This is a genomic window from Rhodococcus sp. MH15, from assembly GCF_019266045.1.
GTDB classification, from domain to species: Bacteria; Actinomycetota; Actinomycetes; order Mycobacteriales; family Mycobacteriaceae; genus Rhodococcus_F; species Rhodococcus_F qingshengii.
Window position 1 is genome coordinate 55,942 of sequence record NZ_LPNP01000080.1, and the last position, 57,671, is coordinate 113,612.

At 62.6% G+C, this 57,671-nt stretch carries 49 protein-coding genes and 1 pseudogene (2 of these 50 only partly in view); 17 read left to right on the top strand and 33 right to left on the bottom strand.

What is annotated here, in order from left to right:
* On the top strand, positions 1-65 hold the final stretch of the coding sequence (locus ATN37_RS23080; protein WP_042922885.1) for a hypothetical protein. The gene continues 421 nt to the left of window position 1, outside the view; 65 of the gene's 486 nt are visible here — the last part of the coding sequence; its start codon lies beyond the left edge, outside the window; it ends in the stop codon at positions 63-65.
* Between the two features lie 33 nt (positions 66-98).
* On the opposite strand, the gene ATN37_RS23085 is transcribed toward ATN37_RS23080, so the two are convergent.
* On the bottom strand, positions 99-1,076 hold the full coding sequence (locus ATN37_RS23085) for an ABC transporter substrate-binding protein (protein WP_003942949.1): 978 nt from the start codon (positions 1,074-1,076) through the stop codon (positions 99-101).
* Between the two features lie 244 nt (positions 1,077-1,320).
* Between ATN37_RS23085 and ATN37_RS23090 the strand changes: the two genes are divergently transcribed.
* From ATN37_RS23090 to ATN37_RS23100, 3 genes are read left to right on the top strand one after another with little or no spacing between them, the layout of a single operon-like run.
* Positions 1,321-2,874 carry an MBL fold metallo-hydrolase gene (locus tag ATN37_RS23090; protein ID WP_003942885.1) on the top strand — a complete coding sequence of 518 codons (1,554 nt, stop codon included), beginning with the start codon at positions 1,321-1,323 and terminating at the stop codon, positions 2,872-2,874.
* A gap of 14 nt (positions 2,875-2,888) precedes the next feature.
* Positions 2,889-3,554 (top strand): YoaK family protein, encoded by a 666-nt coding sequence (locus ATN37_RS23095; protein ID WP_054781194.1) that lies wholly within the window; start codon positions 2,889-2,891, stop codon positions 3,552-3,554.
* Between the two features lie 39 nt (positions 3,555-3,593).
* On the top strand, positions 3,594-5,219 hold the full coding sequence (locus ATN37_RS23100; RefSeq protein ID WP_054781195.1) for a sodium:proton antiporter: 1,626 nt from the start codon (positions 3,594-3,596) through the stop codon (positions 5,217-5,219).
* Here ATN37_RS23100 and ATN37_RS23105 read toward each other — a convergent pair whose 3' ends face one another.
* Positions 5,220-5,657 (bottom strand): DUF2867 domain-containing protein, encoded by a 438-nt coding sequence (locus ATN37_RS23105; RefSeq protein ID WP_007730272.1) that lies wholly within the window; start codon positions 5,655-5,657, stop codon positions 5,220-5,222.
* Positions 5,658-5,710: 53 nt separating this feature from the next.
* Between ATN37_RS23105 and ATN37_RS23110 the strand changes: the two genes are divergently transcribed.
* Positions 5,711-6,283, top strand: a complete 573-nt coding sequence (locus ATN37_RS23110; RefSeq protein WP_218695656.1) for a TetR/AcrR family transcriptional regulator — start codon at positions 5,711-5,713, stop codon at positions 6,281-6,283.
* A 179-nt stretch (positions 6,284-6,462) separates the two neighbouring features.
* A complete protein-coding gene (locus ATN37_RS32765) occupies positions 6,463-6,591 on the top strand; it encodes a hypothetical protein (protein ID WP_003943237.1) in 129 nt (42 codons plus the stop codon).
* A gap of 61 nt (positions 6,592-6,652) precedes the next feature.
* Here ATN37_RS32765 and ATN37_RS23115 read toward each other — a convergent pair whose 3' ends face one another.
* A complete protein-coding gene (locus ATN37_RS23115; protein ID WP_054188281.1) occupies positions 6,653-7,537 on the bottom strand; it encodes an SDR family oxidoreductase in 885 nt (294 codons plus the stop codon).
* A gap of 56 nt (positions 7,538-7,593) precedes the next feature.
* Between ATN37_RS23115 and ATN37_RS23120 the strand changes: the two genes are divergently transcribed.
* On the top strand, positions 7,594-7,920 hold the full coding sequence (locus tag ATN37_RS23120; RefSeq protein ID WP_019745900.1) for a helix-turn-helix domain-containing protein: 327 nt from the start codon (positions 7,594-7,596) through the stop codon (positions 7,918-7,920).
* A gap of 8 nt (positions 7,921-7,928) precedes the next feature.
* Here the strand turns inward: ATN37_RS23120 and ATN37_RS23125 are convergent, their stop codons facing one another.
* The 7 genes from ATN37_RS23125 to ATN37_RS23150 all read right to left on the bottom strand — a co-directional run bounded on the left by ATN37_RS23125 (position 7,929) and on the right by ATN37_RS23150 (position 17,975).
* Positions 7,929-8,990 (bottom strand): alpha/beta hydrolase, encoded by a 1,062-nt coding sequence (locus tag ATN37_RS23125; protein ID WP_218695657.1) that lies wholly within the window; start codon positions 8,988-8,990, stop codon positions 7,929-7,931.
* Positions 8,991-9,073: 83 nt separating this feature from the next.
* Complete coding sequence (locus ATN37_RS23130; protein ID WP_007730277.1) at positions 9,074-10,543, bottom strand: cellulase family glycosylhydrolase; 1,470 nt, start codon at positions 10,541-10,543, stop codon at positions 9,074-9,076.
* An 80-nt stretch (positions 10,544-10,623) separates the two neighbouring features.
* Entirely contained in the window at positions 10,624-10,836 is a 213-nt protein-coding gene (locus ATN37_RS32770) for a phospholipase domain-containing protein (protein ID WP_256933501.1), read from the bottom strand.
* Positions 10,833-12,746 carry a phosphocholine-specific phospholipase C gene (locus tag ATN37_RS23135; protein ID WP_308125230.1) on the bottom strand — a complete coding sequence of 638 codons (1,914 nt, stop codon included), beginning with the start codon at positions 12,744-12,746 and terminating at the stop codon, positions 10,833-10,835. Before ATN37_RS23135 ends, ATN37_RS32770 begins: the two co-directional genes overlap by 4 nt.
* 104 nt (positions 12,747-12,850) lie before the next feature.
* Entirely contained in the window at positions 12,851-14,596 is a 1,746-nt protein-coding gene (locus ATN37_RS23140) for an Ig-like domain-containing protein (RefSeq protein ID WP_256933469.1), read from the bottom strand.
* Positions 14,597-14,625: 29 nt separating this feature from the next.
* Positions 14,626-15,768, bottom strand: a complete 1,143-nt coding sequence (locus tag ATN37_RS23145; RefSeq protein ID WP_218695659.1) for an Ig-like domain-containing protein — start codon at positions 15,766-15,768, stop codon at positions 14,626-14,628.
* 269 nt (positions 15,769-16,037) lie between these two features.
* Entirely contained in the window at positions 16,038-17,975 is a 1,938-nt protein-coding gene (locus tag ATN37_RS23150; RefSeq protein WP_218695660.1) for an O-acetyl-ADP-ribose deacetylase, read from the bottom strand.
* 78 nt (positions 17,976-18,053) lie between these two features.
* Between ATN37_RS23150 and ATN37_RS23155 the strand changes: the two genes are divergently transcribed.
* From ATN37_RS23155 to ATN37_RS23165, 3 genes are all read left to right on the top strand, one after another.
* Positions 18,054-18,734, top strand: a complete 681-nt coding sequence (locus ATN37_RS23155) for an NUDIX hydrolase (protein WP_003943269.1) — start codon at positions 18,054-18,056, stop codon at positions 18,732-18,734.
* A 61-nt stretch (positions 18,735-18,795) separates the two neighbouring features.
* Positions 18,796-19,920, top strand: coding sequence for a dihydrodipicolinate reductase (locus tag ATN37_RS23160; RefSeq protein ID WP_218695661.1), 1,125 nt, complete (start codon positions 18,796-18,798; stop codon positions 19,918-19,920).
* Positions 19,917-20,396, top strand: a complete 480-nt coding sequence (locus ATN37_RS23165) for a carboxymuconolactone decarboxylase family protein (RefSeq protein WP_019745891.1) — start codon at positions 19,917-19,919, stop codon at positions 20,394-20,396. Before ATN37_RS23160 ends, ATN37_RS23165 begins: the two co-directional genes overlap by 4 nt.
* Before the next feature lies 1 nt (position 20,397).
* Here ATN37_RS23165 and ATN37_RS23170 read toward each other — a convergent pair whose 3' ends face one another.
* The 6 genes from ATN37_RS23170 to ATN37_RS23195 are packed head-to-tail and all read right to left on the bottom strand — an operon-like array spanning position 20,398 to position 28,175.
* Positions 20,398-21,186 (bottom strand): SDR family NAD(P)-dependent oxidoreductase, encoded by a 789-nt coding sequence (locus tag ATN37_RS23170; protein ID WP_218695662.1) that lies wholly within the window; start codon positions 21,184-21,186, stop codon positions 20,398-20,400.
* Positions 21,176-22,921, bottom strand: coding sequence for an amidohydrolase family protein (locus ATN37_RS23175; RefSeq protein WP_218695663.1), 1,746 nt, complete (start codon positions 22,919-22,921; stop codon positions 21,176-21,178). Before ATN37_RS23175 ends, ATN37_RS23170 begins: the two co-directional genes overlap by 11 nt.
* Positions 22,918-24,579, bottom strand: a complete 1,662-nt coding sequence (locus ATN37_RS23180; RefSeq protein WP_007730286.1) for a class I adenylate-forming enzyme family protein — start codon at positions 24,577-24,579, stop codon at positions 22,918-22,920. Before ATN37_RS23180 ends, ATN37_RS23175 begins: the two co-directional genes overlap by 4 nt.
* 19 nt (positions 24,580-24,598) lie before the next feature.
* The gene (locus tag ATN37_RS23185; protein ID WP_030536186.1) at positions 24,599-25,639 is read right to left on the bottom strand and encodes an NAD(P)-dependent alcohol dehydrogenase; all 1,041 of its coding nucleotides are present in this window, start codon (positions 25,637-25,639) and stop codon (positions 24,599-24,601) included.
* Positions 25,636-26,790, bottom strand: coding sequence for a serine hydrolase (locus ATN37_RS23190; RefSeq protein ID WP_007730288.1), 1,155 nt, complete (start codon positions 26,788-26,790; stop codon positions 25,636-25,638). The genes ATN37_RS23185 and ATN37_RS23190 overlap by 4 nt, the downstream gene beginning before the upstream one ends.
* On the bottom strand, positions 26,787-28,175 hold the full coding sequence (locus ATN37_RS23195; RefSeq protein ID WP_007730290.1) for an NAD(P)/FAD-dependent oxidoreductase: 1,389 nt from the start codon (positions 28,173-28,175) through the stop codon (positions 26,787-26,789). Before ATN37_RS23195 ends, ATN37_RS23190 begins: the two co-directional genes overlap by 4 nt.
* Positions 28,176-28,342: 167 nt before the next feature.
* Between ATN37_RS23195 and ATN37_RS23200 the strand changes: the two genes are divergently transcribed.
* On the top strand, positions 28,343-28,999 hold the full coding sequence (locus ATN37_RS23200) for a TetR/AcrR family transcriptional regulator (protein WP_058038401.1): 657 nt from the start codon (positions 28,343-28,345) through the stop codon (positions 28,997-28,999).
* A gap of 3 nt (positions 29,000-29,002) precedes the next feature.
* Here ATN37_RS23200 and ATN37_RS23205 read toward each other — a convergent pair whose 3' ends face one another.
* From ATN37_RS23205 to ATN37_RS23215, 3 genes are all read right to left on the bottom strand, one after another.
* On the bottom strand, positions 29,003-29,575 hold the full coding sequence (locus ATN37_RS23205; protein ID WP_007730294.1) for a TetR/AcrR family transcriptional regulator: 573 nt from the start codon (positions 29,573-29,575) through the stop codon (positions 29,003-29,005).
* A gap of 36 nt (positions 29,576-29,611) precedes the next feature.
* Positions 29,612-30,727: an agmatine/peptidylarginine deiminase gene (locus ATN37_RS23210; protein ID WP_218695664.1), complete on the bottom strand. Its 1,116-nt coding sequence runs from the start codon at positions 30,725-30,727 to the stop codon at positions 29,612-29,614.
* Between the two features lie 157 nt (positions 30,728-30,884).
* Entirely contained in the window at positions 30,885-32,468 is a 1,584-nt protein-coding gene (locus tag ATN37_RS23215; RefSeq protein ID WP_007730296.1) for an AraC family transcriptional regulator, read from the bottom strand.
* A gap of 173 nt (positions 32,469-32,641) precedes the next feature.
* On the opposite strand from ATN37_RS23215, the gene ATN37_RS23220 reads away from it, so the two are divergent.
* On the top strand, positions 32,642-33,472 hold the full coding sequence (locus ATN37_RS23220; RefSeq protein ID WP_042451620.1) for a siderophore-interacting protein: 831 nt from the start codon (positions 32,642-32,644) through the stop codon (positions 33,470-33,472).
* A gap of 54 nt (positions 33,473-33,526) precedes the next feature.
* Entirely contained in the window at positions 33,527-34,612 is a 1,086-nt protein-coding gene (locus tag ATN37_RS23225; protein ID WP_218695665.1) for an ABC transporter substrate-binding protein, read from the top strand.
* Between the two features lie 96 nt (positions 34,613-34,708).
* Here the strand turns inward: ATN37_RS23225 and ATN37_RS23230 are convergent, their stop codons facing one another.
* The gene (locus tag ATN37_RS23230; RefSeq protein WP_050655001.1) at positions 34,709-35,089 is read right to left on the bottom strand and encodes a hypothetical protein; all 381 of its coding nucleotides are present in this window, start codon (positions 35,087-35,089) and stop codon (positions 34,709-34,711) included.
* Positions 35,090-35,743: 654 nt separating this feature from the next.
* On the opposite strand from ATN37_RS23230, the pseudogene ATN37_RS23235 reads away from it, so the two are divergent.
* Positions 35,744-36,899: pseudogene (locus ATN37_RS23235) on the top strand (acetyl-CoA C-acetyltransferase).
* A gap of 72 nt (positions 36,900-36,971) precedes the next feature.
* Here the strand turns inward: ATN37_RS23235 and ATN37_RS23240 are convergent.
* The 11 genes from ATN37_RS23240 to ATN37_RS23285 form a co-directional block, all read right to left on the bottom strand.
* On the bottom strand, positions 36,972-38,519 hold the full coding sequence (locus ATN37_RS23240) for an ABC transporter ATP-binding protein (RefSeq protein ID WP_218695666.1): 1,548 nt from the start codon (positions 38,517-38,519) through the stop codon (positions 36,972-36,974).
* A complete protein-coding gene (locus ATN37_RS23245; protein WP_064687908.1) occupies positions 38,519-40,150 on the bottom strand; it encodes an ABC transporter ATP-binding protein in 1,632 nt (543 codons plus the stop codon). Before ATN37_RS23245 ends, ATN37_RS23240 begins: the two co-directional genes overlap by 1 nt.
* A 129-nt stretch (positions 40,151-40,279) precedes the next feature.
* Positions 40,280-40,471: a hypothetical protein gene (locus ATN37_RS32775; protein WP_256933470.1), complete on the bottom strand. Its 192-nt coding sequence runs from the start codon at positions 40,469-40,471 to the stop codon at positions 40,280-40,282.
* A 26-nt stretch (positions 40,472-40,497) separates the two neighbouring features.
* Entirely contained in the window at positions 40,498-41,172 is a 675-nt protein-coding gene (locus ATN37_RS23250) for a hypothetical protein (RefSeq protein ID WP_256933471.1), read from the bottom strand.
* 46 nt (positions 41,173-41,218) lie between these two features.
* Complete coding sequence (locus tag ATN37_RS23255) at positions 41,219-42,991, bottom strand: sulfite reductase subunit alpha (protein WP_218695667.1); 1,773 nt, start codon at positions 42,989-42,991, stop codon at positions 41,219-41,221.
* Positions 42,992-43,024: 33 nt separating this feature from the next.
* Complete coding sequence (locus ATN37_RS23260; protein ID WP_218695668.1) at positions 43,025-48,493, bottom strand: glutamate synthase-related protein; 5,469 nt, start codon at positions 48,491-48,493, stop codon at positions 43,025-43,027.
* A gap of 182 nt (positions 48,494-48,675) precedes the next feature.
* A complete protein-coding gene (locus tag ATN37_RS23265; protein WP_007730324.1) occupies positions 48,676-49,719 on the bottom strand; it encodes a ParB/Srx family N-terminal domain-containing protein in 1,044 nt (347 codons plus the stop codon).
* 152 nt (positions 49,720-49,871) lie between these two features.
* On the bottom strand, positions 49,872-50,732 hold the full coding sequence (locus ATN37_RS23270) for a 3-hydroxyacyl-CoA dehydrogenase (RefSeq protein ID WP_063315496.1): 861 nt from the start codon (positions 50,730-50,732) through the stop codon (positions 49,872-49,874).
* Between the two features lie 15 nt (positions 50,733-50,747).
* Positions 50,748-51,362: a TetR/AcrR family transcriptional regulator gene (locus ATN37_RS23275; RefSeq protein WP_030536169.1), complete on the bottom strand. Its 615-nt coding sequence runs from the start codon at positions 51,360-51,362 to the stop codon at positions 50,748-50,750.
* A gap of 84 nt (positions 51,363-51,446) precedes the next feature.
* Entirely contained in the window at positions 51,447-52,043 is a 597-nt protein-coding gene (locus ATN37_RS23280) for a hypothetical protein (RefSeq protein WP_003943061.1), read from the bottom strand.
* A 4-nt stretch (positions 52,044-52,047) separates the two neighbouring features.
* On the bottom strand, positions 52,048-52,506 hold the full coding sequence (locus tag ATN37_RS23285; RefSeq protein WP_003942982.1) for a hypothetical protein: 459 nt from the start codon (positions 52,504-52,506) through the stop codon (positions 52,048-52,050).
* A 101-nt stretch (positions 52,507-52,607) separates the two neighbouring features.
* Here ATN37_RS23285 and pip point away from each other — a divergent pair, with 101 nt between their 5' ends.
* The gene (pip, locus tag ATN37_RS23290) at positions 52,608-53,567 is read left to right on the top strand and encodes a prolyl aminopeptidase (protein ID WP_007730337.1); all 960 of its coding nucleotides are present in this window, start codon (positions 52,608-52,610) and stop codon (positions 53,565-53,567) included.
* Here pip and ATN37_RS23295 read toward each other — a convergent pair.
* Complete coding sequence (locus ATN37_RS23295; protein ID WP_003942861.1) at positions 53,555-54,157, bottom strand: TetR/AcrR family transcriptional regulator; 603 nt, start codon at positions 54,155-54,157, stop codon at positions 53,555-53,557. The two genes, pip and ATN37_RS23295, sit on opposite strands and share 13 nt — an antisense overlap.
* Positions 54,158-54,263: 106 nt before the next feature.
* On the opposite strand from ATN37_RS23295, the gene ATN37_RS23300 reads away from it, so the two are divergent.
* Complete coding sequence (locus ATN37_RS23300; RefSeq protein ID WP_030536167.1) at positions 54,264-55,343, top strand: alpha/beta fold hydrolase; 1,080 nt, start codon at positions 54,264-54,266, stop codon at positions 55,341-55,343.
* Here ATN37_RS23300 and ATN37_RS23305 read toward each other — a convergent pair.
* Positions 55,314-56,435, bottom strand: a complete 1,122-nt coding sequence (locus tag ATN37_RS23305) for an endonuclease/exonuclease/phosphatase family protein (protein ID WP_218695669.1) — start codon at positions 56,433-56,435, stop codon at positions 55,314-55,316. The two genes, ATN37_RS23300 and ATN37_RS23305, sit on opposite strands and share 30 nt — an antisense overlap.
* A gap of 132 nt (positions 56,436-56,567) precedes the next feature.
* On the opposite strand from ATN37_RS23305, the gene ATN37_RS23310 reads away from it, so the two are divergent.
* A protein-coding gene (locus tag ATN37_RS23310; protein WP_007730351.1) for an MFS transporter crosses the window boundary here: on the top strand, positions 56,568-57,671 show its 5' portion. The gene runs 189 nt beyond the window's last position; the window shows 1,104 of its 1,293 coding nt (coding positions 1-1,104); its start codon is at positions 56,568-56,570; its stop codon lies off the right edge, out of view.

A 57,671-nucleotide genomic window follows, 5' to 3' on the forward strand; every position in this document is an offset into this window, starting at 1 on the left:
GTGGTTTCCAAGCGTTCCGCGAGTTTCGGGACCGCGTGACAGGACGAGCCGCCGGTGCCGAATGATCGGGGCCCCGTCGGGTTGACGAAGGTCGGGTTCTACCGCTTGACCCCGGCCGCCAAGTCGTCGACGAGAACCTTGGCGGTCAAGGCGTATCCCGCGGCCTTGTAGTAGTCGAAGGGAATCACTCGACCAGCCTGCGCGGCGGGCAGACGCTGCCACGTCGGTGAGGTGTACACGCTGCCGGAGGCGCTGCGGTCCAAGGCGAAGATGACGTCGGCTTCTTCGAGACGGTTGAACTGCTCCGATCCGAGCATCACGCGAAGGTCGGGGCCTTCACGGAGCACCTCGAATCCCAGGTCCTCGGCGACGGCGGTGCGGAAATCGTTCTGGAACCACGCGATCTGATCCTCCGCGGCGGCGACGAAGGCAACCTTCTTGCCGGCCATCAGCGGTTCGACGGTCGGGCGGACCTGAGCTACATGGGCGTCGTACTCGGCGAGTACTTCTTCGGCGCGATCGCTGCGCCCGATGCCGGTGAGGAAGTCCGACATGACCTTCCGCCACTCCGGGGTGAAGTCCTTGCCGACGGGCAGGACCGGTGCGATCTGCTGCATCCGGTCGTTGCCGTACGACCCGGTGTCCCACCAGCCGGCGCTGAGGACGAGAAGGTCTGCGCCGAGAGTCGAGATGTATTCGAAGTTGGGATCGGAAGCACCTTCGGCGAAGATCTCGACACCCGTGGCATCCGGGACCTCACGGCGTAGGTGTTCGGCTGCGCCGGTCGGGTAGGCGGTCACCGGGTATCCGGCGAGGATCGACAATTCGAGGCCGTCCCGCGGGTCGAGGGCAACGACGTTCTGCGGGTCCGTCGGAATGATCAGCTTCTCGTCGCCGCGCGTGAACTCGAAGGTCTCCGCGTTCTCGGGCGTCGAACTTTCCGTGCTGCCGCAGGCGGCGAGAAACGCGGCCGCAGCGACGCCCGCGCCGACGCCGAAGAAACCGCGTCGCGTCAGGTTGTCCACGATCGCCCAGTAGTCGCGATCGGTCGTGGAGGGAGAAAGGAGTCGAGTCATGCTTGTTAGGTTAGCCTTAGGGGCTGTCTTCGGGAATGCTGAAACAGCTCCCGCGAACGCCAAGAAATACGGCGAACACGCCAGCACAGAGAGTGTTGTCCGCGTCACCGGCAGGTCTGATTCACAACCCACTTTCGACCTCTGACGTGCATGACGTCACAACCGGCCGCCTCCTCGATCGCGATTTGGCCCTGATCGCGCCGACTATGCTGAGTTGACCAGCAGTACGATTTCGGAGGTTGCAATGCAGATCACCAGCGTCGGCCACGCAGGATTTCACATCCAGACCGAGGCCGGATCCATCCTGTGTGATCCATGGGTGACCCCGACGTATTTTGCGTCCTGGGTGCCGTTCCCCGACAACACAGAGTTGGACTGGGACGCGCTGGGCAATTGCGACTACCTCTACGTCTCGCACCTGCACAAGGACCACTTCGATCCGAAGAATCTGATCGCGCACGTCAACAAGGACGCCACAGTCCTGCTCCCCGATTACCCGGTGCCGGACCTCAAGCGTGAACTCGAGAAGCTCGGCTTCCACAAGTTCTTCGAGACGGAAGACTCCGTCAAGCACACCGTCAGCGGTCCCAAGGGCGATCTCGACATCATGATCATCGCTCTGCGCGCTCCCGCGGACGGTCCGATCGGTGACTCGGGCCTCGTCGTCTCGGACGGGGAAACCACCTGTTTCAACATGAACGACGCCAGGCCCGTCGATCTGGACCCGCTGACCGACGCCTTCGGGAAGGTCGACATCCATCTGCTGCAGTACTCGGGCGCGATCTGGTACCCGATGGTCTACGACATCCCGAAGGGCACCAAGCGCAACTTCGGCAAGCAGAAGCGTCAGCGCGGCATGGACCGCTGCCGCAACTACATCTCCCAGGTCGACGCTGCCTGGGTTGTCCCGTCGGCCGGCCCGCCGGTCTTCCTCGACGACGACCTGCGTTACCTCAACGACGATCACGGCGACGAGGGAAACATCTTCCCCGACCAGATCACGTTCCTCGAGCAGATGCGCATCAACGGCAACGATCGTGGTCTGCTGATGATCCCCGGCTCGGCCGTCGAACTTCGCGGAAGCGAGAAGGTCGCGCTGACGCATCCCATCCCGGACGCAGACGTCGACAAGATCTTCTCCAACAAGGCCGAGTACATCGAGAAGATGGCGCAGAAGATGGCACCGGTCATCGCCGCGCAGAAGGCCACGTGGGCTCCGGCCGAAGGCGAGCCGCTGCTCGACGGTCTCAAGGCCAAGTTCGAGCCGATCATGGCTCAGTCCGATCTGATCTGCGACGGAATCGGCTACCCCGTCGGACTCGTGATGGGAGAGGAGACGGTCGTCCTCGACTTCCCGAAGCGGATCGTTCGTGAGCCCATCGACGGAGAAGGTAAGTACCGCTACGGCTTCCGCATCGCTCCCGAACTGGTTCGCACCGTTCTGCGCGACGACGAGCCCGACTGGGTCAACACCATCTTCCTGTCGACACGCTTCACGGCGTGGCGCATCGGTGGGTACAACGAATTCCTCTACACGTTCTTCAAGTGCCTCACCGACGAGCGCATCGCGTACGCCGACGGCTGGTTCGCCGAGGCCCACGACGACAGCGCGTCTATCGAGTTGGGCGGGTACGAGATTCAGCGTCGTTGCCCCCACCTCAAGGCTGACCTGTCGAAGTTCGGTGTTGTCGACGGCACCAACCTCACCTGCGATCTGCACGGCTGGCAGTGGGATCTCGAGACCGGCCGCTGCAAGACGTCCAAGGGCCACGAGCTGCGCACCAGCAAGCTGAGCTGAACCGAGCTCGTCGGGTGACGGGATACAGCAGGTCGCTGATCGGCCTGGCGACAGCGCTCGCCGGGTTGGCCGGTTACGTCGACGCGCTCGGATTCATCACGCTCGGTGGGCCTTTCGTTTCGTTCATGAGCGGCAACATGACGCAGGCGAGCGTCGCATTTGCCGACGGGGTGTGGTCGACCGCGCGGGTGGCCGGCGGCATCATCGTGCTCTTCCTTCTGGGAATCGCGCTGGGAACCGTCGTCACCCACTTCACGGAGCGCTATTCGGTCCGGGCCCGCAAGGTCACGGTGCTCGCGGTTGTAGCCGGGCTGCTGGCCATCGGTTCGGTGATGAGCAGCCTCGACGTCACTCCCGGCGCGATCTCGGCGATGGCCTTGGCGATGGGAGCCGTCAACTCGGTGTTCCAGCGCGACGGCGAGGTGACGATCGGTGTCACGTACATGACCGGTGCGCTGGTCAAGATGGGCCAGCGTCTGACCGGAGCCTTTCTGGGTGGCCCGAAGTGGGCGTGGCTGCAGCACTTCGGGATGTGTGCCGGGTTGATCGCGGGCGCGGTGGTCGGTGCGCTCGTTCATCGGTGGATCGGTCTTCACGCTCTGTGGCCCGCATCGGCGTTCACGGTTGTTCTGATCGCCGTCGCGTGGCGGGTCTCGCCCCCGTCTCCGGCAAAGGTGTAGAAAGAGCCAGACACAAATCCGGGGGTACAGGGGGACGCAGTGGACGCTCTGATCATCGTGGTGCTCGGTCTGCTCGGAATCGTCGCGGCCTCGACGCTCGGAGCGCGGATCGGAGTCGCAGCACCGTTGATTCTGGTGATGGCCGGGATCGTTGTCAGCCTCTTACCATTTGTCCCAGCAGTGGACATCGACCCGGAATGGATTCTGGCAGGCGTGCTTCCGCCACTGCTGTACTCCGCCTCGGTCTCGATGCCGTCGATGGAGTTTCGGCGTGAGTTCGGTGCCATCGGTGGGCTTTCCGTTCTGCTCGTGGTCGTGAGTGCGCTTGTTCTCGGTGTGTTCTTCTCCTGGGTGATACCAGGACTCGGTATCTGGTGGGGCATTGCACTCGGTGCGATCGTGAGCCCGACGGATGCCGTCGCGACGTCCATCGTCAAGAAACTCCCGGTCTCGCCGCGGGTGGTGTCGATCCTCGAAGGCGAAAGCCTGCTCAACGACGCCACCGCTCTGGTTCTGTTGCGTACTGCCATCGCCGGGGCCGCCGCATCGGTGTCGCTGTGGAGTGTGTTGGGCAAGTTCGCTTTTGCCGTCGTCGTGGCCGCGGTCATCGGAGTTGTCGTCGGCAAGGTCAACCTGATGGTTCGCGCCCGTGTCACCGATTCGACGGTCAACACGGTCATCTCGTTCACGGTGCCGTTTCTGGCGGCGATCCCCGCCGAAGAGTTGGGTGCGTCAGGATTGGTTGCTGCCGTCGTGGCCGGGCTCGTCACCGGCTACGACGCTCCTCGGAAGCTGTCACCGCGACACCGGTTGTCCGACTCCCAGAACTGGCGCACAGTCGAATTGGTTCTCGAAGGTGCGATCTTCCTGGTGATGGGCCTTGAACTCTCGTCGATAGTCGACGATGTCCGGGTCGACCACGAGGGCATATCCACGGCGGTCTTCGTGGCGGCGGGTGCACTGTTCCTCACGATCTTGGTGCGGGCTCTGTACGTGGCCCCGCTCCTGCGAGCGCTCCAAGCGCGGGCGAATTTTCGTGAACGCATGAAACCCAGACTCTCCGACATCGCGAATCGCCTCGACAATCCCGAGGATTACCCGCCAGACGAACGACGCAGCAGGCGCCGGGCACCTTCGGCGAATCAGATGGAAAGGTTCAAGGTTCGGGTTCGGCGGACGGTTGCCGATATCGACTACTACCTTGCTGCGCCGTTGGGATGGCGTGAAGGCACGATCGTCATCTGGGCCGGCATGCGCGGGGCGGTCACTCTGGCTGCAGCGCAGACTCTGCCGGAAGACACCCCGAGTCGATCGCTCCTGATCTTGGTTGCGTTCCTGGTGGCAGCAGGCTCGTTGATCCTTCAGGGAGGAACGTTGAAGCGCGTCGTAGTGGCGACCGGTCCGGCCTCGCAGGATCTCACCGAATCCGAACTAGACGAGCATCGCAGGTTGCTCGACCTCCTCGAAGATGCTGCTGCGAGTGTCGTTCCGCCAGAGGGTCGGTCGAAGAAGAGGATCCGCCTCGACGTGATCGACGCGCAGCGTCAGGCACTGCTCGACGCACGTGACGATGGCGTGTTCGACGCACGGATGCTCGGATCGGCACTTGCCGCGCTGGATGCCGATCAGATCAGCCTCGAACTCAAGGGCGGTCCGGACGGTTGATCACGTGCACAGTCTCTTTCGAGCGGACGTCATCATTGCCCGCGTGATCACGCCGTGCAGTACCTGAACGGGTGCGAAGTAGATTCGGCCCGCGCGGTTCTTCAGCTCCACGGCGGTGACGACGTGCAGGAGGCCGGCGTCGTTGTCGGCCTGAACCGAGGCGACGAATCGTAGGTGTTTCTCGTCCGCTTCGATGAGGGCCTCGCCGTCGGCGATCTTGTCGACGGCAAAGGTGTCGGGGCGTCCCTTGGCGATGCCGAGCAGTCCGACTATCCGCTCCCTGAGCCAGAACATCGCGAGGACGGGTGCGGGGACATTCCTGACGTCGAAGACTGCCTGCGCCCACTCCTCGGATGTATGGGTCGGAACAGACGGGATGGTGATCGTGGTGGCTTCTGCCCAGTCCGGTGCAGGCATTGCCTTGAAAGCGAGTGTCATTTCGTCCTCCGTACGGTGCCGTATGGAACTTATCCATACGGTACCGTACGGAGGTGACGAATGCCCGCGCCCGACTCTCTCGCGACCAGTGGATCGATGCAGCTTTCCAGGCTCTGGCAAGCCATGGGCCTGATGCAGTTGCAGTGGAAAAGGTGGCGCGCACGCTCGGATCGACCAAGGGTTCCTTTTATTGGCACTTCGCCAACCGCGACGAATTGCTGCAAGCTGCGCTCGGCCGGTGGGAAGTTTTGGCAACCGAGAGACTGATCTCCTCCGTCGAGTCCTCTGGTGAACCGGCGGAGGTGAGGTTGCGTCGTCTGGTGGATTCGGTCACGACCGGATTGGCCGGTCGCCGTGCGGAGTTGGAACTGCTTGCCGGGATCGGCCATCCTTTGGTTTCGGCGGCGGTTCGACGTGTCACCGAGCGTCGAGTTACCTACATCGTGACGTTGTTGGTCGATCTGGGGATGGACAGGCAGAAAGCGGAACATCGTGGCGTACTTGCCTATTCGATGTACCTGGGGCAGATGCAATTGGTACACAGTGCGCCCGATGTGGTTCCTGGCAGCGGTGCGGACGCTCAGGCGCTCGCCGACGAGTTCGTGAACATGGTTCTGGCCAGGTAAGTCCGCCGTCGAACGCAGCGTGATCTGCGCATCACCCTGCGCTTTCAGGTGAGGGACCACACATTGCGCGTAACCCATAGTTACAGATACTTTGAGGTCAGCTGAAGTGGGGTGCCGGATATGTCGACATTTCCCGGAGGCGCAAAACCGTTTCACGACAGGAAGAAAGGTGACTCACCATGAGCGTTGTGCTTATTTCGTTGCTGGTCGCCGCTGGACTCACCGTGCTGGCCACCAGTGACGGTGCCGGTCTGGACTTCGGGAGTCGGCAGCTGAACCGCCAGTTGAAGACCCGCACGCACCGGTAACCCCGGAAATCGGCCGGCTCCACGCGATACTTCGCGGAGCCGGCCGTTTGCGTTGTTCCGGTCAGTTCACTCCGAGATCTACCAGCCAGGCCCGGGTGCTGCGGGCGACGATGCCCAAGGCAACGGCAGAACCCGTCGCGGAGTCGAATGCGACGCTGTCGGCAGATTCGAGTCCCGTGTAGAGCTGGGAAACCCCGGCTGCTGCGCCCCCTCCGATGATCGGCGCAATCGACGCACCGAAGGCATCGGGCGTCACGGCTTCGAAAGTTACCGCGCGCGAGAAGTGTTCGGCGAATGCCTCGGCGAGTTCGATGCCGGTGATCGCCGGAATCTGTCCGATGTCGACCGCGTCCGGTGCTACGTCGAGAGTCAGGGCCGCAACGGCTGCATCAGCGACGTCGAGATGTGAACTCCATGCGACCGCGAGATCGGCACGCAGTGGGTAACGCAGGACCCCTTCGTCTTTCACCCCCGACAGCACGGTAGGCAGAAGAAGATTCTCGAGGAACAAACGCGGGGTCAGGACGGTCACCGCGATACCTTCGGCGCGGAGTCCGTCGACGAGCTCGGAGAGAACGGGTGTGTTGGGACCGGCAAGCGGCGAAGTAGCGTCGCCGGTCACCGTGCCGCTGGTAGAGATCACGAACCGCGAAGGACGTGTCACTCTTGCTGCTGCCAGAACGTTGTGGGCGTAACCAGCTAGCGTCTCGGTGTCACCGGCGAGTGGCAGGTGGAAGAACACCCCGTCTACCCCGCGATAAGCGTCGGCGAGAGAGTCGGCTGACGCATTGTCCGCGACGACGGTGTTCGCACCCTCGAACGTCTGGTCGGGGTTGCGGGTGATTGCTCGGACTTCGGCACCTGTCGATCCGGCGAGAGCCGCGACCAATCCCGCGAGAACGGGAGAACCCTGTGCGCCGGTGGCGCCATGCACTGTGTAAGTCATGACGCCTATAGTTCAGATTGGGAACCAGTTACTTCAAGTGAACTAATGGGGAATCGATGAGTGAATCAGGTCACGTGCTTCCGGAGTGCGGCGTCGCGCGCTTTCTGCTGGTTCTGGACGGACCGTGGGCAACGCTGATCGTTCGTGAGCTCACGCACGGCCCGATGCGCTTCACGGAACTACGACGCGCATTGCCCGGCATCAGTCCCAGGACACTTTCCGCCAGGCTCAAGCGATTCGAGGAGTTCGATCTGGTGACCCGGACTGCCTACGCCGAGGTGCCGCCGCGAGTGGAGTACGAACTCACCGCGACGGGGATGGAACTGCGCTCCGTGCTCGAAGCGATGGTCGAGTGGGCGGATCTGGCACTCCCCGTTTCGTGACCCTGCCCTCAGCGCGGGCCCGAAAGTCCAACCCGCAGAGCGCCGCAGGCCTCGAACATCGCATCTTGACCGGTATGGCCGACACCGGTGGTGTTGACGAAGGCATGGATCAATCCACCGTGACGCCTGAGTGCAACCGGGACTCCGGCCTCTCGCAGCCGGTTCGCGTATTCCTCACCCTCGTCGCGTAGTGGGTCGAAACCGGCGACGGCAACGTACGCGGGCGGTAGGCCGGCCAGGTCCGGAGTGAGCAACGGTGAGACTCGCGGGTCGAGAGCCGAAGCGCCGCCCGACAGGTAATGGGCTGCATACCAGTCGAGTTGGGCGTCGGTGAGAAAGAAGTCGGTGCCGAACATCTTGTGCGAAGGGCGCTTCGACGAAAGGTCCACCCAGGGGAAGAAGAGCAGTTGGAATACTGGTTTGACGTCGTCTTCGGTCGTGGACTGCGCGACGACGGAAGCCAAGTTCCCACCCGCGCTGTCTCCGCCTACCGCAATGGATTTCGGATCTGCACCCAGCTCTGTGGCATGCTCGACGCAGTACCGGAATGCGGCGACGGCGTCATCGACCCCGGCGGGGAACGGGAACTCCGGTGCTAACCGGTAGTCCACCGACAACACACTGACCTCGCCGTGGCGGGCCAGGAAGCGGCACACACTGTCGCCGCTCTCGAGGCTGCCGAGGACGAACCCGCCGCCGTGGAAGTACACCAAAAGTGGAGCGGGCGTTGAGACTCCGGCCGGGCGATACAGCCGAGCCGGAATCGCGTGATCCCCGGCCGGGATCTCGAGGTCACGTACCGTCTCGATGTCGATGGGCGTACCGCCGAACAGTCGCGATTCGGCGTCGATCTGAGCCCGTCCCTCTTCGACCGGAAGATGCTCGAAGCTCGTACCTTCGACCGCTGAGAGCAATCTCAGCGCAAGCTGGATCTCGGGGTGCAGAGTCTGCCCGTCGATCTCCTTCGGCTTGCCACCGAGAATGCGCTGCGCGCCGGTCGGTAAGGCGCCGACGACATCGAGCACCACCCGCGCAACACGATCTTGGACAGACATCTTCTCCGTGGACATACTCGCCTTCCGTCGGCCGATCACCCGTCGCTTGTACGTTACGAAAGAACCGGACAAATATCCAGGAATCTCGGCGCTCGCGGTCAGCTTGCCGGCGTCACCGTGACTGTGACGGGGCCCGCGTCGTCCGCGGTTTCCACTGTGAGAAGCCGGCTTTGGGGGTTCCAGTTCACGATGTCGGCGCCCGCGACGTCGACGCCGCCGGGAAAGCCGCTCTCGGGTAGATAGATCTCGGTCGGTGCCGTTACCGCGGGGTTCGGGGTGAACGTCAGCTGAAGGCGGTCAACGGTCGAGGACCATTCGGTGGGTGTGCCCGCGACGGCACGCGGATACGGCTTGTTCAGGGTGTCGACGAGGAGTGTCTGCGATCCGTCCGGCAGGTACGGGCCCCAAGGACCTGGATCACTGGACCAGTAGGAGACACCCGCGCCGAGGTCTCGGGCGGTCGTGTAGACGCGGTCGATGTAGTCGGTTGCGCCGGGCAGTGTTGTGTCGAGCCCGAATTCGCCGAGAATGATCGGAACGCCGCCGAGTACGTTGCCTGCGATGTGTTCGACGCTGTCGCGCCAGGTGTCGATGGTCGCGTCGGTGAGTGTGCGTGAGAGGCCGGAGTATCCGTCACCGAGGTCGAGGGGCAGCGGGTACAGGTGTGGGCAGTAGGCGATTCGCTGTTCGCCGGCTCGTGGGTCGTTGATCTTCGTGAGCCCGCTGGGGACACCTTGGTTGACGCCGACGGCCTGCGGGGCCACACACACCCAGCTGTCCTGATCAACTTCCCTGATGGCGTTGGTGGTTCGCTGATACAAGGCAGCGAGGGGCCCACCTTCGAAGGCGGGGCCTTGGAGGGAACCGCCCCACGGCTCGTTCATCAGGTCGTATGCCACGACGGTGTCATTGCCTGCAAAACGTTCGGCCACCGCCTGCCAGGCGTTCGCGTAGTGCTCGACCAGTTCGGGATGTTGGCCGGTGGTGTTCCAGAAGTTGTCGAATGCACGCATCACACCGGGTTGGACGTAGTACAGCTCCCACCGGTCTTGAGGGCTGACCGGAAGGCCGTCCATGTAGGTCGCCCAGGCCGGCGCGCCGTTGCCGATGTTGCCGGCGCCGTTGCCACTGTTGCCCTCTGGTGTGATCGCGCCGGAGTAGACGTCTTGATGCATGTCGAGCATGACCTTGTAGCCGCGCTCGGCGTACCAGCTGACTCGGTCCTCGACGCGGTCCAGATATTCCTGGTCGTACTGTCCCGGCTCTGGCTCCACCGAACGCCAGGAGATCAGGAAACGCACGAAATTTGTTCCCATGTCGGCATGTTCGCGCTCGAGATCGGCTTCGGTGAACTTCGGCATGCCGTCGGGTGCGCTCTTTGCGCTCGACGCCGTGTTGAACCCTCGCAGGATCAAGGAGCGCCCGGCGTCGTCGGTCAGGTACGACGGTGGCACCGACGTGCCATCGGCGCTCCCCGACGTGGGCAGGCTGCCCTGAGCCGCGGCAATTCCGCCGCCCAGTATCAGTGAGCCCGCGACTATCAGTGCTGAGAGCGGGATACGACGCACGGAAACTCCTTCTGGGTGTGTGGATGGATTGACTTGTCCGAATGGGGATTCGGCCCTGGGCTTGAACGCTCGGTGTCGATTCACGTCGGTTGGCTTACGCTGGTCCGCCCGTTTTCGATGTGTCCGACGAGCACGCGCTTGAATTCAGGATCTTCGTCGACCGTCACGGCGGCCTGATACCAGCCGTCCACCGAACGCACCGTCCACTGAGAGTGTGCACCGGCAGCGAGTTTGCGTCGGTTTCCGTCCACATTGACCGTCAGTGCACGACTTCCGGAATTGGTCGCCGTCAGTACAAGCGTGCGCGTCCCTGCGTCGACAGTTGTCGAGACGTCGAGCGAAGCTGCCGCACTGTCTGTAGCTCCACTGAACTCGCGCCTGAAACCGTTGGACCCAACAGGTTCAGGCTGTAGACGCGATCCCTGAGCGCAACGGTGTCGTCGACCTCGCCGACGACGTCGTAATGCCGTGGCTCGTCGAACTCACCTGCGTACGGGTACATGGCCAGGTGCGTTGATGCGGCACCGGTATTGACCAGATGGACCGCCAACGAGCCGGTTTCCGGGTTCACCGTCGTGTAGGCGTCGGGTTGATAGGGAAGTGCCCGTGCTGGTCTAGTGCCGTTCTCCTGCAGAGGCATTCTCTGTTCGGTGGGCGGGGTCGGTGTCCACCGCGGTTCCAGCGCCGGAGTGGGTTGCGGGCGCGCCAAAGTCGGTCGACTACGCGGGTTGGCGAAGTCGAACGCCGACGTCAGGTCGCCACTCACCGTGCGTCGCCACGGGTCGATTTCCGGTTGCGTGATTCCGAACCGCGTCTCCAGGAACTGCGTGACGGACGTGTGGTCGAACACTTGTGAACAAACGAAACCGCCAACAGTCCACGGCGAGATGATCGTCATAGGCACCCGCGGGCCGAGACCGAGCGGCTGATTACCGACCCATTCGGCTTCGACCGAGCGCGGCGGTCGAGGTGGCGGTACATGGTCGAAGTACCCGTCGTTCTCGTCGAAGTTGACGATCACGGCCGTCTTCGTCCACAGATCCGGATCGGACGCGATGGCGTCGAGTACTTGATAGAGCAGTGTTGCGCTCGCTGCCGGTGACGAACCCGATGGGTGCTCCGAATCCACCTCGGACGGAACGAGATAGCTGACTTGCGGCAGTCGACCGGACTCGACGTCTTTCCTGAACTCGGCAGCCAGTGTGCCGGGCCGGGATCGGTACAGCGCGCGATCGTAGAGTTGGCGATCAGCAGGCGACAGTTGGTCTGCGGCATTCGCGAGGGCCAGTACCGCTGCGTCCTGGACCGGCGCCGGCATCGACGGCAGGGCGAGATAGAACCCGGCCAAGGTCTGGATTTCGTAGGGGAGCAGGCTCGGCCGGCCAAGCAGCCCTGCCGCCACTTTCTTGAAGGCGGTGAAGTATTCGAGGTTGTTGTCTCCGAAGTTGTCCCACTCCTGGTAGGTCTTCCAGGAAATGCCGGCGGACTGCAACCGCTCGGGGACCGTCGTCCATCCGTAACCGGCGTGCCAGGGGTTGTAGGCCGCGTTGGTTACAGCTCGTCCCCCGGGACCGGGTGGATCCGAAGGCAGGACCGACTCGGTTGGATTCGGCGAAAGTGGCTCGTATCCCGTGTATCCAGAGACCCAATAGTTCCGGTTGGGGCTCGTGGACGTCGGAACGGAGCAGTGGTAGGCGTCGCAGATCGTGAACGCGTCCGCCAGTTCGTAGTGAAAGGGAATGTCTTGCCGGTCGTAGTAGGCCATCGTCGTGCCGGTTTTTGCCGCGATCCAACCGTCGTGCCAGCCGTCGGCGAGTGCGGCATGTCCGCCCGCCCAGCTGTGGTCGAGTCCGGTCACGTTCTGGGTGTCCATGCGTTGCGCCGCAGCCGAATCGCGGATAGGGAAGGGGAGCACAGGACCGGTAGGCCCGGGTTGTTCGAAGACGCTGTTGCCGCCGCGCAGACGCAGCGCATTCGGATCCCCGAATCCGCGAACACCCCTCAGTGCGCCGTAGTAGTGATCGAAAGATCGGTTCTCCTGCATGACGAGGACTACATGCTCGATCGAATCGAGCCCGCCGGAGTTGACGGGTGTCGCCAGTACACGCTGAAGCGACGGCGGGAGAAGGGAAGTAGCGGCGACTGCAGTTGCACCGACCCCGGCGGCGAGAAACGACCGTCGAGAAAGAGAATTCCTGGACACTTGTGCTCCATCGATAAATCAATCAGTTCTATGACCACGGCCGCAACAGGCTGCTGCCGCTGCTCCGAATCGGTGCAGCGGCAACAGCGTCGAGAAGAATTCGATCAGGAACCGAAGAGACCGCCCAGTGAACCGAGGCTGCCCGAACCGCCGTTCCCGCCGTCGTCAGGCGCAGCAGAAACCTTGACGACGGATTCGTCCGACGCGGACTGTGTGAATCCACTTCGCCCGGCGTATGACGCCTTGATCCGATGATCGCCCGTCGATGCGAAAGTGTGCGTCAGTCGCGCCACTCCATCGACTCCGACGACAACGGGCTGTCCGATGGGTTGGTCGCCGTCGTAGAACTGAACCGAGCCCCCGCCGGGGTTGGGGGTGACCGTCGCGGACAGTTCTGCCGCGACATTCTGCTTGGTCGTCGCGGGAGCTGCCAGTGAGGTCGAGGTGGTGACATCGGACGGTGCGGGATCAGACACGGTGACCGTTTGAGCGGATGCCATCGACGGCATGAATCCTGTTGCGCCGGAGTAGTAGGCCGAGACGGCATGAGATCCAGCCGAGGTGAAGGCATGTTCCAGAGTGGCTTTGCCGTCAGCGCCCACCGGGATCGGAGCGCCGATATCTGCAGCGCCGTCCTTGAACTGGAGAGTGCCACCGGCGGGTGTCGGCGTGACCTGCGCCCTCAGCGACACCGATACGCCCGTCTTTGCATCGGTGGGAACGTTCACGGCCGTGTCGGTCTGCTTGACGACAGGTGCGGCAGTCACCGTCACCATCGCCTCGGTCGAGTTGGAACTCTGGAATCCGTTGACGCCCTGGAACGTTGCGGAGACCCGCGCGGTTCCGGCGGTGAAGAAGGTATGCGGTAGCCGGGCAGTGCCGTCGGCACCCGGCGTGACCGGTGTACCGACGTCGGCGCCGTCCACCCGGAACTGCACGTTTCCAGTGACCGGAGCCGGATCCACCTTCGCGACAAGCTCGGTCGGTGTGCTGGCTTGGATCGAGCCGGGCATCTGGATTGTGGTGGTTGTCGGTTGGCTGACGTAGATGGTGGTCAGGGCCTGCCCACCGGCGTTGAGGCCTGAGTTCCTGTTGTCCCGCGGGGAGCAGTTGTAGCGCTCCCAGTAGTTGACTGTGAAGACATCCTTTTCGCGCTGGACGAATGTGAGCGCATTTCGGTCGTCGTCGTAGTTGGCGGAACCGGGATCGGAAACCCTCAGCGAAGGCTTGATCTCGGTACCGGCCGCACCAGCTTTGACCGTGACGTCGACTGCGGGGAGTCGGAACTTGGTGTTGGCACCGACGATGATTCCGTCACTGGATCGAACTGCGGAGGACGGACCGTTTCCGGTGGTTCGATTCGATCCGGAGATACGCAGGTGAGTACCGGATGCAGAGGGATTTCCACCGTCATCGATCTGTGTGACTGTTGGAGTGGCACTGTCGGATCCGAGGCCGTATGCACTGTCAGCCACAAGCTGGGAGCTCACGAATTCGACGCCCGACGGGATGTCGAAGTCGTACTTGATTCGGGCCCAGTGCACGACTCCGCGGCTGGCATGGCCGCCGCTGTTTGTCTTCATCTCGTTCGGCTGCACGCGGTAGGTGACGGTCTCACCTGGTGCCGCGGTGGTCGGCGCGGTGATGGTGACTCCCGAGCCGAGTGTCTCGTTGAACGTGATCGGGCTTGCCACACCGTCCATCTCGCGCACATGGCATGCAGTTGTGAAGGCCACGCTCTTGGTCTCGGGGGCAGCCGAGGCGATCCCGCCGCCGACGATGGAGAACAAGCCGCCGGCCAGTACCGAGACGGTTGCAATCGCAGAGCCGCGTAGGAGTTTCGAGTTCATCGTCGAATCCTGGTTTCTGTTCACAGTTTTCACGACCCGAATCCGGGGGTACCAAGGCTGCCGAGGCTACCGGTGCCAGGCTCGGGCTCGGACGGTTCGACGACGTTGATCGTCACGGCGCCCGACATCGACTCCATGAAACCGGCCGATCCCGTGTAGTACGCCGTGATGTTGTGGTCGCCCGCTGTTGTCATCGTGCGGTTGGCCTTCGCGACGCCGTTGACGACGGCCACCGGAGCGCCGAGGTCAACCCCTCCGTCGCGGAACTGCACTGTTCCTCCCGACGGCCACGGAGTGACCGTTGCCGTCAACTCCACGGAGTCACCGACGACAGCTTTACCGGGTGCGTCGATTCGCGTCTGTGTCTGAGCGAGGCTGGAGTCGACGTTGATCACGGCGAGCGGCCGGCCGCCGGCGTTCAATCCGGCCGAACGATTGTCGCGTGGTGAGCAATTGGTGGTCAGCCAGTATTTGACGCCGCCGAGCAGGGTTTCCTGTTGCAGGAAGGTCAGGTAGTTGGCGGCACTGTCGTAGGAACCGGAGTTGGTGTCGGACACGCGGAGCATGGGCTTGATCTGGGTGCCGACAGCCCCTGACGTGACGGTGACGTCGACTGCCGGGAGCTGGAACGTCTTTCCTCCACCGACCTCGATTCCGCCGCCGCCGTTGTCGTCGGTGTTGGGTCCGTTGCCCGCCGTGATGTTGTTGCCGGAGATACGAAGATGCGTCCCATTCGGATCGGGTGAACCGGCATCGTTCACCCGCGTGATCGTCGGGGCGACCCCACCCAGATTCGAGCTGGTGCCGGCCACGATCTGCGCCCCCACGTAGGAGGTGCCTGCGGGGATGTCGAAATCGAACTTGAGACGCGTCCAGTTCACGACGGACCTGAGGTCGTAACCGTCCTTGGGGACCGTCATCGGCTTGGGCGCGAGGCGGTATGTGAAGGTGGAGTTCGGCGGGACCACGGCCGGCGCACTGATCGTGACGCCGGAATCACGCGTCTCGTTGTGCGTGATCGGTCCGGGGAACTGCCACCCGTGGCACGATGCCGTGAACGGAAGGTCCACATCAGCGGCGGACGAGACTCCGGTTCCGCCGATCACGAGGGCAACGCATCCGGTCAACGACGCGGCCACCCCCACTCCTCGGCGCATCAACGTCGACACCATTCACATTCTCCTTGAGTAGCGCTCGACAAGATCGAGCTCTCGGCTTGAAGCCGGGTCCGGGAACCGGCCTCGAGCTGACAGAGAATCGAATACGTCTCGTCGTTTGCTCACCACCAGCTCAAACCCTGGAGAGGAGTAGAACACAGAGCGAGCCGCAGAATATGCGATTCGGACAAATTGTTGGACAAACGTCCAACCGGTGAAATTTCTCCACTTCTCCGACCGCTCTGCACTGCTTTAACGTGGCGTGAAGTGGGCCCGGTAAACGGTCAGGCGATCGCGCGGCGCATCAGGTCTGCCGTCTCCTTGTTGAATGCGACCAGTGTGACCGTCTCGACCTCGGTCTTCGCCGCGCGAATCGCTGAAACGGCCTGTCGGACGGCATCTTCCTTCGGCCAGCCGTAGACCCCTGCCGAGATCAACGGAAAGGCGACGGTACGGGCGCCGATCGAGTCGGCCACGGCGAGGCTGCGGGTGTACGCCGACCGAAGCAGACCGGAACGGTCCTCGGAGCGCGAATACCTCGGGCCGACGGTGTGAATCACGGCCTTGGCGTGCAGCTTTCCGGCGGTGGTGGCTACGGCCGCACCCACCGGCAGGCCGTCGGGAAGGCTGGTGTTGCGCAATACCTCGCAAGCCTTCAGGATCTCCGGTCCCCCGGCACGGTGGATCGCGCCGTCGACACCGCCGCCGCCGAGGAGCCTGGAGTTGGCCGCATTGACGATGGCGTCGACGGTCAGCGTCGTGATGTCACCTTCGACGACTGTAATAGCGGGCATGGATCCTCCTGTGTATCCGACGGCTGTGTGTCCGACGGACGCGTTTCCGACTGCCGTGTTCCAGAGTTCACGCTTCGGGCGAGCCCACGGCATAGCCGAGCGTACGTCGTAGGGATCACGTCCGATCAACATCGAGTATCGCGCTGCAACCGACGGCGTGCGACTGTGCGCCTGAACGCAATGGAGGAGTACGCGCTTTCCCTCGGCCCGCAACGCCTGGACGGTGCGCGCTGCGTCGTCGAGAACGAACTCGAGGTTGGCGTTGGAATCGTGACCGTCGTCGACCAACCAGAACTCGACGTGATCAGGGGCGACCTGTCGTGTTCCCATGCGGCACAGGCTGACCACGGCGTCGTAGTCTGCAGTGGACACCGCATCGACGCCGCCGAGCATGACGCCGTCGTCGTGCGGGTGCGTCGTCAGGTGGTGGGTTCCGCGAAACCTCGAGTAGTCGAGTTCTGCCGTCGACGGCCATCCGTTCTTGTCGTCGGTACCGCCGCGAGCGGTCTTTATTGCCAGGCGAATCAGATCGGAGGAACGGTATCCCGGCCAGCCATGCATGATTCGGCGCCAACGGGCGGGAACCGCCGACGCTCCCCAGCGGGCGCCGAGGAGGCCACCCGCGATGGCCGCCGTCGTGTCGGTGTCCCCGCCGGCTCTTGCTGCTGCTTCCAATGCGTACTGGAGGTGGCGAGCATCGCCATTGTCCGTGGAAGTGATTGCCCACCAAGCAGTTTGAAGTGCATGCACCACCCAACCGTTCTTGGAGAAGTCCTGCGGGTTCCCGGTTTCGGCCTGATCGAGCAGCGGGCCCCAGTATTCGGCGACGTCCTGATCGGCAACGGAGAGGAAGCCGCGAACACCGTCGAAGTTGCCGGCGACAACGGCATGGCGGATGGCATGGGTCCACAACTCGCACGCCTGTCCGGCACGCGGGTCGTCGTGCGTGAGTGAACTGATCCGGTGCGCTGCCGACCTGGCACCTTCTGCATCGTCCAAGTAGGAGAGGGCGACGGGAGCAGTCCGCATGAGCGAGCCGTTGCCGGCCTTGCGGCCGCTGATCGCCCGCGCACGATCCGCCATCGCCGCTGCGCTTTCGGAGCGGACGGACAACACTGCTCGCGTCTGGTTGCCGATGTCCGCGGGCTTCGAGTCGTACCACCGGATGAACTGTGCTGCAATGGCATCGAGACCGTCAGCGCTTCCGATGTCGATTCCGGTAGCGGCCACCTCGGCGATCGCAACTGCCATCGAGGTGTCGTCGGTCCATTCTCCCGGCGCCCAGTCGAACGGGCCGCCACCGATCATGTCGATCGTGACCTCGGCCTTCGGGTAGGTGAATTCGTAGCCGGCGCCGAGTGCGTCTCCTGCTGCGGTGCCGAGCAGAACGCCGGCCGCTCGATCGGACTGCTGTGCGGTGAGTTTCATAGCCACCTCTTCGGTTCGCGATGATCGTTTGATCAACTTTGCGCTAACCATAGATCATGTTTGAGATAACATGCAAGGGTGAATAAATGGACAGACACGAGCGGCAAGGGATTGACGGACTATCCGCGTCCGTCTGTGGCAGTGGACGTCGCGGTGCTGACGTACAGCGGTGGATCTCTGAAAGTTCTGGTGGTTCGGCACCGTCTCGGTGCGCTGGCGCTACCGGGAACATTTCTGCACGAACGCGAATTGCTCACGGCCGCAGCCGATCGTGCCCTGTCGGTCAAGGCAGAGTTGGCCCAGACGAGCTTCCACCAGTTGGCGATCTTCGACCGACCGGACCGCGACGACCGTGGATGGGTTTTGTCGGTCGCACACACGGCTTGCCTACCGGAATCGGCACTGCCCGATTCGGCGCTTCTCGTCGATGTGTACGACGACGAGGCAGTGAGCGGACTAGCATTCGATCACGCCGACATGGTGCGACTCGCGGTCACGGACCTACGCACGAGGTATGCGTCGTACGTGGATCCGGACGGATTGTCGGGCGGGACGTTCACCGTCGCCGAACTTCGGGGACTCTACGAGGTGATCTTCGATCGTCCGTTCCAGAAGGACAGCTTCCGCCGGCAGGTGTTCGACGCGCTCGAAAGTACCGGCGAGATGAGCAGACCAGGTAACGGCCGACCCGCCGAGACGTACCGGAGGCGGGGTGACGGCGCACTGACTGCGCAGGCAATGGCATTTTTGACCGGATGAAGTGAAACGAATTCTTGCAGTTCTGCTGACCTGACGCGCTGAGCTGGGTAATGTCCGATTGATGGGTGCAGTTTCGAATGAAGCCGAGTCCAAGATTCCGACTGTCGTGTGGGGTACCGGCAACGTCGGGCGTGCATCGATTCGCGCTGTGACAGCCAATCCGGCCCTCGAACTTGTCGGCGTCATCGTTGCGAACCCCGAGAAGGTCGGGCGAGACGCCGGTGACCTCGCCGATCTGGGAGTGCACCTGGGCGTCGCGGCTACCGACGACGCCGATGCCGTGCTCGCAGCGTCTCCCGGCGCGGTGGTCTACGCGGCGTCCGGCGACATTCGGCCCGACGACGCGGTTGCCGACATCACGCGGGCACTGGCCGCCGGAGCTGTGGTGGTCACGCCGTCCGTATATGCGCTGTACGACCCGAAATCTGCGCCTCCCGAACTCCGTGATCCCGTCGAAGCTGCTGCCAAGGCGGGCGGCGGCGCTCTGTTCGTCTCCGGTATCGACCCAGGCTGGGGCAACGACATCCTGCCGATTCTCGTCAGCGGGCTCGCGGGGACAATCGACCAGATCCGGTGTCAGGAAATCTTCGACTACACGACCTACGAACAGCCGGATTCTGTCCGCTACCTGATCGGGATGGGTCAGCCGATGGACTACGAACCTCCCATGGTCGCGCCGACCGTACCCACCATGGTCTGGGGCGGGCAGATTCGGCTCATCGCCCGGGCACTCGGGGTGGAACTCGACGAGATCCGCGAGACCTTGCTGCGCCGCCCGCTCGAGGAAACCGTGTCGACCGAACATATGGGGGAGTTCGCGGTCGGCACCCAAGGCGCACTGCGATTCGAGGTTCAGGGAATCGTCGGCGGGGAACCACTGATCGTGATCGAACACGTCACGCGTATTCATCCGTCCTGTGCCCGCGACTGGCCGCTCCCGCCAGACGGAGGCGACGGCGCGCACAAGGTGATCGTCGAAGGACGACCACGAATCGAGATCAACGTCGAAGCCACCGATGAAGGTGGAAACCGCGCGGCCGGTGGAAATGCCACGGCCGTAGGACGTCTCGTCAACGCAATTCCCTGGCTACGTCAGGCTGAACCCGGTCTTTACGACGCGCTGGACGTTCCGCTCACACCCGGCGTCGGCAAGCTCGGTGCCCGAAACTCGGAGGTACTCGCATGAATATCGACATACCCGAAGGCAAGAACCCGATCGGCTACGTGTGGGGAGAGATGGTCCCCGGCATCGGACCCGCGGCCGCCGGGTTCTCCCAAAAGGTCTACACGGACGGAACTCTCGGCCTCCGTGAGTTCGAGGCGGCCAGGCTCCGGATCGCTCAGATCAACGGGTGCATCTTCTGTCAGGACTGGCGCACCGAGCGTGACGGCGAGACTGTGGAGTCGACGTTCGATCAGGCTGTCACCGACTGGCGCACCACCGATGCCTTCGACGACAGGACACGCCTCGCTGCCGAATACGCCGAGAGATACGCCCTCGACCACCACGGGCTCGACGACGAGTTCTGGGAACGCATGACAGCTCACTACTCCCAGCGAGAAATCGTCGAGTTGAGCATGTGCCTCGGATCGTGGTTGGCCTTCGGCCGGCTCAACCACGTCCTCGGCCTCGATACTCAATGTGTGTTGCCCGGCAACTGAACTAGTTGCCCAGCGTCGTCAGATCCGGGTAGTTCGAGACCTCCCAGCCGCCGTCGACGACCAGACTGGTTCCGGTGATGTACGAGGCGTCGTCGCTGGCGAGATAGAGGCAGGGGCCCGCGATCTCGTCGGGAGTTGCCGCTCGGGACATGGGGATTCGGCTGAGAAACATGTCGCGGGCGGGTTCGTAGTTCATGACCGGTGCGACCAGTGGCGTGTCGACCAGGCCGGGTAGAACGGCATTGACCCGGATCCCCGACGCAGCCAGTTCGATCGCGGCATTCTTGCTGAACATCTCGACTCCGGCTTTGCCTGTCGCGTATGCGCTCCCGTAGGGGCTCGGCACGTGCGCGTTCAATGAGGACACGTTGACTATCGCACCACCGCGACCGTGCTCTCGGATATGCCGCGCTTCATGTTTGGTGCAGAGGAAGACGCCCTTCTGCACCAGGTCGATGGTGAAGTCCCAGTCGGCCTCGTCGAGGTCGACGATCTGCCCCACCCTCGACGCACCGGCAACGTTGAAAGCCAGATCGATACCGCCGAATTCCGCCGCCGCCGCGGCAAGGGCCTCGGCAACATCGGATTCCTTGGTGACGTCGGCGGGAACGGCGAGGAAGGCCCCGCCGTGCTGGGAGGCTATCTCTTTCAAACCCTCTGCAGCGATGTCGATTCCAGCTACCTGTGCGCCTTCGTCGATAAGCCTTAGTGCGATGGCTGCACCGATACCTGATGCTGCTCCAGTGACGACTGCTGTTTTCCCGGCAAATCTGGACGTGTTAATGGGCACCTGCTTTCAAGAACTTTCCGGTTCGGCGGTTGCCGAGAACGGGTGCTGCTTCTCCGTCGCCGAAGACGTACTCGCCGCCGACGAACACTGCGGTGACGGTCTGGTCGTTGCGATTGACCATGCGGGAGAGGTTGTCGTACTCCACAACCGGGCTTTCCGCATAAGTGTCGAGCGAATCGTCGAGATGAGCGGGATCGATCACAACCAGGTCGGCGCGATCACCTAATCGAAGGTGCCCGGCATCGATGTCGTACCACTCGGCGAGTTCACCGGTGAGACGATGCACCGCTGCCTCGACGGTCATGAACGGACGGCCGACCTTTTGGGCATCGTAGACACGTCGTAGTAGGCGTAAGCCGAAGTTGTAGAACGCCATGTTGCGCAAATGCGCTCCGGCGTCGGAGAACCCGAGTTGGACGCCATTGTCCTGGGCGAACTTGTCCAGAACCTCCAGCCGGTGGTTCGAGATGGTTGTGCGCCAACGCACTTTCGTGCCGTGTTCGAGGACCAGATCCAGGAATGCATCGACAGGGTGGAGGCCGCCACGTTCGACGCCGACCTGCCCGAAGCTCTTGCCGACCAGGGATTCGTCGGGGCAGGACACGATCTCGGCGTCGAAGAAATCGCGATGCCAAACTTTGACACCGAACTTCTGGTCGTAGTCCTTGCGGAATTGTCGACGGTAATCCTCGCTCTGCATGAGGACGTTGCGTTCCATCTCGTCGGTCAGATGCAGTGCTGCAGCGCCAGATCCGAACTCCTCGAAGACAACCAGGTCGATGCCGTCGGCATATACCTCGAAGGGAACTGGCAGGTGCTGCCAGCGCAGGTCGCCGCCGAGTCGATTGACCAAGTGTGCCAGTGGGCCGAGTATCACCACGGCCAACTTGTTGGACTTGATGTCGGCCGCCGAAAGCATGCTCGTCTTGAGTCGCTTACGCCAGATACCCGCGCTGGAGAACGCCATCGCTCCGGTACTCATCGGGTTGGAGAGGTCAGGTCCGGCCTGAAATACCCGTCCCCGACGGCGCAGGATCGCATTGAGTCGGCGTCGTTCTTTCGTGGTTGCATACGTCGACGGCAGCGTGCGTGAGCGGCAGGTCTCGCCGTCGAGTTTGTCGAACAACAATTGCTGACTGGACATCCCGACGAATCCTGCGTCGAGAGCTTCGGTCAACTGTGCTTCCATCGACGCGAGTTCGGCGTCTGTGGGATGGACGTCCTTCCTGGTAGCACGATCCAGTCCCATCTCGGCGGCCCGCATATCGGAGTGTCCGATGAAGGCTGCAACGTTGGGACCTAGCGGAAGCGCCTCTAGTGCAGCAACATACTCGCTCGCAGAGTTCCAGGTCTTGGCACGGTTGAGTGCGTCGACGACGTGCTTACGCGGAATTGCCTCTACTCTGCCGAAGAGATCACCCGCGTCGGAGGGGCTGGCGTGAATGGTGGACAGGGAACACGATCCGACAAAGATCGACGTGACCCCGTGTCTGAGAGATTCGCTCAGCGCCGGGCCTTCGAGGATCTCGACGTCGTAGTGAGTGTGGATGTCCACGATGCCCGGGATCACCCACTTGCGTCTCGCGTCGATGACACGGGGACAGTCGGTTTCGTCGAGTGGATCGAGGGAGATGGCAGTAACCAACCCATCGCGGATACCCAGATTGCGGACAGCTGGTTTGGCCCCGGTGCCGTCGAACCACAGACCGTTGTTGATCACGGCGTCGTAGGTCATGAGAGAACCACCTTTGCACGTATCGTTTTTCCGGTTGCATTGCGGGGCAGAGGAGTTGTGCTCAGTTTCCACTTCACCGGCACCTTGAAGTAAGCCAGTCGTTCGGCGACGTAGTCGCGTAGTTCTTCTTCGCCGGCGGCTCCCTCACTCCGCAAAACGACGACGGCTGCAACTTCTTGGCCGAGGTCTGCCGAATCAATGCCGATCACAGCGCATTCGAGTACGGCGGGATGCTCGTCGATGGTCTGCTCGATTTCGAGAGGGTAGACGTTCTCGCCGCCGCGCAGGATCAGATCGGACCGGCGACCCGTCAGACGGAGCCGGCCGTCCTCGAACACTCCGAAGTCGCCGGTTCGGAGCCATCGATCAGGACCGATAGCGGCTGCAGTCGCGGTCTCGTCGTTCCAGTACCCCAACATCACATAGGCGCTGCGCGCACAGATCTCACCTTCCTCGCCGTCGGGGACTGCAACACCGAAGGGGTCGCGCACCTCCACGCTCACCCCGATGATCGGCCGGCCGAGAGTTCCGGGGAACGCGGCAAGTTCCGGTGGTGTGGCAACTGAAATGCCGGTGGAGGATTCGGTGAGCCCGTAGCTGTCGACCAAGGTGTGCTGCGCAAAAGGCAGTCGTGCGCGCAGTCGGTCCTGCAAGGCCGGAGATGACGGCGCAGACGCGAGCGCAAAGGCGCTCAGTGAGGTCAGGTCGTACTTCTCGAGACTGCCGTACTCGAGGAGACGGGTTGCCATGGTGGGGACCACCGCCCAGTTTGTGACCTTCTCGCGTTCGACGAGGGAAAGGACTTCGTCGACGTCGAAGGCGCCCTGATGGATGACCACCGCTCCGCCCGTCGCGAGTCGTGGGATCGCCAGGTTATGCAGGCTTGCAATGTGAAACAGCGGCGCGGTCAGCAGATACCGCAAGTCACTCGGTCGGCCGTCGCTGGGTTTGCCGGTGAACGCCGCAGCGAGGCGATCGCTGTAGCGGTGGTAGTCGATGACGGCCAACACGTTTCGGTGACTGTGAACAGCCCCCTTGGGGCGGCCACTGGTTCCGCTCGTGTACAGGATGACGGCCGGATCGTCCTCGTTGACGGAAGTACGGGGCAGTGTCGATCCCGAATACTTCTCCATCAAGGTAGGTAGATCTTCTTCCATCGTGAGTACGGGAACATCGGTGTTCAGTTCGGAAAGAATCTGCGCGCGTTTGGCGTCGGCGATCACCACTGTGGGGGTGGTGTGATCGATGCCGTACGCCACCTCGCGGGCCACCCACCACGAGTTGAATCCGACGGCGATGGCACCGAGGGACTGAGCCGCCCAGAAGGTCATCACCCATTCCGGCGTATTGGCAGCAAGTATGCCGACCCGATCACCCTTGCGGACGCCGTACCGCTCGCGGAGCGCCGTCGCCAATGCTGCTACGGCCTCGCCGTGCTCGAGGTAGCTGAAGCGTCGGTCCTTGGTCACCAGATAGTCGCGTGATCCGTAGTCGAAGGATGCAGCGAGCACGTCGCCGAGTGCCTTGTCACGGTTCTTCATGACGGGCATCGAACTGCCCAGTACATCCTCGACTTGCATCTCGAAAGGACCACCGGGGCCGGTCAGCCCGGCCATGACGGACGCGATGAATGCTTGTGTATCAGCGGAAGTAGTCACGTGAAGTGCCTTTCGAAGATTAGGGTACGAGCACTGCGCGTCCGGTGACCTTGCCATGTTCGAGACGGTCGAGTGCGTCGCGGGCATCAGCGAGGTCGAAGCGGGCTACTTCTACCGTTACCAGACCGGCCTGTGCCAGGGCGATGGAATCGACGAGGTCGTTTCTGGTGCCGCCGTACGACTTCCGGATCGATGCGCCCCACGGCCAGCCTGGTCCGCCGGCAGCTTCGGCAGTGATTCCGGGGTTTCCGCCTCCGAGACCTACCATGCGATACGCGCCGTTCGGCGCAACCGCTTGAACGGACATCTGTGCAGTTGCGTCGATACCGACGAAGTCGAAGATGACTTCTGCGCCTCTGGCCGATGTGAGGTCGAGGATGTGCTGCGCGGTGTCCGGTCCCGATTCGAGCGTGATGTCGGCGCCGCAACGTTTGGCGAGATCGAGTTGATCCTGTCCGACATCGACGGCGATGATGCGCACGGCACTGATTGCGCGAAGTATCTGTACTGCAACGTGACCGAGTCCGCCGACGCCGATCACGACGGCGGTGGCACCGGGCTGGAGATGTTCGCGGGCACCGCGAATGGCGTGGTAGCTCGTCAGTGCCGCATCGGCGAGAGGTGCGGCCTGCAGGAAGTCGAGGTCTCCGATGGGTACGAATGAGCGAGCCGGGATCTTGACGTACTCGGCCATCCCGCCTTCGGGACCAAGCCCGGGGCAGGGCGGCATCGCGGTGCGTCCAGCGGCGAGGCACATATTCTCGTTGCCGCTCATGCATTCTCGGCACTGTCCACATGACCAACAGAGGTAGACGACGCCACGCTCTCCGACGGAACGGCCGTCGACGCCACTCCCGACGGCTTCGATCGTTCCGGCAATTTCGTGGCCGATAGTCAGCGGTTCTTCGCGCATCTTGTACGGAAAGTGCAGGAGATGGAGATCGGAGTGGCAGATTCCAGCTGCGCCCACCCGAATCAGTAGTTCCGACGGGCCGATCTCCGGGACCGGCACGTCGTTGATTTCCAGGAGCCCGGGCCCCATGAGCTGGGCTGCCTTCATGAGCTGACCTCGCTGACCTCGGAGTTGTATGCGGCGCTCAGGTACGCGTTGCTGCGGTCGGATCCGATCAGGCCCGGTGCCATCTTGTTCATGACGTAGGCGAAGGTCATCCGTCGGTCCAGATCGTTGACCAGCATCGAGCCGCCGATACCTGCCCACCAGCAGGTGCGTCCGTCGGGAATCAGTGGCGCGGTAACCGGATGTGGCAGTCCGTAGCCGATGCCGAACTTGAGTGGTGTCATGATCCCGAGATCGATACCGTCGGCTTGGATCTCGAAGATCAGGTCGATGGTGCTCTGCGAGAGCAGCTTCCGGCCGTCGAGCACACCACCGTTCGAGATCAGGGATTGGACCCGAGCGATAGAACGTGCGTTGCCGTGGCCGTTGACTGCGCCGATCTCGGCTTCCCGCCAGGGTGCGGTGTTGACCTCGGGGTAGTCGAGCAGTGGGCAGGTCAGGGTCTTGATGAAGATGCTGTCCTGGTCGAGCGTGGACAGGTCGAACTCCAACGCGGGCGGCGGAACCATGGTGGCGATTCGACCGAAATGCTCTGCGGACGTGCCGATATGGAAGTCGGCTCCCAGTGGACCGGAAAGCTCTTCGGCAAAGAACCTGCCGAGAGTTCGCCCGTCGATGCGACGAATGACCTCACCGACGAGATGGCCGTAGTTGATCGCGTGATAGCCCGACGCCGTACCCGGGGTCCACCAAGGCTTCTGGGTAGCGAGGCGAGCGGTGGACGCCTCGAGGTCGTAGATGTCCGTCAGTTCGATCGGGCGCTCCCAACCGGAGACGCCAGACGTATGCGACAGGAGGTGGCGAACTTCGATGTCTTCCTTACCGTTTGCCGCAAATTCGGGCCAGTAGTGAGCAACTTTCTGGTACACGTCCAATTGGCCGCGTTCGACCAGCAGGAGCGCACACAGGGCCGTCATGGTCTTGGTGATGGAGAACGTGTTGACGATGGTGTCGCTGCCCCATGGAGTGGTACGGGATTCGTCGGCGTACCCGCCCCAGAGATCGACCACGGATTCTCCGTCGACGGTGATGGCAACGGAGCCGCCGAGTTCTTCACCGGATTCGAGTTGAGCCTCGAAAGCCGCTCGGACGGCGTCGAACTCGTTGTCGCAGTGACCGTTCACCAGACTCATGCGCGATCCGCCTTCTCGAGTTCGTGTGCTGCTGCACGCGCGGCAACAGGTAGCTTGTTTCCGGAGGCCGCAGCACGCTTGGTGCCCTTGGCGATTTCCTTGTTCATGTTGCGGACGTAGGGATCGAACTCGAGCTGGATGGTGTGCCGCGGCGACTTGTAATAGGGGGCGAGGAAGTACGCCTCGTCGGCCTTGGTGATCTCCTGCATCTCGTTCGCAGACGGCAGTTGGTATTTACCGGTGAGGTAGGCCGCGACGAGCTTGCTCTGCTGCTCGGCGAAGTTGACGAGTGTCGGCATGGGCTGCGCCAGTCCCATGAAGAAGAGGTTGTCGATGCCGGGCTTCATCATTCGTTTGAACAGTGGGAATCGGTTGTCTTTGTCCGGCAGCAGATTCGGATCGCTGAAGAAGGGGAAGCTGATGTTGTAGCCGGTGGCGCAGATGACCACGTCGACGTCCTCGGCGGTGCCGTCCGCGAAGTGAACCTGCTTTCCGTCGAGTTTGGTGATGGCAGGCTTGAAGGTTATGTCGCCTGACCCGGCGCGTCCGAGGAACTCGCCGCTGGCCGACGGGTGGGCCTCGAAGGGGCGGTGGTCCGGCTTCGGCAGACCGTAGCCTTCCATCGTTCCCAGATTCTTGCCGAGGAATCGACGACTCAGGAACAGTCGTAGACCACGCGGCATCCAGGGCGGGGTGATCAGTTTGTCGCCGGGTACACCGCCGAGATATTTCGGCAGTACCCAGACTCCACGGCGAGCCGACACGATGAGCTTGTCGGCGAGGTATCTCTGGCCCAGTTCGGAGGCAATATCCAAGCCGGAGTTGCCCATTCCGACCACGACTACCTTTTTGCCGCGCATGTCGACCGGGTCGAACGGGTCGTTGTAGCTGTGGCTGTGCATGAGGACCCCGTCGAACTCACCTGGGTAGTCCGGGATGTTGGGATCCCAATGATGTCCGTTGCAGACCATCAGGACGTCGTAGGTGCGAACTTCGCCGTCCGAGCGCGTGATGGTCCACAGCCCGTCTGTATCACGTTCTGCTGCAACAACACTGGTGTTGAAGATGATCGACTCACGCAGTCCGAAGTGCTCGACGTAGTCCTTGAAGTACTGGAAGAGTTCGGAGTGGTGCGGGAAGTCGGGAAGGTCAGCGGAGACCGGGAAGTCCTCGAATGCCAAGCGCCACTTCGACGTGTCGATATGCAGGCTCTGGTAGCAGGCCGACATCCCGTTGGGATTCTTGTAGTACCAGTTTCCGCCGACCTCGTCGGACGCTTCGTAGCAGTCGAAGGGTATTCCGAATTCCTTCATTCGCTTGGCCGTCGTGATTCCGGTAGGCCCGGCGCCGATGATGCACACGCTCGGCAAGGGGGAGGGGCTCATTCGCCATCGCTTTCTGTTCTGTCTCGGGCGTGCGAGAAGAAGAATCGAAGCCCGAGAAGTGACTTGAGTCATAGTGCGCCATTCGCTGACGTTGTGTCAATGAATGACGCAATGTTTTTTGGTGACGGCGAGTCGGTGATTTGCCAGGAGGTTGAAATGCGAGCAAGGTGGGCGACGTGAGCACGACTACGGACGGCCCGAAGAACAGGCGGGGAACACTTCGCGACGAGCAGAAACGCGCGACGCGGGCCAAACTCGTGGACGCCGCACGCACTCTGTTCGAGGAACGGGGATACGCGGCTGTCACGGTCGACGACATCGCCTCGGTCGTCGGATGCAGTCGAGCCACGTTCTACGTGCATTTCGCCAGCAAGGTGGAGATGCTCAAGACGATCGGCGCGGCCGGGATGGCGGCGAGTGCGTTCGCTTTCTACATCGATCTCGATCGGGTTCTCGACACGAACTCTCGCGTGGAATTCACGGCTTGGCTGGAGCGTGCCTTCGACTGGTTCGACGAGAACAAACGCCTGCTGCCGGCCTGGGACGAGGCCGTGGCACTCGAACCGGAGTTCCGCGAGACAGCGCGAGACGGTATGACCCAACTACCGAATGCCATGCCCAAGTACCTGGGCCGTTGGCCGGAGGAACAGCACGACGAGGCACGGTTGCGCGTCGAACTGCTCGTGAGTCAGTTGGAGCGATTCTTCACACGCTGGGCCGTGCAGGGGACAATCGATGTGACGCGGATTCAGGCCGCCGAAGTTCTGACCGACATCTGGTTCCCGGCTCTGTCTCCGGAATCGAAGGGCGTCGGCGAGCGGTAGAGGCTAGCTCGGATCGATCTCCACACTGATCGCGCCGGTGAGCAGTTCTCTGGCTCGTTCGATGGGGATCGAGCCGCTCAGCCAGCGCTCACTCAAACCCTCGACCAGGGCGGTGAGTCGCTCGGCGGCGTCGGCCGGGCTTGCCTTCGGGTCAGCGAGTCCGGCGTCCTGCGCTTGGCGGATCAAAGATTCGACGTCGTCTGCCCACTCTTGCGTCGTGGTGCGTAGCGGTTCGCGCAGTTCGTCGGCGAAGACTGCGCTTGCTCGGAGTTCACCCCAGGCGATGCTGTTCTCTCGAATCTTCGGGGCATTCTGAAACTCCAGCAGGAGCATCTGCTCGAGCTGCGCACGAGGGTCTGTCTCCGTGAAGGCACTTTCGGTGTACAGCGCGGCGCGATCGTTGATGTGATCGAGGGCCCGGCGCAGCACACCTGCACGGTTCTGGAAGTGGTAGTAGATGAGTGCCGTCGACACTCCGGCCTCGGCAGCGAGCGTCTCCACCCTCAGCCCGCGTACGCCGTGTTGGGCAATGACGCGGACTGCTGCTTCCAAGATTTGCGTTTGGCGGTTCGACACGAGTCCGAATTCTACGAGGGTGGTCGGGACAGGTTTCTAGTCCGCGGGTTCCTGCTGGGTGGTGCAGTGAATGCCGCCACCACCCGCGGCGATGGCGTCGATGTTGATCTGCACGACACGGCGGTCGGGGAAGAGGCGCTCCAATTCACTTCTGGCGGCCTGGTCGGCCTCGGGGTCACCGAACTCGGGTGCGATGACCGCCCCATTGCATACGTAGAAGTTGATATATCCGGCTGCGAAATCGTCCGATTCGAAGTCGGGCCTGATCGCGACCGGCGCCTCGAGGACCACCACTTCCAGCTTCCGTCCCTGTGCGTCGGTCGCGTTCTGGAGAATCTCGAGGTGACGTGCGGTCACGTCGTGGTCGAACGACTCCGGGTCTGTGTCGAGGCCTGCGACCACGACACCTGGGCGTGCGAAACGGGCGTAGAAGTCCGTGTGGCCGTCCGTGATGTCCTTGCCGGCGATTCCCGGTAGCCAGATGATCTTGTCGAGACCGAGCAGGGGGCCGAGTTCGGCCTCGACGTCCGACTTCGACCATCCCGGGTTGCGGTTGTTGTTGAGTACACAGCTTTCGGTGATGATGGCTGTGCCTTCGCCGTCGACCTCGATGCCGCCGCCTTCGAGGATCAGGTCGGTAGGCAATGATTCGACTCCCGCACGGGCGGCAACGAAGGCTGCGACCTGGCCGTCCTGATCAAAATCCTGCTTCTCGCCCCAGCCGTTGAAGTTGAAATCGATACCCGCTTTGGTCCCGTTGCCTTTCACGAATACAGGGCCGGTGTCGCGCATCCAGAGATCGTCGAGAGGCGCGGCGATCAGTTCGACCGATGGGCCGACGAGGGAGCGAGCCAAGTCCAGTTGCTCGGAACGAACAAGCATCGAGACGGGCTCGAACTGCGCGATGGTCTGCGCGATCGTCGCGAGGTTGCGCTGGACCTCGGGCAGGAGGGCTGCTCCCCAGATCGCTTCGCTGGCACCGAACGCCATCCAGGTGCGCTTGTGCGGATCCCCCTCTTCAGGCATCACCCACTCGCGAAGATCGTTGCTGCCATCGCTCCCGCGCGAGGCTGAGTCGGAATCGCCGCAACCTGCCAAAGAGAGGCCACTGAGCGCAGCGGCGCCTGCCTGAATGAACCGACGTCTTTGCATTTCGGTGACTCCTTGTGCTGTGTGCGTGCGCGCCCGGTCCGCGTCCTGCTTGCATGGAGCGTAAACCTTGACTGAAAATTTAGTCAAGGAAGTAGTGCCAGTTCGAGACCGTTTCGGCGGGCGACACGACGGATCGAAGGACTCATCCGTCGGAAGGTCACGAGTCGATGAGTCCTTCGACCGTTCCCCGCCATCCACGGCGCTGGTAGTCCCGGGGCGACATGCCGTGGGCACCGATGAAGACCTTGGTGAATCCGGACGCGTGCGCGTAGCCGAGTCGACGGGCGGTCTCTCCGGCCGAGAAGCCCTCCTCGAGATAAGCGCGGGCGAGGGTCATCCGCAACTGACCGCGCCAGCGCGGGAAGCTCTGGCCGGTGGCCGCTACGAAGCGTTTGTGGAGCAGGCCCTCGTCGACGCCGAGTCGAGCGCTCCACTCCGGCAGCGTGCGCGAATCGGTGGGGTCCGCGCGGAGTGCGGTAAGGATCGTTTCGACAGGATCGGTTCGGCCGCCGGGTGTCCGCGTCGCCGCGCTGTTTCGGATCAGCCTCGAGATCCTCGCTGGGTCATGGATTTCGGGGCGCAGAAGGGTGTAATTCGCAACGACCGTGTGTAACAGATACGCCTCCGCTTCGCGCGCGAAGTGCAGCACTCGTGGCGGCGGTGCAGTGACGGGAGAGTCGCCAGGCTGGGATCCGAGCGGAAGTAGAAGCGAACCCTCCGCGATCTCGACGCTGTTGCGTACTCCCGCGGGAAGCCACATCGCGTCGCCCCGCCTCAGATTCCAGGTTCGGTCGCCGAAAGTGACCCGGGCGGAGCCTCGGTAGATCCAGACGATGACGTGAAAGTTGTTGACCCTGGCCCACGTTCCGCTTGCGGGAATCGTCGGCGGTATCGGCGCCGAGCCTGAGTGGGCGCCTTCCTCGGACAAGAGTGCGACGCTCTGTGCCAAGGTCTCGTTCTCATGGATCGGCGCTGAGCCTTGGTTTGCACGTGTGTAGTCACTGGGTGTCACACCGGTGTGTTCACGGAAGGCACGGGTGAATCCCGCGGGCGTCGCGAATCCGACCTGCCCACCCGTCCATCCGATTTCGCGGCCGGAGTTCAGGTATGCGATTGCTGCCGCGATCCGGGCCGAGGTGCGCCAACGCGCGAAAGGCAACCCCGTCTCCTCCGTGAATCGGCGCTGCAGGGTGCGGACGCCGATCTTGAGTTGCCGGGCGAACTGGGAAAGCTCCGTGTCGTCGGCTGGCGTCCGTAGAAGCGTGCGAGCGATCTCGAGGGTCTCGGCCGAGCGTGGCAAATTCGGTGGGGCGTACGACACCGAAGCGTCGGCGTCGTTGGAATGGGCCCCCGCGACAAGCTCGAGTAGTCCGGCCCCCACAGTCGCCCCACCGCGCAGAAATCCCAAGTTGTGCGCGAACTGGTGGACGAGCCAGTCCTGCCAGGCTGCCGGGATCTCGAAATCGATGATCCGGTTCAACGTGGGCGGCAGGTCGGCAGCGGGCATCGGAATGGGAAACGCGACCGCTCCCGGGTCGACTCGGATGCTGTAGGCGATTCCCGCGGGCACCCAGGTTGCCGCCCCAGCGGTCACGCTGCGGGTGCGGTCGCCAATCTGTAGTTCCGCGTGTCCGGTGTGTACCCAGAAGAGCAGTGGCTCACGTGCATTCGCGATCAAGGAGAGTCGGGACGCGGGGATCTCGGGGACTTCGCCCGCGGAGAACACCAACCGTGGTCCCACGTATGCCCTCCCGATTCAGATGCTTTCTCACGCAGCCACCGATGAGTGTAAGAAGTCGGCACGCACGGATAACCGTAGCCGATTAGGGGAGGCTAGCTTTATTCAATGGCCCTTCCGCCGTGATCGAGCGTGGGTCGAACCCCCCCGTCTGTGCGCTTCCGAGGAGTCTTTCCGTGCCCCGAAACACCCGTCCGACAACGGCGTACTCAGTCACCTTGCGTGAACTCGAGGTACGTCGGGTGACAGACGTGACGCCGGGCATGCGGAGAGTGACGCTCACCGGAGCGCAGCTCGACACCTTCACAAACGCCGACGGCTTTGCCGAGCCCGCCTTCGTCAGCACCGGCTTCGACGACGACCTCCGATTGTTGTTCGCCTATCCTGGCGAAACCGATCCGGTCTTGCCGGTGATAGTCGACGGCACTGTGACTTTCGCAGCGGGACGCCGTCCACTTGCCCGCGCGTACACCGTGCGCCGTTACGATCCGCGAACAAGTGAACTCGACGTCGATTTCGTCGTTCACGGCGGTGGAGTTGCTACCACCTGGGCGCGCGACGCCGGCCCGGGCGACCGAATGCACATCGCGGGTCCCTCTGTATCGCAGGGACTCCCGGAAGATTGCGAGTATCTGCTCGTCGTCGGTGACGAGACGGCGCTACCTGCGATCGCACGTCTGCTCGAGGAATTGCCTGCCGATGCCAGGGGGCATGTGTTCGTCGAAATTGCGGACTCGGCTCACATTCAATCGGTGCGCGAGTTGCCCGGGGTGAGTGTCACGTGGTTGCCACGCGAGGGGGCGGAGCCCGGCACTAATTCTTTGTTGCTCGACGCGGTCAGTGCAGTCGAATGGCCTGACGGACGCGTATTCGCTTGGCTTGCAGGCGAACAGGCGACGATTCGCTCGCTTCGGCGTCATTTGATTCGTGATCGAGGAATTGCGAAGACCGACATCGATTTCACCGGCTACTGGAAACGCAGCGACACAGTGCGCACAGATTCCTGACCCGGCTCCATCGCTCGGTAAGGCCGAAGCGCTCGATAACACCGAAAGGCAGAAATGACAGTCCTGCGCACCAGACGATCACGGATCATCGGACTGATCGGGGCCGCGCTCGCCGCAGCGCTCCTTGTGTCCGGGTGCTCGGCCTCGGCCGAAGACTCGAAAACGGCGTCCACTCCCGGTTCGGAGGGGAGCGCCCTTCCCGCTGCGGAAGGAACGACTACTTACCCGCTGACCCTGGAATCGCCATATGGTACAAGTATTCTCGAGAAGCGCCCGGAGCGGGTTGCCGCAATCGTCCCCAATGCCGTCGACACGGAAATGCTCCTCGCGCTCGGCGTCAAACCCGTTCTCTCCTCGTCGATGGTCAAGGAGTCGGCTTCCCAGTCGTACTTGCTGCCTTACGGCGCAGAGGATCTCGACACCTTCGAGTTCGCGATGGGCGGCACACTTCCCGTCGAAGCGATCGCCGCGAGCGAACCTGACCTCATCGTCGCCGTCGGCTGGGCCGACGGCCTGGGTGGTTTGTCGATGGGCGATTACTACGAACGTTTGTCCTCCATCGCACCGGTGGTGACGAGCCCCGACACGAAGTCGCGGATGCTCGTGCCGTGGAAGGAATCGATCCGCGTACTCGGCGAGACACTCGACCTCTCGAAGGCAGCCGAAAAGATCGTGGCGGACCATGATCGGTATTTTGCGAAGGTGCGTCAGGAGAACCCTGAACTCACTGGCCTGACCGCAACCTGGGCGATCTTCTACGGAACCGGCAATGGGCTGCAGTACCTTTCAGCGCCCGATTCGGCTCCGGCAACTTTCTTGGGCGAGCTCGGTTTTGCCGAGAACCCGCGTGCACAGGAGTTCGTCACCCAAAGCACTGTCGGCGAGGAACTTCTCGAGAACATCGATGCGGACTTCCTGCTGATCGGCCGCAGTGCCGCCGGCAGCGAGGAGGATTTCGACAAGCTGACCGGCGGGAAACTCTTCCAAGCGCTGGGAGCGGTGTCCTCCGGTCGTTGGGTCGCCCTGCCTCCTCGCACCGCCGACGGCGGCGACGTTCTGTGGGCAATCACGAGCGGTGGCCCGATCGGAACGATGTGGGCGTCTGAACATATCGTGCCGCTCATCAGCGCGAAGCTGTAGGCGTACAACTGGAGAACGGAAAGCACTCACCCGTCGCCACACGATTGTGTGGCGACGGGTCGTTCGTACAGCAGGTGTCCCGGGTTTGAGGGTTGCCTATGGGACGAAGAAGGTTGCGAAACCCGGGGTGACAGGTCCGGCGGCAGGCAATATGGCGACGGCAACTTGCCCGGCTCCAGTCTGCAGGGTTGCCTCTCCCGGGGTTCCTTGGTTGTCGCCAGAAAGCCGACCGGAGCCGGAGGCTCCTGTCGAGAGGTTCATCCAGCGCACTTCCGTCGAAAGCATGCAACCCCACCGCTCGTCTTTGGCGCCGGTGATCGTCACCGTGCCAGGTTGTTCGCCGACTACCGCCACACAGTGGACAGGGGGTGCGTCGAAGCTGCCGTTTGGGTTCCCGAACGGCGCCGGGTTGATCTGGAACGGAACGGTGACCGCAGCGGAGGCAACGGCTGCGGGCGCGAGAACCGAAACGGCCACTATGGATACGCAGGCAGATAGTCGGCGTACGAGATTCGTCACGGTAACCTCCGGTAATCGAAGACGGTGTGGTGCCCATGCTCTACCCGGAGCGCAATTACCGCAAGGGGATCCAGTTTTCGAGCCAGCGGCGGTTCATGAATCGCTGAGTGCGTGACCGTTTGTAGAATCGTTGTCCTGCAACGCGTATCGGTATACGAAGCCTGTATTGGGCGGTGAATAGCCCAATCGTGCTGGGCTCCACCGAAAGTACTAACTTTCCAGCCATCGGCCAGCCGGCTTGCGGTGTAGCTCGACAAAGCTGGTGTTGTTCGCAAGGCGGGCTGAACGATTTCTCAGGGAAGGCAATGGATATGGATGATGCGCTCGTTCCGCTCGAAGATGCACTCCCGCAGCTGTTCTCGCATCTTTTGCGGTTTCACGCTGGCGTGAGGGGTCTGCGGCGTGGGCAGCCAAGCCGCGTTTGGGGGTCGAGCCTCTAACTGTCGAATGATTGCGACAGCAGTGGATTTCGTTGGATAGAAGTGCGGAGACCAATCCTGTGGTGGTGGCTGCGGGTCTCGAAATCACGTTTCATCTACCAAACAAATGCTTGATCGCTAAAGTGTGTGCGACATCGAAAGCCCGACAAAGCTCGATTTCGAAGGAGTTCGTATGGTTGCACCTCAGGCTTATGTCGTCGATGCGCTCCGCACTCCGGTGGGTAAACGGCACGGCTCGCTCGCAGGAGAGCACCCAGCGGACATGGGGGCCCACGTGATCACATCGATTCTCGACCGCACTCGACTGGACCCGATGGCCGTCGACGATGTGATCTTCGGTTGTGTCGACGCTATCGGGCCGCAATCGGGCAACATTGCCCGCACCGCCTGGCTTTCAGCAGGCCTACCCTTGGACATCCCAGGAACGACAGTCGACAGACAATGCGGATCTTCACAGCAAGCCGTCCACTTCGCAGCGCAAGCGGTCATGAGCGGGACCCAAGATGTGGTGCTTGTCGGCGGTGTGCAGAACATGTCCGCGATTCCTATCTCGGCGGCGATGCGTGCCGGCAACGAGCGGATTCGACACGCCCTTCAGTAAGTCCCGGGGGTGGGCAGCACGATTCGGTGAGGCCGAAATCTCACAGTTCGTCGGCGCCGACCTGATTGCCAAGAAATGGGGTATCAGCCGTGAAGACATGGAGGAGTGGGCACTGCAATCGCATCAGCGTGCCCGTGCTGCCATCACAGACGGCCGATTCGAGCGTGAGACAGTGTCATTGGGCCAATGCGTCGTTGACGAATGCCCACGAGAGACATCCATGGAGCAGATGGCTGCACTGCCCGCATTGAGGGATGGCTCGTTGCTGACGGCTGCTGTGGCTTCGCAGATCTGTGACGGCGCATCAGCGGCCCTGATTGTCTCCGAGAAGGCGCTCGAGGTTCATGGATTGAAGCCGCGTGCGCGCATTCATCATATGAGCGTGCGCGGCGACGATCCGATGCTGCAGCTCTCGGCGCCGATACCCGCGACGAAGTATGCACTGGCGAAATCCGGCATGGCGATCGGCCAGATGGATACCGTAGAAATGAACGAGGCATTCGCTTCGGTAGTTCTGAGCTGGTTGATCGAGACGGGTGCAGATCCCTCCCGGGTCAATCCCAACGGTGGTGGAATCGCATTGGGCCACCCTCTTGGGGCCACTGGCACCAAGTTGTTCGCCACGATGTTGCACGAGTTGGACCGCATTGATGGACGGTACGGACTCCAAACCATGTGTGAGGGTGGCGGGACCGCGAACGTCACCATCATCGAGCGGCTGAGCTGAAATCGCCGACTGCGGTCATCACCTGGGTGCGACGGGACCGGCAATGTATCCACGCGTGTAAGACAAGCGATGTCAGAGGGTGATCGTGCGGGTGGGCTCCCAGATGGCGGGGTCACGGTGGGTGACGACGAAGACGGTGGCCGCCAATTCCCGCACGGCGCCGGCGATACGGCGCTCGGTGGCCTCGTCGAGGGCCGAGGTGGCTTCGTCGAGAACCAGGACGGGAGCGTCTTTGAGGAAGGCGCGAGCGATCGCCACCCGCTGACGTTCGCCACCGGAGAGAGCGGCACCCTGGTGTCCGATGTCCTGATGAATGCCGAGCGTCGAGCGGTCGAGAACGGCGCCGAGGGCAGCGCGCCTTGCGGCGTCCTCGATCTCGGTTTCGGTAGCGCCCGGTCTTCCCAGTCCGATGTTCTCGCCGAGGGTGCCCGAGAACACGAGTGGGTCCTGCGGCACGTAGCCGATGTGTGCCGCCAGGTCTTCGTAGGGCAAGTCGCGCAATGAAACTCCGCCCAGAGTGACGCTGCCTTGGTCCGGATCGTCGAAGCGCATGAGCAGCCCGAGAAGTGTGCTCTTCCCCGTACCCGAGCGCCCTGTGACGAGAACTCGCTCACCCGCGGGGATCTCAGCGGTGATGCCGCGCAGAACCGGAGCGTGGTCCACTCCGATGACCTTGATGTCAGTTCCAACAGGGCGCGCGGCGTCCCGGGGTGCGGGCTCGGCCAGTGCGGGAGCCGAAGTCGCTGTGCGGTAGTCGCGAACCGTTGCACGCAGTTCATTGACTCCGATTCCGGCCAGGGCGAGTTCGTCGAGCGGCGCAGCGGCGCGAGCGGTGAGGACGACGAGGGCGAGAGCGGCTGCGGGATCGTCGAATCCGGTGGCGGCGAGGAAGATCACTGCGCCTGCCAGCGGCACAATGGTGGCGATCGCCGAGATGAATGTCGCTGGTGCCGCGGCGAGATTGGTCCGTGCAAGCGCGGCTTCCTGATTCCGCCAGCTTCGCTCGATTCGTTCGACGGAACGTGTGGGACCGGCTGCCGTACGCAGTAATTCGAGGTGGTCGGTGAGCTCGAGTGTCGACTGAGTTGCTGCGAGCTCGGCTTCGTGTCGGCGCTCGTCCGCTCGGCTGAGCGCACGTTGGGCCAGCGTCTGAGCGACGAGCGACACGGCGAGCAGTCCACCGACGAGCAGTATGACGCCTGGCCCCGCGACGACCGCGATCCCAGGAAGCAGGAGCAGCGGGATCAGCGGTGCAACCAGGAAGGTCTGAAGTTGGTGCGCGGGAACACTCATCAGCGACGGGATTCCGCGCCCGGCGACGGTGGCGAGCAGTGCCCGGTTGTCGTCGGTGAACCAGGACAGTTTCGCACGGGCGAAGGCGTCGCCGAGAGCGTCGTAGAGATCGCCGACGAGTCGAGCCCCGGTGAAGTAACCGCCCCGCGAGACCAGGACGGTCACGAAGAGAGCGATGGTGGCCGTGGCCAGGACGAGAACCGGCGACCGGTGATCAGCGATCGAGAGCGCAAGGGTGGTGTACGCGATCGCCTCGAGGACAGCGACGGACACCCAACCGAGTCCGATGGTGATCAAGCGTCGTCGGGCTACATTGGCGCTGTTCATTATTCGGCTCCAGTCAGGGCTGCACTGTGCGAGGCAGCGTCGTTCACGTTTCGACCGCCGAGGTCGAGTCGATCGTCGGCATCGTCTGCAAGAGCGGGGTCGTGGGTGACGATCACAATCGTCTTTCCTTCGTCATGTGCGAGGTGTCGCAATTCCTTCAGCAGTTCGGCGGCCGTGCGATCGTCGAGTGCACTGGTCGGCTCGTCGAGCAGCAGTACTGCTGCGGGCGAGAGGAACACCCGAGCAAGCCCGACGCGCTGACGTTCTCCTCCGGAGAGTGAAGTGGCGTCGGCATCGAGGCTGACGTCGATCTGTGCCCGGCGTAGTGCGGCGGTGTATTCCGCGTCCGTTGCATCGGGGGCGGCCAGCGCGATGTTCTCGCGCACCGTGGCAGGTAACACGTCTGCGCCCTGGGGTGTGAGCAGAACGGACGGTGGCCGCAGGTTCTCGTCGATCGCGGTGATGCTACGACCTGCGTAGCGGACGGTACCCAGTTCCGGGATCTCGAAGCCGGCCAATGCTTTCAGGAGCGTCGACTTGCCCGCTCCACTCGGTCCCGTGATCGCAGTGATCGCGGCTGGGCGGAATGCATGCGTGACGCCGTCGACGACTCTGCGGTCCGTGATCGTGACAGTCAGGTCGACGATCTCCAGGTGGTCGGAGGGACTCGCCGCCGGAACGGTGAGTGCTTCACCGGCAGGGAGAGTGGGTTCGTTCAGGGCAGTGGCGAGCCGGACCGCAGCAGAGCGTCCAGCCGCGACGTAGTCGAGGCCGTGCCCGAGTCGCAGGGCCGGTGTCACGATTGCGAGGCTGAAGAGAATGGTGGCGGCCAACGTCGTTGCATCCCAGTGAAATCCGACGGCATAGGCGATCGCGAACGTCGCTGTCGCCTGCATGAGGGCAACGGCGACGGCCGCAGGGGTAGCCACGAGTCGAACGCGCTCCTGCATTCCCCGGGTGAACCGTGCTGTCGATTCTGCATAGTCGGCGGCAGCGCCGGTCTGCGCACCGTAGATCCGGCAGACGCGGATGCCGCGGGCATAGTCGTCCACGGCAGTCACGATGTCGCCCATGACATCCGCGCTTTCAGCGCTGTGCCGAGCGGCCATTCGGGGGATCACGACCAGGTAGAACAGAGCTGCCACGATGCCGGGAGCCAGAGCGAGAAGCGCCACGGGGCCGGCTGAGGCAACCAACGCCGCGATCGTGACCGCGGGGACCACGATGAGTGTGGCGAACTCTGCCGGTAGGTGCGCAGTCATATGGTGCAGCGCCGAGATGTCGTCCGAAACGAGCCTCCGCAGTGCGTCTCCGCTGTAGCGGGACAGCGTGCTTGCCGGTAGGCGAACGAGGTGGGCTGCGAGTTGGCGGCGAACCCTTGCCTCGAAAAGCGATTCCGCGTGGTGCGAGAGCCACGACGATGTGGCAGCGAGCGCGACGCCCACGAGCCATAGCGCACATGCCCACCCGGCCCAGCTCATCGACGGTTCACCGATGAGTTGCACGACGCACCAGAGCGCCCCGAGCATCGCGACCCCCGACGCTGCGGCCGCGACGACCCCGGCAGCCAATGCAGGCAGCGCCGGGCGCAAGGCCGGGACCAGCGACGGTTCGACGAGAGGGCGGGGCATGGATAACTCCTTGAATCAGCGCCAGGGTGCAGGCACGACAAATGACCGAGACCTAAGGTTAGGGGTCGATGGCTCCATATGGTTATCGCCGTACGCCGATTTCTTACACTCGCACAGCATCTGTCGGTGTCAGGATGCGGCCGAGATGGAACTCATGACGTCTTCCCACACGCCCATGACTGCGGGTTCGGTTGGACCCGTTTGGGTGAAGACTGCCACGCATTTGCGGCGGAAGTCGTACATCTCGATCGAGCTGGTCAGGCCGTGAACGCCGTGGGTGCGAGTCAGCCAGCACTCCGAGACACCATTCAGGTCGATCATCGTCCGGCAGGTGTCGGACGCCAAAGTCAGCGTCCCCCGAACATGGCTGCGGCGTCGAGGTCACCACGGTGGATCTGCAGGCATCCGTTCCCGGCGACGACGGTCGTGACGGGAAGTTGGTGGTAGGACAGGTGCTCCATCCCGGCAGCCACGAGGTGAGGATCGACTCGCCGGTAACCGAGGGCGCCCAGAGCGACCAGGCCGCTACGACGTTCGCTGCCGCCGTCCGCGAGGATGAAGTCGAGCTGTGTCAGCTGATCGGCTTCGGCCCAGAATGCGGGCGTATTCGACGTCTGGATGGGAGGGCTTGTTTCCCTCGCAGTGCTCGGCGCAGTTCGCATCGCTTCGAAGGCGAGACGATCCGAGGCCGGGGTCAAATACGTGGTGTGTGAACTTGATCCGTGGATGTCGAAAATGCGGAGCGTCGGCGGTATGTGCTGCTCTGCTTCCGTGGTCACCACCGAGCCGAGGGAGGCAACGTTCAAACGCAGAGAGACGAGCCCGGGCGTGCAGACCAACGGATCTCCGGGAACTGTCGGAACGGAGTACTTGCCCGAGTCGTTGACAGCCACCGGGCCTGCGACGGTGATTGCTACGGTGTCGTCCAAGAGCGGCAACATTTCGCCGACTACGTCAGGTGCGGTGTCGATCAGTCCACCACGGAACCCCGGACGCGCAAGCAGTGCGTCCAGGTCCGACATGCGTGCCAAAGCTGCGCAACGACATTCGCCACGGTGCGGGCACATCTCAGTAGACATCCCTTAGGTACCGCTTCGATCGTTTGAGGTTGTTGACGTAATCCTCGGCGGCGTCCGCATCCAATCCGCCGTGCTCGGCGACGACCTCGTGCAATGCGTCGTCGACGTCCTTTGCCATCCGAGTGGCGTCGCCGCAGACGTACACGTGCGCACCGTTTTCGAGCCAGTCGAACAAGTCTCGGCCCTGCTCGCGCATACGAGTCTGGACGTAGATCTTCTCGGACTGATCGCGCGAGAAGGCCAGATCGAGGCGAGTCAGGACACCGTCACGGGTCAGCCCGTTCAACTCGTCCTCGTAGATGAAGTCGCTCGACTGATGCTGATCGCCGAAGAAGAGCCAATTCTGCCCCGACGCGTTGCGCGCGCGACGCTCGTGCAGGAAAGCGCGGAAGGGTGCGATACCGGTGCCGGGTCCGATCATCACGACGGGAGTAGTGTCATCGGCAGGTAGGCGGAACGAATTGTTCTTGGAGACAAAAACTCCGACCCGATCTCCCTCGCCGACGCGGTCCGCCAGGTACGTCGAGCAGACGCCGCCGCGGTCCCGCTCGCCCGAGCGGTAGCGCACACTCGCTACCGTCAGATGGACGGTGCCGTCGTGGGCCAGCGGGCTGGAGGAGATCGAATAGACCCGATGTTGCAGCGGGCGAAGAAGTGTAAGCAGATCCTCGGGATTCAGGCGAATGCTGTTGTCCAACTGGAGGAGATCGAGAACGTCCTTGCCCCACAGCCACGCATCGAGCGCTTCCCGATCTTCCGTGTCGAGAATATGCTGCAGTTCGGCGTCGCCGCTGCGTCGGGCGATGTCTTCGATCAAATCGCGCGAGGGAATGGAGATCTCGTAGTCGCTGGTCAACACCTGGTCCAACGGTGCGGACGAGCCGTCTTTCGCGGTAACCACGTAATCGCCGCTGACACCGAGCTGATGGATGATCGCCTCGACGAGGGCGGGGTCGTTGATCGGGCGGATGCCCAATCCATCTCCGGCCTCGTAGTCCAGACCGTCCTCGCCGAGCGCAAAGGTGAAGTGGCGGACTTCCTTGGCTGAGTCCTCGCCGGACAACAGCCGGTTGGCGAGGACGGTTGCAGGATAGGGGTTCTTGCGAGTCCACTGGGACTTGGTCTTCGTCTGAGCGGGCGCAACCGGCGAGGCAGCGGCCCCCGCATCACCGTCGACACCGGCCACCGCAGCGACGGCCCGAACGATCCACTCGGCCGCCGGATCCTCGTAGTCGACGTCGCAATCGGTGCGGTCGACAACCCGGGTCCCGCCGAGCGCTTCGAAGCGGGCGTCGATGTTCTTTCCCGACTGGCAGTACCCGTCGTAGCTGGTGTCACCGAGTGCGAGTACTCCGAAGTAGAGACCCTCCAGCCGGGGCGCACTCTCGGATTCGACTGCATCCCAGAACAGCTGCGCGTTGTCGGGCATCTCGCCCTCGCCGTAGGTGGAGGTGATGACGAGCACCCGGCGCATGGCGGAAAGTGCATTGATATCCACGGTGTCCAGACTCGCGACAAGTGGTTCGAGACCGTGGGCACGAGCAGCTGCGGCTACGTCTTCAGCCAAGGACTCCGCGTTGCCGGTCTGACTTCCATAAAGGATGTGCACGGCTGCGCCGGCAGCTCTCTCCACTGTCGCTGTTGCAGTACCGGTTTGACCGGACATGACAGTTCGCGAGTGTAGACCGGCCAGGAATCCGGAAAGCCACGCGCGCTGGTCGCCGGTGAACGGTGCGTATTCGGGGATGTACGGGATTTCCATGATTTGAAGCTGACCTACTTTCGGGGGAGGAGGTCAGGACACCAGGTCGGGGATCGTGCGCGAAGCGAACAGTTCGTCGAAGTTCGGCAGTGATCCGAGCTTGTCCCGATTCTTGTTGTCTTGAAACAGAATCCACCCGTACGTCGCCGGGCTGTCCATGGCCAACACGTTGCGTAGGCTCAGCGCCTGCTTGTAGTCGTCGACCCGCTTGGCTGCAATCAGCGCAGCCAACTGTTCGTCGTCGTAGTCGGCCAGAATCTCTTTCGAGTACTTGACCAAGTGCTGGACGAGGGCGAAGTCCTCGGTCAGCACCAGGTTTCGGGCCGCTTTCTGCACTGCTGGATCGTCGGGTCCGGACGCACCCGGCGTGCGGGCGGTGGCGAGTTGTTGCGCGAAGTGAAGCACGGTGTACTCACTGACCAGCGCATACATCGTCGCCGTATCGGTCTCGCCGTAGGCAGGGACTGCTCCGTTCAGTGCGGGGCGCCCGTCGCGCACTGCGAGTTTGAAGGTGCGGACCTGACGTGCTGCGATGGCGGACGCCAATTCTTCGAGGAGCTCTTTGTGCGACTTCGCAGCCAGGATTGCATCACTGTCCTGGTAGAGCATCAGTGCCTTGGGCATCGCGTAGACGAACGAGTGCTGTTCGACTTCCCAGTTCTCAAGCAGTCGGGTGCCGAGCGCGGATCCCGTTGCCTCCACATGCAGTTCGAGCAGGAGTTGTACTGCGTGGTTGTGGACGGCGGCAAGAGGGTCGGTCGCAGCGGTGATCGAACCCAGCAGTACGGAATCGGTACTTGCTCGCAGTGCCAATTCGCCACGAGGGTCGTACTGGTAGAAGAAGCCACCACTCATGCCGTTGCCGACACCCTTGCCGAACTCGCCGAGATTCACGACAGCACCGTTAGTCATGTACTCGCCGGCGAAGTCTCCGACACCTTCGACGACAGCACTGGCGCCGGAGTTGCGAACTGCGAAGCGATCGCCTGCTTCACCTTCGACGAACACTCGTCCACCGGTGGCGCCGAAGAGCGCGAAGTTGCCGATCAACACGTTTCCACCGGCGTCACTGGAGCCGCCGCCTGGGCTGCGCACGGCAATCACGCCGCCGCTCATGCTCTTTCCTACGCCGTCGTTACATGTCCCGGTGTGTTCCAGGTGCATGCCGTCGTTGCAGAATGCGCCGAACGACAGGCCCGCAGATCCGGTCGTCAGGACGCGCACGCTGCCCGGCGCCAGGTAGCGTCGCCCACGCTCGTCGGTCAGTACTCCCGGAGCGAGAAGGCCGGCCGCTCCGTAGTTGAGTTCGCGTTCGAGGTCGATCGCCAACTGACCACCGACGCTCTTGTTCCGGTTACCCAGGTGCAGTGCACCTTCGGCGAATTCAGGTCCGGACACGGCGACCGAGGCCTCGCCACGGTTGAAGAACACCGTACGAACCTCGTCCATGATCTTCTCGTCGAGCGCGTACTCACGTTCGAGGTACACAGGATTGTCGATGGTGATGTCCGGGGCGGACTCGAACATCGCGTCCAGCTTCAGATTGCCGACAATAGACGGGTGATCGAGCAGATGCAGGAGATCCGTTCGACCCCGCGCTTCCTGAAGGGACCGCATTCCCAGATTCGCGAGCAGTTCCCGAGTTTCGTGAGCGATGTTGAGAAGGTACTGCGCCATCGCGCGGGGATCGCCGTCGAACAGTTCCGGGTTGGTGGTCAGACCGGCGGGGCACTTGATGTTGCAGTTCTTGGCCATGACGCAGCCCATCATCATCAGCGCCGACGTACCGAACTCGAAGCTGTCTGCGCCGAGTAGGGCGGAAGTGATGATGTCGCTGCCGGTCTGATGCGCGCCCGAGCATCGCAGAACGACTTTCTGGCGAAGGCCGTTGGCACACAGAGCTTGATGGACCTCGGCGATACCGACCTCGGCCGCACGGCCCGCGTATTTGAGGCTGGTCACCGAAGCGGCGCCGGTGCCACCGGTATTTCCGGCGACGTTGATGACGTCGGCGCCGGCCTTGGCGACACCGACGGCGATGGTGCCGATTCCTTCCGAGGACACCAACTTCACGATCACCCGAATGCGAGCTGCCTTGCAGTCGTGGATGAGCTGAGCGAGGTCCTCGATGGAGTACGTGTCGTGGTGAGGCGGCGGCGAAACCAGTTCGACCCCGGGCGTTCCGCCGCGGGCGGCAGCGATGTCGACGGTGACCTTGGCGGCCGGAAGCTGCCCGCCCTCACCGGGTTTTGCGCCTTGGCCGAGTTTGATCTCGATCTCTTCGAGCATCGGATCGGCGAGGTAGCCCGCCCAGATTCCGAAGCGTCCGGATGCAAACTGCTTGATGCGCGATGCACGAATCGTGTCGTAGCGCGAAAGGTGTTCGCCGCCTTCGCCGCTGTTGGACATCGCACCGACCATGTTCGTGCCGTGCGCGACGGCTTCGTGCGCCGGAGCGTTCAGTGCGCCATGGCTCATGGCACCCGACGCCAACTTCGGGGTGATGTCGCTTGCACTCTGTACCTCGGAGAGAGGTACACCTGCCGGTGCGACCCTCAGCTTGGACAGGAACTCTGCCGCAATACCGGTTGCATTCAGCACCAGATCCGGGTCGGTGGCCTCGATGGTGACGTCGTCGGCAAAGGCGACGGAAAGAGCATCGCCGAGTGCTACCACCCGAGCGGTGTCGTCGGCCAGTGGACCGTCCAGGCTAAGTGTGTACCGGCCGTCCGCGGCAGATTCACACCGGATTCCACGCATCACGATCGTCTTATTGCCGCGCACCGAGAATCGGCTGATCTGGTCGGTGAACTCGGCTGTCGTCACCGCAAATGTGACATCACCGGGCACGGAGATGACATCGCGCAACGCGGCGGGACGACGCGATCGTTCCGCAGCCATGACAGTGGAAAAGTCCCGGTACCCGGCGGTGATGTCGTAGTCGTCGATCTGCTCGGTGGTCAACCGGTCGAAGCTCGTCGCCCGGTATGCCCCGGCGTCGAGGCGGAAGGCGTCGTCGAGCCGTCCGAGCGGCAGTAGACGTAGAGCCTCGAATTGTTCTGTTCCGGAGGGACTGTCGAACGCGATCTTCTCTTCGGTGAGTTCGACGTACTTACGGACCGCGGTGGTACCGAACGAATGCCCTGCGCCGTCTGCACGCTCCTTGAACAGGCCGAGCAGTGGCAGATCCTTCTCGCCCCCGACTGCGCTCGCACGCTCGTGCCACTGCTTCGAGGTCACCGCGACGGTCTCGAAACCGACGCCACCCACCGGTGACTTCATGTTGGGGAACCACTGGCGCAGAACAGGGTCGGACGTATCGAGGAAGTTGGGTTCGAAAAATTCTCCGCCGATGTAGCTTTCGACGGTGCACAGACCGACGCGTCCCATCGTCTTCATCAGGGACTTCTCGGCGGCCTTCGCGAAGCGTCGGAACGCGGCATCCGGGTCAGCGGCGAACTTCTCCTCGGCTCGCAACTGAACGGACAGCGGGTAGACGGCGGAAGCGCCGAAACCGAGTGCGGCCGCAACGTGGTGGGAGGACTCGATCTGGCCGCTCTCCACGATGAGAGAGACGCGCAATCGCAGGCCCGCGTCGATGAGGCGTTGGTTCAATGCTCCGACGACCATGATCGCGGGAAGTGTTGCGCGCTCGTGAGATACGTGGCGGTCGGTCAGGACTGCGATTCCGCCCTGTTCGGCCGCGAAGGTTACAACAGCGTCGCCGAGCGCGGTCATCGCGTCGACCATTGCCTGCGCGTCACCCTCGGCGGGGTAGAGCATTTCGAAGCGGCGGTGCGGAGTGTGGTTCTGTTCGCGGATCTTGAGCATGTCCAGGTGCCCGAGGATCGGCGAGGCGATGACGATCTGCTTGCCCTGTCCGGGGGACATCTTCGCACCCAATGCGACCCGGAGGGTCATACCGTCCGCTTCACGGATGCTGTCGAGGGGAGGGTTGGTTACCTGGGCGAATCGCTGCGAAAAGTAACGTGCCACACCGCCTTCGCGGTCGCTGAATGCGTTGATGGCGTTGCCGTAACCCATGGCGGAGACCTTTTCGGCTCCGTGCGTGAGCATCGGATCCATCAGGAATTTGAAACTTTCCTGATCCAGGGAGTACGCCATGTAGCGCTGATGAACCTCGAAGGTGCCGTTGTAACGGGTCGGGGAGCTGACTTTCTCCGCTGGCACGGCGGGAATGTCTTCGATCAGGATTCGCGATTGCTCCAGCAACGACTGGTAGTCGCGCTGAGCGGCAATCTTTTCCAGAGCTTCGCGGGCAGTGTAGGTATGGCGATCGCGATGATCGAAGTACAACATTCCGCCGGCCTCGACGCGGCCACGGTGAATCACCGTCTCGGGTGCGAACGCGATCTGTCCGGCTTCGGAGAATGCGCACACGTAGTCGTGTGTCTCGATCGTGCGTAGTGGACGCAGACCGAGGCGATCCAGGCGCGCACCGATGATGGTGCCGTCGCCGAACACCAGCGCTGCCGGTCCGTCGTTCTTCTCCTCGTACAGCGAGAAGTACTCGAACATCGCACGCACTGCGGGGGAGAGGGTGGTGTCGTTTTCCCAGGCAGGCGGCATCATCGAGACCACAGCCGTCACCAGGTCGACACTGTCCTCGATGACGCGTGCTTCCAGGGTCTGATCGAGTCGGCAACTGTCGGACTGGCCGGGCGGACGGACGATCGCACGTCGTTTTGCACTGGCGACAGCAGCTTCGGAGAGCCGATTCTTCTTGTCCGTGTTCAGTTCTCCGTTGTGAGCCATGAACCGGAACGGCTGCGCCATCGTGGGATGCGGGTCCGTGTTGGTCGAGAACCGCGTATGGAAGTACATCGTGTGCACGGCGTGATCGGGGTCGACCAGGTCGCGGAAGTACGGGATCACTTCGTCGGAGTTCAAGCGACCCTTGAGAACCTGAGTTCGCGCGCTGAGCGAGAGTGGGTACAACCCGCGTAGTGCAGGGGTGTTGTACGCGATTGCCTCGATGGCGAGCAGAGCTTCGTGCACGAGGCGATCGACTACCGCAGGCTCGGGGCGAGGAGTGGGCACCTCGAAAATCCACTGCCTGACCGGCAGTTGATGCGCGATCGCGGCCGGCCGAATCGCCGAGTTGTCGACCGGGACGTCGCGCACTGCGAGAGTGGTGAAACCGCGATCGAGAAGTTCACGTTCGACCAGGGCGGCAGCGCGAGCGTGCTGGGCGTCGTCGTCCGGAAGGAAGAAGTTGCCGACGCAGAAGCGTCCGGCGCGGAGATCGGAGCGCCCGGTGACCTTGCGGAAGAACCGGAGGGAGAGGTCAACCGAGACACCGCCGCCGTCGCCGACGCCCTCGGAAGACATACCGCCGCGGTGCGGTACCGAGCAGAGTGCTTCGCGGCCCTTGATCAGGACATCGTGGGTCTGCACGCCGTCCTTGCGCGTGATGAACCCGACCCCGCAACTGCTCTTGTCATCTGCGGGGTCGTACAAACCGACGATGGACGTGCTCACTGCAGCAACCTTCTCCCTGTCCTGGTTGCCCGGAGATTGTTCGACCGGGCAGATACGACGGCATGTATTCCGTCAGGGCAGGGCGTCGCTGCTTCGATGAAGCGGCACCCGAATGGGTTCAGACTACTGAGTAGAGGCTTACCTTAGTCAAGTCTACTTGGTGTGACTTGGATCTGAGCAGGTCAGAGGGTTGCTTTGTAGGCAAGTGCGTAGGCGATCTTGCCCGGCTTGTCGTCTGTGTACGGCTTGGACAGCTTTGCGAACTCGCCCTTGGACTCGGCTTTGCCGTCGTTCCAGGCCGACAGGACGCCAAGATCGGTGGCAGTGAATCCGCTGTCGACGACGGCATCGCCCGTCAACGCTGTCTGTGCTTTGGTCACCGACTTCACGGTGCCCAGGTAGCTGGAGAGATCATCGCGATTCCAGTTGGTGAGGTCGACGGGCGCGGTGTCGCGGACCCAGGCGCCCCAGTAGAACTCCTGGAACGGAATCGTGCCTGCGGCGAATCCGATGTCGCGGGAGAAGTACATCAAGCTGCGGTACTTGTCGTCGGCGAAGTTGGCCAGGCCGACGCTCTTCGGCAGAGCCTGGACCGGTACCTGGTTTCCGTCGACGTCACGCGACCAGACCCACTTGTTCTTTTCCATCTCGGTCCAGAAGGCGCCTTCACTCAGGCCACTGAGGTTGCCGAGAACCCGCAGTCGCACGTGCAGGTCGGGGCCTCCGTCGGCCGTCTCGATGAAGGACGTGAGGGTGTGGTGACCGTCGGTCAGGTAGAGATCGCCGCGGGGTCCGACGACCACGGTCTTCATGGGCGCGATGCTCTCGGCGGTTTCCTGACCCACTGGAATCTGGCAGGTGAAGGACGACGGGTCCTTCAGCGTCGACGCCGCAGTAGCGGTCGCGGCCTGGATCTGGCCGTTCGCCTCACACCAGTCGTCGAACTTCTTGTTGATCGTGTCTTTTCCGAGCGTGTATCGCCCGAGCTTGTAGTACACCTCGTCGTAGCCGAGTGACGGCTGTGTCGCGTGAACGTCGCCGATGCGCACGTCCAGGAGATCACCTTCCTTGGCGCACAGGTACTCCGATCCGCCGGCGGAGCCTGAGAACGAACCGGTGGAGATTCCGCCACACGCGAGGGGAGCGGCGACAGCGGGAGTGCTGACCAATGTTCCGGCGCCGAGCAGTGCCAGTGTTGTGAGTGCCGAGATGGCGGAACGACGCATGTGGGGATCTCTCCTGATGATGGGTTCGCACGTGAAGAAGCTTGCGTCACAATCGCTCAGGGTGGTTTCGGACTTACTGACAACAGACGTCCGCGCGGTGGCTACCACGTGAATTCACGTCGTAACCACCGCGCGGTGAGCCGGTAAGTCGGTCAGCCCTTGTAGTTGTAGAAGCCCTCGCCGACAGCGACGCCGAGCTTGCCTTCATCGATGTAGTTCTTCTTGATGTAGTCGGCGAATTCGCGCTGCTTCTCGCCGCCCTGGGAGGAGATGTTGTAGACGGTGGTCAACCCGACGACGTCCATGATCTGGAAGGGGCCGAACGGGGCTCCGGTGCCGATACGCCACGTCTTGTCGACCATGTCGGGATCGGCGATGCCGTCGATCAGCAGGTCGGAGGCCGCGTTGAGGAGCGGGACCAGGAGCGAGTTGAGTACGTAGCCCGCCTTCTCCTTCTTGAGTTCGATCGGCACCATGCCGATGTTCTTCGCGAACTCGACGACCTCGCGGTACACGGCGGGGTCGGTGGACTCGGTGCCCATGACCTCGGCAGTGTTGTTGACCCACACGTGATTTGCGAAGTGCAGTGCGAGGAACTTCTCGGGGCGGCCGGTGAACTCCTTGAGATCGCTCGGCAGCAGCGTCGAGGAGTTGGTAGCGAACACCGTGTGCTCAGGAGCAACCGTGGCAAGCTTCTCGTAGGTGTCGCGCTTGATGGCGATGTCCTCGGGAATTGCCTCGATGAGCAGGTCGGCCTTGGCGACGGCTTCGCCTAGATCGTACGAGTACGTAATACGTTGCAGCGCTTCGTCAGCCTTGCCTTCCTTGGAACCCTCGACGTTCTCGGCCTTGTAGGCCGCGGCCAACGAGTCGAACCGAGCCTTGGCCTTTTCGATGACCTCGGCGTTGATGTCGTACGCGACGACGTCGAAGCCGTGATAGGCGGTCTGATAGGCGATCTGTGAGCCGAGAACTCCGGTACCCAGAACGGTGATCTGCTTCAGTTCAGTCATTTTCGATCCTCAATCCTATTCGGTGGGTAGTCCGGCAAGCGTCAATCGGACCTGTGCGGCAACGATGTTCGTGAGTTCGTCAGCCGTGATCCGGTCCAATGCCGCGCGGGCTATTTCGAAGTGCAGCACGTTGGAAATCGTTCGCGCTGCAGTGGTGGTTCGGGTGGTGTGGTTGGGGTGTGCCTCGTGCAAGATTTGCGCAATCCGCGTTTGCAGGCGCTGCGAGAGTTCCAGGCCTTCGGCCCGGAAACACTCGCTGGGCTCACCGAACAACACCTCGCGTTGGTAGATGCCGGTGTTCTCGTCGTTTCGGCGACTTGCGATCAGCAGGGGTGAAACCAGCTCGAGCACACGATCTTCTGTGCCGGTCGACTTGGCTTCACGCTCTTCTCCCAATTCGATCTGCTTGCGGTACTCCGCGTTGTACACCATGAGCAGCAACTCGGCTTTGCTTGCGGCGTAACGAAAGAGAGTGCCGCCGGCTACATCGGCGCGGTCGGCAATTTCTTGAGTTGTGACTGCGCTGTAGCCCTTTTCCGCGAACAGTTCGGCAGCGGCGTCGAAGATGCGTGTCTGCTTCTCGAGTTTGTTGCGTTCGCGACGGCCCAGCTCTTGGTCCGGCTTCGTCATCCCGCTCACCTCGTTCCATTTCGGATCACGCTCATAAATGAGTCTACTCCGAAATGTCGGGAGGGTGGAGTCTCCTCCGTCACATCACCGCAGTCCGCTGACCCAACCGGCGAACACGTCTGAGAACACGTCCGCTTCGCACGCATGCGCCGATTCGGGATAGGCGCACTCTGGGTATCCGGCGACGACGGCGGCAAGTTCGACGTTGCAACACTGCGCCAAGAGGCCACGCAGGAGATCCGCAACCGACCAGCCCGCGACGGATACCGCAGGGATTCCCTCTTCGTCGTACACCTTCACCAGATCGGCGTGCCTCCAGGACAATTCCTCGGCCACCAGTGCATCAGGGTTGAAAGACATGGCGCGGTCGAGTGATCCGCGCAGAAGTGAGTGCGGATCGTCCTCGCCGCGAAGCCTGGTCGCGAGGTCCGCCGGCGCCTTCTGCATGACGAACATCCAAGGTTTGCCGTCGGGAAAGACTCCACCGAAGCCTGCCACGTTGAACGGTAGGTGGCTACTGAGAAAATCGGTCTCCACGTCGACGTGTTGATCGTCGCCCAGATGAATGAAGTGGCCGGAGGCAATCTCCTCGCCCATTGCCGGCTCAGCCCATGTGTTGTTCCACAGATCGGTCATCCGACTGCCTTCGGGAAAATCGAGAACCTCGAAGAGAAAACCCATGTCTCTACAACTCCCCGTCGAAGTGGGTGGTTACTCCACCGGTCAGTCGAGAAACCGTCTGCGCCGAGGTCGCGAGGACGACTCGGCTTGTCTCGAAGGTCATCTCGTCGCGTTCGGTGTCCTCCGATTCGGGATCCTCGGCGAGTGAGAAGTCGAGTTCCACCTCTCGATCGGTGCTGGAACAGACCGAGATCATCAGCCCGAGTCGTTCGTCGGTGAACGCCGGAAGCGATTTCTCGGGATGGAAGTCTGCGGCCGCGTGAAAGAAGAACGCCGCCAGCCGTTCGACGAATCCGTCGTCCGTATGTCGGCTGAGATACTGATTGAAGCGGTCGGGGCTGAGCAGCCCGACGTCGAAAACGAGTGTGGGTACGTCGGATTCGAAGACAGTGGCGGGAACCGCATGACTGCGAAGGAAGACTGCGGCGCCGCCGTATCCCGGCAACCTGAACCCATCACGCATCTGGTGTACTCCCGTCGCAGTGGTGTCCTGTCCACGCTAGGCCATTGCTCGGCCGCGTGCTGCCTACTCGAGTAGGCAGCTTGATGGAAGAATCACCGCCTATGACTGCTGTCCTGTACCCGCCCGTCGAGCCGTACGAGTCGGGGCTGTTGGAAGTGGCGGACGGTCAGAGTCTCTACTGGGAGACAGTCGGCAATCCGGCGGGCATTCCGGTTCTCTACCTCCACGGCGGTCCTGGTTCGGGATGCACTGTCGGCGCCAGGCGTTTCTTCGATCCCGAAGTCTTTCGCGCAGTTCTGTTCGATCAGCGAGGCTGTGGGCGCAGTCTTCCGCTAGCGAGCAGTCCGGACGTCGATCTGACCGTGAACACCACGGCGCACATTGTGGAAGACATCGAGCGTCTTCGTGAGCATCTCGGTATCGAGCGATGGATCGTGACGGGACTTTCCTGGGGCGTGAGTTTGGGTCTGGTGTACGCGCAGGCGTTTCCCGCGCGGGTGCAAGCGATGGCCCTGGGCGCGATCACCGGCGGGACGAGGGTCGAAATCGAGTGGATCACCCGTGCCATGGGCCGGGTATTTCCGCGTGAATGGGAAGAGTTCGTGGCGCCGTTGCCGGTGGACGAGCGTGACGGAAACCTCCCCGCGGCGTACGCGCGACTGCTTGCCGATCCGGATCCTGTTGTGCGCGAGAATGCCGCGTTGCAGTGGTGCCGTTGGGAAGACGTGCACGTGTCGCTGATGCCGGGGTGGACTCCGAGTGTTCGATACCAGAATCCGGACTTCCGCCGGGTGATGACCAGGCTGGTTACGCATTACTGGGGTAACGACTGCTTCCTGGCGCCGAATCAGATATTGGACGGAATGGACCGTCTCGCTGAGATTCCCGCGATTCTCGTGCACGGACGGTATGACATTTCCGGGCCACTCGACACTGCCTGGGCGATCCACCGGCGTTGGCCGGGTAGTGAGTTGGTGGTACTCGACGGCGCCGGGCATGGCGGCAGCGGATTCAACGAGGCAATCGTGGAAGCGCTGAATTCACTGGCTCATTCGGCCTGATCGAGTGCCCCGGCGCGGGCCGCAGCGAGCGCGCCGGCAGCAGCACGATCGGCAACCGACTGGTCGACGGGTAGATCGGCGACCAGCAGGCGATAGTAGATGGGTGCGGCGACGGCCGCCAGAAGATCAGCGGCCGAGACCTTCTCGGAGATCTCCCCGCGCTCGACTGCTCGGCGAACGACGATGTCTGCCAGTTCGTAACGTGCGGAATAGAACTCGCGCTTGAGTCTCGCGACCTCGGGCGTGCGGACCGCGTCGGAGAACAGTGCAGCCACCAACGCGCCGCCCGACTCGCTGGTCACCAGTGCGACTATCGATCTGGCCATCTCGCGCAGGTCGGATTCGATGGAACCGGTATCCGGGATGGGGACGGTGGTTGCCGATACCTCGATCGCCGCGTCGGCCACCAACTGGGACAGCGTGCTCCACCGCCGGTAGATCGTGGTCTTGTGGACTCCGGAGCGGGCGGCTATGTCCTCGATAGTCATCGCCGCGAATCCGCGTTCGGACAATTCGGCCGCCGTGGCTGCCAGGACGGCCTCGCGCACCCTGGCACTACGCCCTCCGGGCCGTTGTGGTGTCGAAGTCATGAGCCAACCTTATCGCAACAAGGTGTTGTGTTAGCTGGAGGCACGTGGTTCACTGAGCTAATGCAACTGATCGTTGCATTAGAGATGAATTGAGGGGTGTTTTCCCATGTCATACGAATTTCCTGTCGATCACCGAGGCCTCTTCGAAGAGCGCACAGGACAGTTTCTGAGCTTCGGGCTCCCCGTCTCGGATCTCGAGGAACTGCGCGCGTCCATCCACTCGACCTGGGCCGACGCGCCGGGTGGTTGGTCGTACGAGTGGTCGGCGTTGGCAGCAAAGTACTCCGCGGCCGGCAATCATTCACTCGCGGCGATGATCTACGGAATCGCCAAGTTCCCCGTCCTGGCCAACGATTCGCGGCGCCGGGCCCTGCAGAATCAGGTGGACGAATACGTCAAGGCAGCACCGGGATTCGGGCTCGAGTTCGAGCGTCGAATCCTGTCCCTGCCCTACCGAAACGGCGAGATCGAGCTACCGGTACACATTCTCTCCGTGGACGGAAGGTACGAAGACGCACCCGCCCTGTTGCTCAGCGGCGGCGTCGACGGCTGGAAGATGGACATGCATCCGTTGGTCAGTGCGTTCGCGAAGAACGCCGGAGTGACTGTTGTCGCTTTCGACCAGCCGGGAACTGGTGAATCACCGGTTCCTCTCGACGCTTTCGGTGACGAGGTGATCGACGGACTGGTGGCGACGGCTCGCGCCCTCGGCAATGGCCAGGTGGCACACCTGGGAGTCTCCTTCGGTGGCAACTTCGCCGTGCGGTCGGGGTTGACCGGCGCCGTCGATGCGGTGATCAACATCGGCGCCCCGGTCAAGGGCGCGTTCGAGACCGCGAACGCGGAGCGCCTGGTCTACGGCATGGGTGACATCGTCGGAAACGCACTGGGTTTCGATGCACCGGCAACCAAAGAGGCGCTGGTACAGGGTCTGCGTGCTTTCGATCGCAGTGTCTTGATGACCGCCGACGACGGCCGGACCCCGATGCTTGTGGTCAACGGGGCCGACGACGTTCACATCCCGCTCTCCGACACCACTCTCTTCGAGGAGCGCCCGAACACGCAGGTACACGTCATCCCGGATGCGGGGCACTGCGCAGTGACCAAGCTGCCCGAGTTGACGCCGATGATGATCGAGTGGCTACGAGATGCCCTGTCAGGAACCGCTCCACGAACCGGTCGATGATCCGCCGCCGAAGCTGGCAAAACGATACGTCGCAAGAACGGCCTTGTGATCGGTCGGCCACGGCGTCGGTGAAGCGATGAAGTTGTCCTGGGAGTTCTCCTCCACTCTTTTGTTGTGCACGATCGTCTTTCGCGGGCCGATGATCCCGACGGATCCCAGCTTCAGGTCGGAAGCGCGGTCGGCGAAGATGTAGTCGATCCGATCGCGTTCGTCTGCCTCGGGTGCCCAGGTGAGCTGTGAGGTGTCGACGTCGGGATTGTCGGACGGCCAGGTGAAGCCCGGGTGTGTGGCCGGGTTCGGGTACTTACTGCGGTAAGCGTCGACGAATCCGGCTTGGTCGAGCAGGCGGGTGGATTCCCAAGGAACGACTACACCGTTGTGGTCGAACAGATTTCGCGTGCCGTCGGTCCAATCCAGGGCCGACGGTTCGTTGAAATCGCCACCGAGGATGACGGATCTGCCCTTGGCCCGTTCTTTTGCCGCATCGTCGACGAACGTCGAAATTGCCTTGGGTCGTCCCGAATTGATGTTCACGCGCTGAACCGTCTCGGGGTCCGTGACCGGACCGGACGGCATCTTGTTCCAGCCGAACTCGGAGAACTCTCCGGGCTTGGGAACACCCGCGCCGTATCCGCGCGGTAGATACGTCGCGTAGGACGTGTAGGCCAGATGTGCCGAGTAAGCAGCGATTTGTTTGCCGTCGACCGTCACGACTGCCTTGATCATCGAGTTCAGGTCGGCTGTTTCCTCGATCGGAAACTTGGAGAGAATCCCCACGTCGGAGGACGCTGCTCCGTAGAAGGTGGTTCCTGATTTGGTCAGCATGTCGGCCAATGCATTTGTCGCAGTGCCGGCTTCCGACAGGAGAACTATCGACGCCTGTGTCGAGATGATCATGTCGGCGATCAGCTGCAGGCCACCGTTGATCTTGGTTCCGCCGTGCCAGGTGTTGAGGGAGAGCACTTTGATCTCCTGCGCGGGGCTCGCCCCCGCGACGGAGGTATTGGCACCCAATGTAAATGCGCTCGCGGTGACTGTGCCCGCGGCTACCGCCATCGCCTTGACCATCTGGCGGCGCGTCAATCCATTCATCAAATCCCGGCTCTCGTTGTCGTGTGCTCGAACCCCCGGAAGATGATTACCATCGCTACCTAAACGGACAGTTAACCAATTGTAAAATGGCAGATTTCCACAGAACGCCGTGCGGGCAATAGTCTTCTGATCGTGGTACTCAGTGAGCGTTTCCCCGGTAACAAGACCTTCGCGAAGGTTCGTGTCCTGCCGCCGGTGGTGAAGCTGCTCCTCCTCTCGATGGTGCTGTTCAACATCGGGTTCTATCTGGTTGTCCCCTTTCTGGCGGTGCACCTTTCGGAGGACCTCGGATTTGCGGCCTGGATTGTCGGCCTCGTCCTCGGATTGCGGATGTTCAGTCAGCAGGGCATGTTCTTCATCGGTGGAAGCCTCGCCGACAGGTTCGGCAAGCGTCCGATCATCCTGCTGGGCATAGCCGTTCGTGTAGTCGGTTTTCTGATGCTCGGTCTGGCAGAAAGCATGAGCGCCGTGATCGTCGGCGTGCTCTTGGTCGGCTTTGCTGCCGCGCTCTTCGCGCCCGCAGTGGAGTCGGCCAACGCGGAGTACGGACGCGAACTCGAGTCCGCCGGAGTTATGCGTCGTACCGATTTGTTTGCAGTGGAACAGATGTGCAGCCGCCTGGGAACAGTGATCGGTCCGGCGCTGGGAGCTGCTCTCCTGATGTTTCCGTTCTCGTGGACGGCGTCGAGCGCCGCGTTGCTCTTCGCGATCATGTGGGTCGGGTTCTTCATCTGGTTCCCCCGACCGGGCGATGCCCACGACGGCCCGGTGTCGACCTATACGCTGCGCGACGTCTGGCGAAGTGTCCTGACCAACAACAACTTTCTGCTCTTCGCGACGCTCTGCAGTTTTCAGCTGGTTGCGTACAGCCAGCTGTACCTGATGCTTCCGGAACAGCTCGAGCGCGGAATCGGTTCGCAGTCGGCGCTGGGATGGTTCTACGTGGGCGCGGCGGTGTTGGTGATCGTCGGGCAGGGACCGACGGTCGCGGTTGCCCACCGCATCGGGCATCGGCGCGCGATCACCTTCGGGCTTGTGCTCATTTCGGTGTCGTTCCTGGTTCCGCTGGTCACCGGCGTCGACTCCGCAGCTTCGGCGTCGACGCAGATAGTCGGTCTGGCGGTGTGGATCGGGCTGCTGCACCTGGGACAGATGTTGATGGTGCCGCCGATGCGAGACACCATCGCGATCCTCGGTCGTGAAAGCAACCTCGGAGCGCACTTCGGCATGCTCAAC

Bases quoted from the DNA above. Each gene is read 5' to 3' on its own strand.
- ATN37_RS23085 (WP_003942949.1), bottom strand. From the start codon at position 1,076: ATGACTCGACTCCTTTCTCCCTCCACGACCGATCGCGACTACTGGGCG.
- ATN37_RS23090 (WP_003942885.1), top strand. From the start codon at position 1,321: ATGCAGATCACCAGCGTCGGCCACGCAGGATTTCACATCCAGACCGAG.
- ATN37_RS23105 (WP_007730272.1), bottom strand. From the start codon at position 5,657: ATGACACTCGCTTTCAAGGCAATGCCTGCACCGGACTGGGCAGAAGCC.
- ATN37_RS32765 (WP_003943237.1), top strand. From the start codon at position 6,463: ATGAGCGTTGTGCTTATTTCGTTGCTGGTCGCCGCTGGACTCACCGTG.
- ATN37_RS23115 (WP_054188281.1), bottom strand. From the start codon at position 7,537: ATGACTTACACAGTGCATGGCGCCACCGGCGCACAGGGTTCTCCCGTT.
- ATN37_RS23120 (WP_019745900.1), top strand. From the start codon at position 7,594: ATGAGTGAATCAGGTCACGTGCTTCCGGAGTGCGGCGTCGCGCGCTTT.
- ATN37_RS23125 (WP_218695657.1), bottom strand. From the start codon at position 8,990: ATGTCCACGGAGAAGATGTCTGTCCAAGATCGTGTTGCGCGGGTGGTG.
- ATN37_RS23140 (WP_256933469.1), bottom strand. From the start codon at position 14,596: ATGAACTCGAAACTCCTACGCGGCTCTGCGATTGCAACCGTCTCGGTA.
- ATN37_RS23145 (WP_218695659.1), bottom strand. From the start codon at position 15,768: ATGGTGTCGACGTTGATGCGCCGAGGAGTGGGGGTGGCCGCGTCGTTG.
- ATN37_RS23150 (WP_218695660.1), bottom strand. From the start codon at position 17,975: ATGAAACTCACCGCACAGCAGTCCGATCGAGCGGCCGGCGTTCTGCTC.
- ATN37_RS23160 (WP_218695661.1), top strand. From the start codon at position 18,796: ATGGGTGCAGTTTCGAATGAAGCCGAGTCCAAGATTCCGACTGTCGTG.
- ATN37_RS23165 (WP_019745891.1), top strand. From the start codon at position 19,917: ATGAATATCGACATACCCGAAGGCAAGAACCCGATCGGCTACGTGTGG.
- ATN37_RS23175 (WP_218695663.1), bottom strand. From the start codon at position 22,921: ATGACCTACGACGCCGTGATCAACAACGGTCTGTGGTTCGACGGCACC.
- ATN37_RS23185 (WP_030536186.1), bottom strand. From the start codon at position 25,639: ATGAAGGCAGCCCAGCTCATGGGGCCCGGGCTCCTGGAAATCAACGAC.
- ATN37_RS23190 (WP_007730288.1), bottom strand. From the start codon at position 26,790: ATGAGTCTGGTGAACGGTCACTGCGACAACGAGTTCGACGCCGTCCGA.
- ATN37_RS23195 (WP_007730290.1), bottom strand. From the start codon at position 28,175: ATGAGCCCCTCCCCCTTGCCGAGCGTGTGCATCATCGGCGCCGGGCCT.
- ATN37_RS23210 (WP_218695664.1), bottom strand. From the start codon at position 30,727: ATGCAAAGACGTCGGTTCATTCAGGCAGGCGCCGCTGCGCTCAGTGGC.
- ATN37_RS23225 (WP_218695665.1), top strand. From the start codon at position 33,527: ATGACAGTCCTGCGCACCAGACGATCACGGATCATCGGACTGATCGGG.
- ATN37_RS23240 (WP_218695666.1), bottom strand. From the start codon at position 38,519: ATGAACAGCGCCAATGTAGCCCGACGACGCTTGATCACCATCGGACTC.
- ATN37_RS23245 (WP_064687908.1), bottom strand. From the start codon at position 40,150: ATGCCCCGCCCTCTCGTCGAACCGTCGCTGGTCCCGGCCTTGCGCCCG.
- ATN37_RS32775 (WP_256933470.1), bottom strand. From the start codon at position 40,471: ATGATCGACCTGAATGGTGTCTCGGAGTGCTGGCTGACTCGCACCCAC.
- ATN37_RS23250 (WP_256933471.1), bottom strand. From the start codon at position 41,172: ATGTCGGACCTGGACGCACTGCTTGCGCGTCCGGGGTTCCGTGGTGGA.
- ATN37_RS23255 (WP_218695667.1), bottom strand. From the start codon at position 42,991: ATGGAAATCCCGTACATCCCCGAATACGCACCGTTCACCGGCGACCAG.
- ATN37_RS23265 (WP_007730324.1), bottom strand. From the start codon at position 49,719: ATGCGTCGTTCCGCCATCTCGGCACTCACAACACTGGCACTGCTCGGC.
- ATN37_RS23270 (WP_063315496.1), bottom strand. From the start codon at position 50,732: ATGACTGAACTGAAGCAGATCACCGTTCTGGGTACCGGAGTTCTCGGC.
- ATN37_RS23275 (WP_030536169.1), bottom strand. From the start codon at position 51,362: ATGACGAAGCCGGACCAAGAGCTGGGCCGTCGCGAACGCAACAAACTC.
- ATN37_RS23280 (WP_003943061.1), bottom strand. From the start codon at position 52,043: ATGGGTTTTCTCTTCGAGGTTCTCGATTTTCCCGAAGGCAGTCGGATG.
- ATN37_RS23285 (WP_003942982.1), bottom strand. From the start codon at position 52,506: ATGCGTGATGGGTTCAGGTTGCCGGGATACGGCGGCGCCGCAGTCTTC.
- pip (WP_007730337.1), top strand. From the start codon at position 52,608: ATGACTGCTGTCCTGTACCCGCCCGTCGAGCCGTACGAGTCGGGGCTG.
- ATN37_RS23295 (WP_003942861.1), bottom strand. From the start codon at position 54,157: ATGACTTCGACACCACAACGGCCCGGAGGGCGTAGTGCCAGGGTGCGC.
- ATN37_RS23300 (WP_030536167.1), top strand. From the start codon at position 54,264: ATGTCATACGAATTTCCTGTCGATCACCGAGGCCTCTTCGAAGAGCGC.
- ATN37_RS23305 (WP_218695669.1), bottom strand. From the start codon at position 56,435: ATGAATGGATTGACGCGCCGCCAGATGGTCAAGGCGATGGCGGTAGCC.